Below are 57,671 nucleotides of genomic sequence, written 5' to 3' on the forward strand. Positions count from 1 at the left end.
TATCCTTGCCGCAACAAACTGAAACGTTTCACGCCTGCGGTCGATCCCATCTTGTCGAATTTCCCCTGCCTTAAAGACAGCGCTGTCTTAAACCGACCCGCGCGTGGGATTCAATCGCCCGCCTGTGGATAACCGACTTATCCCCAGAAAAACTCAAATTAACGCTGAACCAAGCCCGCGCCGAATCGTCATCTACAGTGAAGCACGGGGTTACATAATTCCAACGTAACGGAGAAACACACTATGAGCACTGATGGTGCCTCAAGCCCAAGCCGCCTGCTGCCCAGGCTGCTAGGCGTCTTGCTGCTGATCATGGGGCTGGCCTTGCTGGCTGGCGGCGTCAAGCTGAGCATGCTCGGCGGGTCGCTGTACTACCTGCTGGCCGGTATCGGCATGGCGCTGACCGGCCTTCTGCTGCTGGCTACCCGCAGCGCAGCGTTGGGCCTGTACGCGCTGGTGCTGTTCGCCAGTACCGTGTGGGCACTGTGGGAAGTCGGCCTGGACTGGTGGCAATTGGTGCCGCGCCTGGCCCTGCTGTTCGCCTTGGGCATCGTCATGCTGCTGCCGTGGTTTCGCCGTCCGTTGCTGCGTGGTCAACCCGCACCACTGGGCACGAGCGCGCTGAGCGTAGCCGTGGTGCTGGCGGGCGCTGCCGCCCTGGCCAGCCAATTCACCAACCCCGGTGAGATGGTCAAGACCGGCCAACTGGACCGCGACGCAGCGCCTGGCATGGCCAGCGCTGCACCGACCCAGGCCGATGGCGACTGGAACTCCTATGGCCGCTCGGCCTTCGGCGATCGTTACTCGCCATTGGCGCAGATCACCCCGGAAAACGCCCACAAGCTGGTGCCGGCGTGGACCTTCCGTACCGGTGACATCCCTGGCCCTGGCGATCCCGGTGAAACCACCGCAGAAAACACCCCGCTGAAAGTCAACGGCATGCTCTATGTGTGCACGCCGCACAGCCAGGTGATTGCCCTGGACCCGGACACCGGCAAGGAAATCTGGCGTTTCGACCCGAAGATCAGCAGCCAGGGTGCCGCGAACTTCAAAGGTTGGGCGCACATGACCTGCCGTGGCGTGTCGTATCACGATGACGCCGTCTACGCCTCCGAACAAAGCCCGACCGGCAGCGCCAGCACTGCACCTGTCAGCGCCGTCTGCCCGAAACGCATTTTCGTACCGACTGCCGACACCCGTCTGATCGCGCTGGACGCCGACACCGGCAAGATGTGCGAAGACTTCGGTGATAAAGGCCAGGTCGACCTGCGTGCCAACATCGGCAGCTTCGCCCCCGGCGGTTACTACTCCACTTCGCCACCGGCCGTGACCAAGAACCTGGTCGTGATCGGCGGTCACGTGACCGACAACGTCTCCACCGACGAGCCTAGCGGCGTGATCCGTGCGTTCGACGTGCACACCGGCAAACTGGTGTGGAACTGGGACAGCGGCAACCCGGACGACACCACCCCGTTGGCCGAGGGCAAGACTTACACCCGCAACTCGCCGAACATGTGGTCCATGTTCAGCGTCGATGAAAAACTCGGCATGCTCTACCTGCCGATGGGCAACCAGATGCCTGACCAATACGGCGGCGACCGTACCGAAGATTCGGAAAAATACAGCGCCGGCCTGACCGCTCTGGACATCGACAGCGGCCACGTGAAGTGGACCTTCCAGTTCACTCACCATGACCTGTGGGACATGGACGTGGGCGGCCAGCCTTCGCTGATCGACATCAAGACCGCTGACGGCGTCAAGCAAGCAGTCATGGCCTCGACCAAGCAAGGCAGCATCTACGTGCTGGACCGCAGCAACGGCAAGCCGGTGGTGCCGATCAACGAAATCCCTGTACCGCAAGGCGCAGTGGCCGGTGATCACACCTCGCCGACCCAGCCGAAGTCCGACCTCAACTTCATGCCGCCGCCGTTGAAAGAACGCGACATGTGGGGCGTAACGCCGTTTGACCAGATGCTGTGCCGTATCGATTTCAAATCCATGCGCTACGACGGCCCATTCACCCCGCCATCGTTGCAAGGTTCGATCGTTTACCCGGGCAACTTCGGCGTGTTCGACTGGGGCGGCATCTCGGTTGATCCGGTGCGTCAGATTGCTTTCGTGAACCCGAGCTACATGGCGTTCAAATCGAAACTGATCCCGGCCGCCGAGATTGCCAAGCAAGGCCCACGCGTCAGCGAAACCGAAGGCGTGCAGCCGAACAAAGGCGCGCCGTACGGCGTGATCCTCGAAGCACTGCTGTCGCCTTTGGGCCTGCCGTGCCAGGCACCGGCGTGGGGTTATGTGGCGGCGGTCGATCTGACCAACCACCAGACACTCTGGATGCACAAGAACGGCACCGTGCGCGACAGCTCGCCGGTTCCGATCCCGCTGACCATGGGCGTGCCTAGCCTGGGCGGTACGTTCACCACCGCCGGTGGCGTCGCGTTCCTCAGCGGCACCCTCGACCAGTACCTGCGTGCCTATGACGTTAAAAACGGCAAGCAACTGTGGGAAGGCCGCCTGCCAGCAGGCGCGCAGACCACACCGATGACCTACACCGGCAAGGACGGCAAGCAGTACGTGCTGGTCATGGCCGGCGGTCACGGCTCGCTGGGCACCAAGCAGGGTGACTATGTGATGGCGTTCAAACTGCCGGATTAAGCTCAACCGGCGGTAAAACAGAGGCGGCTACCTTCACGGGTAGCCGCCTTTTTTGTGTCCTGTGAATTTCCAATGTGGGAGCTGGCCTGCCTGCGAATGCGGTCTTTGAGTTAATGCATCAGGTGACTGACACACCGCTATCGCAGGCAAGCCAGCTCCCACAGGAATGCCTCATAGCACCACCCGCTCGCGGCGCATCCACCTCTCAAACGCCATGGCATTCAACGGCCGACTGATCAGGTACCCCTGCGCCGTGTCGCACTTCCACTGCCTGAGCAACTTCAGACTGGGCTCGAATTCCACCCCTTCAGCCACCACCCTGAGCCCCAGGTTGTGGCTCATTTCGATGGTCGAACGCACGATCACGCCGTCGCCACTGGCGCTGTCGAGGTTGCGAATAAACGACTGGTCGATCTTCAATTCCTGCACCGGCAAACGCTGCAATTGCGCCAGCGATGAATAGCCGGTGCCGAAGTCATCCACCGACAGGCTGATGCCGCAGCCACGCAGTTGTTCCAGCACACTGAGGGCCTGTCGCGGGTTATGCATGATCGCGCTTTCGGTGATCTCGAAGATCAACTGCTCAGCCGCCACGTCGTATTGCATCAACAAGGCCGTGACGCGAACGGCCAAGTCATCATCGGCCAGGTCGTCCACCGAAATATTCACCGACAGCTGAATGGGCAAACCGCGCTGCGACCACTCGGCCATTTGCCGGATGGCTTCCTCGATCGCCCACAAGGTCAGGCTGCCCATGCTGCCGGTGCGCTCGGCCAAAGGAATGAATTCGGTGGGCGAGACCTGGCCCAGGGTCGGGTGCTGCCAGCGCAACAAGGCTTCAGCCTGACGCACATGGCCGTGTTTGAGGTCGAGCTTGGGCTGGTAACACAGGAACAATTCGCCCTCGACCACCGCCCGGCGCAGGTCGCGGATCAGGGTGATCTGGCGCTGGTGTGCAAGGTCGCGGTCTTGCTGGTAGATCTGCAAATGCCCCGGCAGGCTCGCCGCATCATGCCGGGCAATGGCCGCACGGCTGATCAACTCTTCGACCTGCTGGCCGTCGGCGGGGTACGCGGCAATGCCGATGCTGACTTCATGGCGCACCTCGTCATTGCCGATGCGCTGTGGCTCAGTGAGCAGCCCGTAAAGGCGATCGGCTCGGGCGACGGCGCGGTCGATTTCGGTGTTTTCCAGCAACAGCAAAAACTCACTGCCGGCGATGCGCGCCGCGGTGTCGCTGGCCAACAGGCTCATGGACAGGCAGCGGCTGGCCTCACGCAGCATCGCTTCGACGCCCTGAGGGCCGAACCCTTCGTTGATCACCCGGTAGTTTTCGATCCCCAGGTACAGCAACACCACCGGCCGCCGCGCACTGATCGCACTGCCCAGGCGCTCCATGGCCAGGGCGCGGTTGGGCAAGCCGGTGAGCGGATCATGCAGGGCGTTATGCGCCAATTGCCGTTCGCGCACAGCGATGCCGCTTTGCATGGCGTTGAAGGCGCGGGCCAGCAAGCCGAATTCATCGTGGCTGCGCACCCGCACCGGCGTGCGGTAGTCACCGGCACCAATGCGTTCAGCGGCTTCCACCAGGGCAGTGAGCGGGCGCGACACACGCCGCGCCAAAATCAATGCGGCCACCAGCGACACCAGCAGCACCGCCAGGGCGATGCCGAGGAACTGCCGGTCCAGCGGCGCAAAGGACTCCAGCGCATGATCCAGCGGGCTTTGCAGCAACACGCGCACTTGATCGCCATCGCCGGTGTTGGCCAGCGGCAGCACCTGGCTCAGTACACGCTGCCCGTGGAACCCATTGATCTGCGCTTCAGGGTTGGGGTGGCTGTCGCGCATCAGGCTGATGACCGTGTCTTGATAGGCCTCAGGCTGAGTGCTGAACAACTGGCCGACGCGGCCGTCCTGCTCACTGAGGAACGACACTTCAAGGTTGCTCATGGAGCGCAGTTCATTGGCGAACAGCTTGTCCATGGGCAAGCCCATGACCACCCGGGCGATAGGCTGCGGGTCGAGCACTTGGTCCTGCACCAGTAAATAGGGCTGGCCGTCCATGGCGACGATGAGCATTTGCTGGCCACTGCGCCGCGCATGACGCAGGGCCTGTGCATAAGGAAACAGCGCGCCCTGTACCAACACCGGCAAGGTGCTGACCATCACCTTGCCATCCAGGCCAAGCACAAACACCTCGGTGGAGTGGATCCCGGTGCCATGCCGGCGCAACGCCGCCAGAATCGAATCGGCCTTGGCGTCGATCACCGCTTGTTTGAAAGGACCGTCCACGGTCAGCCAGTCCAACCCGTATTGCAGGCGGCGCCCGCGCAGGTCCAACAGGCGTTCAAAGACTTGGATGCCCGTGCTGAGCTGAACCTGAGCCTGGTTTTCCACGGCGCGGGTGGTGGCAACCTTGACCGCAAAGTAAGTGGCCGCCACCACCACCAGCAACAACAGCGCCAGCACCCCGGCGATACGGGTCTGGAACGTGTGTCGCCACCGCATGGCCGACCCCTGCGGCTGCGTTCGCCTCTCTGTGCCGCTGGGTCCCTTGGTCATACGCATCCCTGGCGAAGCTGATCTGACGTCAAAAAAACATCCATTTAAATTGAATAGTTGTTTTAAGCAGATTAGCTGGGACTTGGGATAAGTACACCCAATTGGGATGGGGACTTTAACGCCATTTTATTGGCGGAACAGGCGCGTCAAGCGTGGGACGCGGCGCGTCCGAGGCTGCATTCCCACGCGGAGCGTGGGAACGATCCGGCTTAAACGCTGCGGGCGCGCATAAAGTCGCCCCAGCGGCGCACCAGGTAGTTGTGCTCATCCATCACCGAGTTCCACACCGCGATATGCCCCATGCGTTGCTCGTAGGAGCCGCCATCACGCACCTCACCGATGTCGATCAACGGCAACCCGTCACTGCCAAGCAACTCCTCGCGGGCCGGCAGGCCGGCGTACCAGTAATCCCACTCGGCACTGCTCAAATGGTCGCGGGTGCGCGCCGGGTTGCCGATGTAGTAACCCTGGCGGGCCATCATCGCGCCCGGCCAGCCGGACAACCACCAATTGAGATAGGCATACGCCGCATCCAGCACCGGGCCCTGGGCATGACGCGACAACGACACGCCGCCAAACCAGGCGCGATAGCCTTCACGCGGCACCGCCAAGCGGTACTTCACTCCCGCACGGTGCAGGCGCATCAAGGTCGGCGACCACAGGCTCTGGATATCGATGCTCGGGCTGAGCATCAACTGCGCGGCTTCTTCATCATCGGACCAGAACGCGGCGAAGTGCCCTTCCTTCTGCTTGCGCACCAGGATGTCGGCCAGCACATCGATCTCTTCGATGCTCATGTTGCCGATGTCCTTGAACCGCGCCAGCCCCGCGCCCTGCACGGCCAGCGCCGCATCCAGCGCGCCAATCGCCGCGTCACTTTGCAACGCGGTACGCGCGCGCCAGGCCGGGTCGAGCAGCCAGCCCCAGCTTTCATTGCCGTGGCTGAAGCCGTCGGGCAAACGCTCGGGACGGTAGGCAAAACTGTCGGCATTGTGGGTCAGCGGCAGCATGCTGATGCGCTCGGTCACTGTGCTGCCGAGGCTGCCGTCGTGCTGCACGAACAGGCGCTCACTGGGCACGCTGCCGCTGCCCAGGCGGTCGCTGGCCGACAGCCGGCCGCGCTTGGGCAGGTCGTTGATCTCATGCCACAACGCAATACGCCGTGTGTCGATGGGCTGGATCGCCCGCGCCGGCCACACGAAGTCGACGTTGTGGAACCACTGGTCGTACAGGTCGTAACTTTCGGGTTGCATCACCGCAATGCGCTGGGCCTGCGCTACATCGTGTACCTGGTACACCAGGCGGATGCCCAGCTCCTGTTCGGCGCGCACGCGCAGGCATTCCAGCAAGGTCACGGACGTACCAAGGACACGCAGTGTGATCATGCCGCAAACCGCCGTGAGAACACCTCAAACGAGCGTCGCAACAGCGCCGGGTCGAGGCCACGCAGGATAAACACCAGGCGTGACTGGCGATCGGTGCCTGGCCATGCAGGCAAATGCACCGGAGCATGCAGGCAATGCTGCACGCCATGAATGACGATAGGGGCCGAGCTGGCGTTCACGTTGAGCAGTCCTTTGACGCGAAGGATTCGTTCGCCGTGGCATCTTAACAGCATCGACAACCACACCCCGAAGCCCACCCAATCCAGCGGCTGCTCGAACGTCAGGCAGCATACCTGGGCAGCACCGTGGCTCGCTGTGGTGGTGCGATGCAGCTGCCAGCGGCTGACTTCAGCCGCGGGTTCGGCGCTGCGCAAACCTTCGCCGAGCAACAGTTGGTCGCCGCTGTGAACCGCCTGGGTATCGAGGATCGGCGTACCGGCATTCAGCGCCTGCAAATGCGCACGGAGCGCGGTGCAATCACCGGCCAGGTCGGTTTTGCTCAGCAGCAAACGATCCGCCGCCGCCACCTGGGCAAGCCATTCCGGGTGCAGGCGCTCCTGCAGTTCGGCGTGGCTGGCATCGACCAAGGTGATCACCAGGCCAATGTGAAAACGCCCACGCAGTTGCACGTCGTTGTTTAATGTCGCGAGGATCGGCGCCGGGTCGGCCAGCCCGGTGGTTTCCAGGATCACGCGTTTGAACGCCGGGATCTCGCCGCGCTCACGGCGTTGCAACAGGCCGAGCAGCGCGTCTTTCAACTCGCCGCGAATCGAGCAGCACACGCAGCCGCTGGGCAGCAGCACGGTGTCTGGCGCGACCTCTTCCACCAACAGATGGTCGATGCCGATATCGCCGAATTCATTGATCAACAGCGCGGTATCACCGAGGCTTTCGCCTTGCAGCAAACGCTTGAGCAGCGTGGTTTTGCCACTGCCGAGGAAGCCGGTGATGACATTAAGGGCAATGCTCATGACGACTCCAGATGATCGAGCAGTCGTGGGTCAAGCGGGTCTAACGGGCGACCTAGCATGGTCTCCGCCGCCTGCCAGAGTTGATCCAGGCCACTCGCCAGCGCCTGTTTGCCGGTAGCGCCCAACAACAGGTAGGACGCACCCTGGAAGTCTTCGACCTTGAGCCGGAACACCGCCAGCACCTGATTGATCGCCGTAATGCGGCGCAGGCGCTCGCGGCGCCTGGGCAGCTCATCGCCCAAAGGGTCGCTCCAGTGCAGGTCTTCACCGAGCAAGCCGCAGAGTCCGCACATGGTTACACCTCACTCATGGCATGACATCGCCGGAGTTCGGGCCAAGCGTCTGGCCGACAAACAGGTTGCCGCCCGGCTCGCTGGCCAGCAACACGGCGGTCGGCGCCACTTCATCGGCCAGGCCGAAGCGGCCCAGGGGCAACTCGGCGGCTTTGGCGCGCTTCCAGTCTTGGCTGATGCCGCCCACCAACGGCGTCTCGATCGGGCCGGGTGCGATGGCGTTGACCAGCACGTTGTCCTTGGCCACTTCCAGCGCCAGGGATTTGGTGAAACCGATCACTCCGGCCTTGGCCGCGGCATAGTGGGTCAACTCGGCGCCGCCCTTGATGCCCAGTTGCGAGGCCACATTAATGATGCGGCCCCAGCGCTGCGCGAGCATGTGCGGCAGGGCGCGCTGACTGGCGACAAACACACTGGTGAGGTCGACGCGCAGCATGTCGTTCCACATTTCGATGGAGAGGTCGACGCAGCGTGCCTGGGTGAGCATGCCGGCATTGTTGACCAGGATGTCGATACCGCCGAAGTGCTCGACGCAGCGGTCGACACTGGCCTGGGCGCCTTCGACGCTGCCCACATCGGCCAGGCACTCGACCACCTCGGCGCCAAGGTTGCGGCAGGTGATCGCGGTTTCGGCGAGGCTGGCGGCGTTACGGTCGGCCAGCAGCAGGCGTGCGCCTTCAGCGGCGTAGGCACGGGCGATGGCGGCACCGATGCCGCTGCCGGCGCCAGTGATTACGGCGCGACGGTGGGTGAGTTGATTCATGCAAAACCTCCAGTTGAACACCATCCCCTGTGGGAGCTGGCTTGCCTGCGATAGCGGTGGGTCAGCAACACATGTATTGACTGATCCACCGCTATCGCAGGCAAGCCAGCTCCCACATTTGGATTGGATGCAGTCAGTCGGGCCAGCGTACGGTCAAGCCACCGTCGATGACGATGCTTTGGCCAGTCAAATAGCTCGACGCCTCGCTAGTCAAAAACTGCACCAGCGACGCCACCTCATCCGCCCTACCCGCCCCAACGGAATCGCCCGTGCGGCCTTGGCCAGGCCTTCCGGCCCCAAGGAGTTCTTCGCATCCAGCGACTGCGGCGTCTCGATCAACCCCGGAATCACCGCATTGCAACGAATCCCCAGCGCCGCCAACTCCACCGCCAGCGAACGGCACAACCCCGGCACACCCGCCTTCGCCGCCGCGTAATGGCTGTGTTCCTGCCAGCCATACACACCGCCGGCAATCGATGAAATCGCCACCAGCGCGCCGCCCTCTTTCATGTGCCGGCTTGCCGCGCGAAAGGTGCGCATCACCCCCGTCAGGTCGACATTGAGCATCTCGTCCCACAGTTCATCGGTCATCTCCAGCAATGGCGCACGGCGCAGCAAGCCGGCGTTGGCCACGGCGTAATCGAGACGGCCGAAGTGCTGCACGGCGGCCTCGGCCAGGGCGTCTACCGAGGCGCTATTGCCCACGTCCAGCGGCAACATCAGGCATTCACCGCGGGCTTCTTTTACCAGGGCCACGGTGGTATTCGGGTCATGGGGATCGGCCGGGAAATACCCGCCGACCACCGCCACGCCGCTGCGCGCATACGCCACGGCGAGGGCTTGGCCGATGCCGCTGGCGGCACCGGTAATCAAGGCAACTTTACGGCTCATCTGACACTCCTTACTGAACGGTTTCCGGGCGCACATGGCGTGCGGCAAACATCAGCGCACCGGACAAGAAGCACGGCAGCGCGCCGAACCACAGCGCGGCGGTCTGCCAATCACTGCCGGCGGACAACACCTGGGTGGCGCCAAACCCTGCGACCACTGCACCAATCGGGCCCATGGCATGGATGATCGCGCCGCCGGTGGCACGGATGCTGGTCGGGAAACTCTCGCTGATAAAGAACAACGCCGCCGAGTACGGCCCGATCAGGAAGAACAGGCCCAGGCTGTACAGCCCCACCACCATCGGCATATTGCTTGGGCCAAACAGCATCCCGGCAAATGCCAGGCCGCCGAGCATCCAGCCCAGGCCGATAACATTGCGGCGGCCGATCTTGTCGCCCATCCAGCCGTGGGTCAGGTAACCGCAGTAGCCCACCAGGTTGGAGAGCACGAGGATGATCAGCGAGTTCTCGAACGAAATATGGTGCACGCTGACGATCACCGAGGTGCCGAGCACGCTGAACACCTGGATGGCTGCCCAGTTGAGCAACAACGCGGCGCCGATCACCAGCGTGGCGCGCCGGGCCGGGCCACGGAAGGCGGCTTTAAGGCCAGCCTTGCTGTGTTCGTCGTAGTCGACGCCGTAGGTCACGGCAACGTTTTGCGCTTCTTTTACCGCGCCGCTTTTACGCAGCTCGCTGATGCGCTGGTGGATCTGGAACTGCGGGCTCTCCTTGAGTTTGCGCGCCATGATCGCGATCACAACGGCCGGGATCGCTGCAAAGATGAAACACCCCTGCCAGCCGATAATCGGCAGCAACAGCGCAGTCAACCCGGCCGCGATCAACGCGCCCACCGGCCAGCCGCCCTGCACCAGGCTGTAGATAAACCCACGGCGCTTGGTCAGTCGTGGGTCTTCCGAGGCGCCGTACAACTCGCTCAGGTAGGTGGCGTTGACGGTTTCCTCGGCATAGCCCAGACCGCCCAGCGAACGAATCAGAATCAGCGGCGACTTGCCCCACGCACCGCCAATCGCGGTGAGCGCCGAGCACAGTGCGGAACCTGCCACGGTAAAAATAATGCCTTTGCGCCGGCCCAACTTGTCCACAACCGGGCCAATCGCAAAGGCGACCACCGCCGTGCCCACCGCCACCCACGTTGCGATTTCAGCTTGCTCCACTTCACCCCAGCCAAAGTGCCGGCCGATCTCCGGCAGCAAGGTGCCGAACAGGATGAAGTCATACACCGCAAACACCCAGGCGAAAAACGCGATCCAGGTGGCAAAGCGCACCTCCTGGGACGTCAGTTGCCGGGGTTTCCAGCCAGTCAGGTCAAGCTTGTTGTAGATGGACATAATCGCGCCTCGGGGGGATGGGCAAAGGGGTCAGGTACGCGGTTGGCGGCGGATAAAGTCGTCGGCAATTTCGTCAAAGGTGACGAAGCGCACGCCGGCATGGCTCTGGATGTGTTCGATCAGGCGCTCGAGCATCAACAGCACTTGCGGGCGGCCGGACACGTCGGGGTGGATGGTCATGGTGAACACCGCGTGTTCGTGTTCGCGGTAGACCCAGTCGAACTGGTCGCGCCACATTTCTTCCAGGTGACGCGGGTTGACGAAGCCGTGGCTGTTGGGGGCTTTTTTGATGAACATCATTGGCGGCAGGTCGTCGAGGTACCAGTTGGCCGGGATTTCCACCAGGTCGGTTTCTTCGCCGCGCACCAAAGGTTTCATCCAGGTATCCGGGTGCTGGCTGTAATCGATCTTGGTCCAGCTGTCGCCCTTGCGCACGTAGTACGGGTGGAAGTCGTTGTGCATCAGGCTGTGGTCGTACTTGATGCCTTTTTTCAGCAGCAGCTCGTTGGTGACCTTGCTGAATTCCCACCAGGGCGCGACATAACCGGTCGGGCGTTTGCCGGTGGCTTGAGTGATCAGCTCGATGGATTTATCCAGCACGATCTCTTCCTGCTCGGCGGTCATCGCAATCGGGTTTTCGTGGCTGTAGCCGTGCACGCCGATTTCGTGGCCGGCGTCGGCCACCGCTTTCATCTGCTCGGGGAAGGTTTCCATCGAGTGGCCGGGGATAAACCAGGTGGTGCGCAGGCCGTAGCGCTCGAACAGTTTGAGCAGGCGCGGCGCGCCGATTTCACCCGCGAACAGGCCGCGGGAGATGTCGTCCGGCGAGTCTTCACCGCCGTAGGAACCGAGCCAGCCGGCGACGGCGTCTACGTCGACGCCAAATGCACAGAGAATGTCTTTAGCCATGGTATGTCTCCTTAAAAGTTCAGGGTGGTTTCGACCGACAGCGCGGCCCTGAGCAGGCGCGCGTCTTCGCCACTCGGAGTGCTGAGCAGCAGGCCGGTGGGCAAGCCCAGGGCGTCACGGCCGCTGGGCAGGCTGACGCCAGGCATGTCGAGCAAACTGCCGGGCATGGTCAGGCGCAGGGTGGCGAGGTTGGTTTTGACGAACAGCTCGTCGTCGGCTTGCAGCGGTGCCAGCGCCGGGGCGACATGGGCGACCGTCGGGGTGATGAGCACGGCGCCGTCGAGCTCATCGACCAGTTGGAGCTGCAAGCGGCGGCGCGCGTCGATCAGGTGCAGCAATTGGCTGGCGGGCAATTCACGTGCGGCCTCCAGGCGCCGGCGCACACGCGGGTCGAGTTGCTCGGCATCGCTGCTGTCCAACAGGTTTTCGTGCAGGGCAAAGGCTTCGAATGAGCCGAGCCAGCCGTCCTGCTTGATCAGGTTGAGGGTGGCCTGGAAGGTGGCTGATGCGCGCACCTCGATCAGCGCACCGGCGGCCTTGAGCTGGTCCACCGCGCGCAGCAGGTTATTGCGCACGGCAGGCTCGATGTCTTCCAGCGCGCCCTGCTCAAGCACAAAACGCTGGCCCTTGAGGCTACGGGCGACGTGCTGTTGCGTGCGGCCGTTGAGCAGGTCGTCGATGGCCAGCGCATCGCGTACGCTGCGGGTCAGCGGGCCGAGGCTGTCGAGGGTGTGCGCCAACGGGAATACGCCGTCGCGGCTGTAGCGTCGACAACTGCTGCGATAGCCCACCACACCATTGAGCGCTGCGGGAATGCGAATCGAGCCGGCCGTGTCGGTGCCCATGGCGATGGGCACGATCCCCGCCGCCACCGCGACCGCCGAGCCCGACGAAGAGCCGCCGGGGATACGCGGTTGATCGCTGCCACTGGGGTTATGGGGCGTGCCGAAATGCGGGTTCAGGCCCAGCCCGGAATACGCCAGTTCGCTGAGGTTGGTCTTGCCGAGGCTGACCATTCCGGCGCGGCACAACAGCCCCACACTGGGCGCATCGATCAAGGCCGGCGCAGCGTTGCGGCGATAGGCAGCGCCTGCGGTGGTGATGCTGCCGGCCACGTCGAACAAATCCTTCCAGGCCAATGGCACGCCGTCGAATAAGCTTAAGGGCTGGCCGGCACGCCAGCGCGCGGCTGCCGCCTCGGCCTCACGGCGTGCGCGCTGGGCGGTCAGGGAAATAAACACACTGGGCGCCATGCTCGCGTGGACGAGTGCCTGTTCCAGCGCCTGCACCGGGTCGTTGCGACCGCTGGCAAAGTCCTGGGCCATTGAGGTGGCGTCTGACATCAAGATGACCCTCATAAAACGTACATATTAATAAAATGTACATTTTACAAAGGCAGATTTCGTGCCAGTCTCTTTGGACCTGTTGTCGTGCCCGTTAGGTTTATCGCCAACAACTGCGGGATAGATGGTTTTGCGGTCTGTAAAAAAAAGTGACGTGAGTGATGAGGCTAGCCCCAATTGAAATAATGTATCTTTTATTAATAAATACATTTTGGTGCGAAAAGTAACGTTTTTCTCTTTCCGGCCCCAAAAAAGTGCCACCACTGTGGCGCGGAGTGACAGGCTCATCTATGAGAGAATCCCCGGCCACTTTCCTACACGCCCAAGAGAACACGATGAAAGCAGTGTCCGCCTCGGCCTCCCGTTACGCGATGATTCACCAAGTGTTGCGTAATGCGATCGTCAACGGCACCGCGCGCCATGGGCTGGTGCTGCTGGAAGCGCCCCTGGCCGAACTCTTCGGCACCAGCCGCGTGCCGGTGCGCAAGGCTCTGGACCTGCTGCATGACGAGGGCCTGATCTGCCGCTTCAATGGCCGGGGTTACCTGATCAACCCCAAAGGCCTGGCCATGGAGCCGCTGCGCTTGCCCCTGAGCCAGGCGCATCTGGGCCTTGATGGAGAGGCTGAGTGGGTGGATACGCGGCCGCTGGGTGAGCGGATCGTCGAGGAAATCGGCGCGGCGCTGTCCACCTGCATCGCTTTTGGCCATTACCGCCTGGACGAGCAAGCCGCCGCCGACCACTACGGCGTCAGCCGTGCCGTGGTGCGTGAAGCGCTGATGCGCCTGCGCGACCGTGGCCTGGTGGAAAAAGAACCCTACTCCCAGTGGCTGGCCGGGCCATTGACCGCGCGGGAAGTCACCGAAGACTACGAATTGCGCGCTTGCCTGGAACCCGAGGCGCTGCGCCAGAGCGCGCCAAACCTGGACCGCGAGCTGCTCGAAGCGATGTTGCAGCGCGTGCTGGAGGCCCAGCAAAGCCCGCACTGCAGCCTGGAAACCATCGAGCAGATCGAAGAAGACTTGCACCAACGCTGCCTGGCGGGCTTGCAAAACCGCAAGATCGCCGCGCTGATCCGCCAGGGCCAGAGCCCGATGATCATCAGTCGTATTTTTTACCGTTTACTGGGGATCGGCGCAGATCCTGCCATGCTCGCCGAACATCGCCTGATTCTGGAGTTGTTGCTGCATGGGGCATTTGATGCGGCGGCGCTGAACTTGCGCGAGCATTTGCAGCGGGCGCGGCAGCGGATGTTGCAACGGCTTAAGGTGCTGTCGGTATTACCGGAGCAGCCGCTGCCGGCCTACCTGCACAAAATCAGCTGACTTCCCTCGATCTGAAATGTGGGAGCTGGCTTGCCAGCCCCCACATGGACTCAGCGTCGTTTTAGAAATTTCATGCAATATGTTGCTATCTCACGCCCACCATTGAAACCACCGCAACCCCGCCCCATCTAACCTGCATACTTCCTTATGCAGGTGCCCCATGAGCGACCAGCAAGAATTCCCGGACATCGACCTGAACGATTACGCCGACCCTGAAAACGCTGAACACGAAACCTCGTCCAACACCGGCCTGGCCCTGCCTGGGCAAAACCTGCCGGACAAGGTCTATATCATCCCGATCCACAACCGGCCGTTTTTCCCGGCGCAGGTATTGCCGGTCATCGTCAACGAAGAGCCGTGGGCCGAAACCCTGGAGCTGGTGAGCAAATCCGACCACCACTCGCTCGCGCTGTTTTTCATGGACACGCCCCCCGAAGACCCGCGCCACTTCGACACCTCCAGCCTGCCGCTGTACGGCACGCTGGTGAAGGTGCACCACGCCAGCCGCGAAAACGGCAAGCTGCAATTTGTCGCCCAGGGCCTGACCCGCGTGCGCATCAAGACCTGGCTCAAGCACCATCGCCCGCCGTACCTGGTGGAAGTCGAATACCCGCACCAGCCCACCGAGCCGACCGATGAGGTCAAGGCCTACGGCATGGCGCTGATCAACGCGATCAAAGAGCTGTTGCCGCTCAACCCGCTGTACAGCGAAGAGTTGAAGAACTACCTCAACCGCTTCAGCCCCAACGACCCGTCACCGCTCACCGACTTCGCCGCCGCGCTCACCTCGGCCACCGGTAACGAGTTGCAGGAAGTGCTGGACTGCGTGCCCATGCTCAAGCGCATGGAAAAAGTGCTGCCGATGCTGCGCAAGGAAGTTGAAGTTGCGCGCCTGCAAAAAGAGATTTCCGCCGAGGTGAACCGCAAAATCGGTGAGCATCAGCGCGAGTTCTTCCTCAAGGAACAACTCAAGGTCATCCAGCAAGAGCTGGGCTTGACCAAGGACGACCGCAGCGCCGACGTCGAACAGTTCGAGCAACGCCTGGTGGGCAAAGTGTTGCCGACCCAGGCGCAGAAACGCATCAGTGAAGAAATGAACAAACTGTCGATCCTGGAAACCGGATCGCCGGAATACGCGGTTACGCGCAACTACCTGGACTGGGCCACTTCCGTGCCGTGGGGCGTGTATGGCGAGGACAAACTCGACCTCAAACACGCACGCAAGGTGCTGGATAAGCACCATGCGGGCCTTGACGATATCAAGAGCCGTATCCTCGAGTTCCTGGCGGTGGGTGCCTATAAGGGCGAAGTCGCCGGGTCCATCGTGCTGCTGGTGGGGCCGCCGGGTGTGGGTAAGACCAGTGTGGGTAAATCCATTGCCGAATCCCTGGGCCGGCCGTTCTACCGCTTCAGCGTCGGCGGCATGCGCGATGAGGCCGAGATCAAGGGCCATCGCCGCACCTACATCGGCGCCCTGCCGGGCAAACTGGTGCAGGCGCTTAAAGATGTGGAAGTGATGAACCCGGTGATCATGCTCGACGAGATCGACAAGATGGGCCAGAGCTTCCAGGGCGACCCGGCGTCGGCGCTGCTGGAAACCCTGGACCCTGAGCAGAACGTCGAATTCCTCGACCACTACCTGGACCTGCGCCTGGACCTGTCCAAAGTGCTGTTCGTGTGCACCGCCAACACCCTGGACTCGATCCCCGGCCCATTGCTGGACCGGATGGAAGTGATTCGCCTGTCGGGCTATATCACCGAAGAAAAAGTCGCCATCGCCAAGCGCCACTTATGGCCCAAGCAGTTGGAAAAAGCCGGCGTGGCGAAAACCAGCCTGAGCATCAGCGACGGCGCCCTGCGCGCCTTGATCGACGGTTATGCGCGGGAAGCCGGGGTGCGCCAGCTGGAGAAACAGCTGGGCAAACTGGTGCGCAAGGCGGTGGTCAAGTTGCTGGATGAGCCGGCCTCGGTGATCAAGATCGGCAACAAGGACCTGGAAAGCTCATTGGGCATGCCGGTGTTCCGCAACGAGCAAGTGCTGTCCGGCACCGGTGTGATCACCGGCCTGGCCTGGACCAGCATGGGCGGCGCGACCTTGCCGATTGAGGCAACGCGCATTCATACGCTCAACCGCGGCTTCAAACTCACCGGGCAGTTGGGTGAAGTGATGAAAGAGTCCGCCGAGATTGCCTACAGCTACATCAGCTCGAACCTGAAGTCGTTTGGTGGGGATCCGAAGTTCTTCGATGAAGCCTTCGTGCACCTGCACGTGCCGGAAGGTGCGACACCCAAAGATGGCCCGAGCGCGGGTGTGACCATGGCCAGTGCGCTGCTGTCGCTGGCGCGCAACCAGCCGCCGAAAAAAGGCGTGGCCATGACCGGCGAGCTGACCTTGACCGGGCATGTACTGCCGATTGGCGGGGTACGCGAGAAGGTGATCGCGGCGCGGCGCCAGAAGATTCATGAGTTGATTTTGCCGGAGCCGAACCGTGGCAGCTTTGAGGAGTTGCCGGAGTACCTGAAGGAAGGCATGACGGTGCACTTTGCCAAGCGTTTTGCGGATGTGGCGAAGGTCTTGTTCTGATCAGATCGTTCCCACGCTCTGCGTGGGAATGCCTCGCTGGACGCTCTGCGTCCGCTGTTGGGACGCAGAGCGTCCCTTGCTGCATTCCCACGCGGAGCGTGGGAACGATCTCCCCGCTTGTCACACCCTGTCTCATCTTCGGTTATGCTCGCCCTTCGTCGTGAATGAACGGAGCCCCCATGACCGCTGCCCGCCTGTTTCTCCCCTTGAGCCTTGCCCTGCTGGCCGGATGCGCCAGTGCCCCCAAGCAAAACGTCAGCGTGGATAACCAGAGCGCCTGCCCGCTCCAGCTTAAAACCGGGCAAAACCTGATCCTTACCTTGCCGAGCAACCCCACCACCGGCTACCGCTGGGCCATCCAGGATTCTGCCGGCGGCGTGTTGCGCGCTTTGAGCCCGGAGGTCTACAGCAGCAGCGAATCCGGTGTGATCGGGGGCGGCGGCCAGTCGACCTGGCGCTTCCAGGCCTTCGCGGCGGGTCAAGGCCGTTTGCGCCTGACCTCCCAGCAACCCTGGGAGCCGGAAGCCGAACCAGCCGAAACCTTCGACTGCGCCATTACGGTGAACTGATATGCCATGGCTGATCCTCGCGCTGATGGGCGCCGGCACCTTTATCTATGGCCTGACCACCCACGCCACCTTGTTGTGCCTGCTGGTCAAACCGCTGCCGGTGCTGGCACTGCTGGGCTGGCTGCATGATGCGCCGCCCACCGACTATCGACGCTGGATCAGCCTGGGGCTGATTTTTTCCCTGGTCGGCGATGTGCTGCTCGCCTGGCCGGGCGACCTGTTTATCTTTGGCCTTGGCGCGTTCCTGTTTGCGCACCTGGCGTATTTGAAAGCTTATTTCAGCGATTGCCGCCGCCTGGCGGTGTTGCCCTTGGTATTGGCGCTGGCGGTCGGTGCGATTTTGTTGAGCATTCTGATTTCCCACGGCCTGGGCGACTTGTTGGTGCCGGTGGTGGTTTACGCGCTGGTGATCAGTGCCATGCTCTGGCGCGCACTCGCGCGGCTGGGCAGTGAGGTGCCGAAACGCTCGGCCGGGCTTGCGGCAGCGGGGGCGGTGTCGTTTGTGTTTTCCGACACCCTGATCGGCATCAATCGGTTTGTGCTGGCCTTCGATGCGGCGCCGTATTTGCTGATCATCACCTACTGGCTCGGCCAGTGGGGCATCACGGCCTCGGCTTTCCATCAGACAACCCGCGCACACGAGGGCCAACTTGGCTAAAATGCCGGCCTTTCCCCCTCGTCGCCGGAACAACCGTGAGCAAAGAACCCGATCGCCTATTCGCCCAGCCCCTGCCCCAGGTGCCGGACTTCGCCTTTAACGAGGACGTGGTGCGGGTGTTCCCGGACATGATCAAGCGCTCGGTGCCGGGTTACCCGACCATCGTCGAGAACCTCGGCGTGCTCGCGGCGCAATTTGCCCAACCGGGCAGCGTGCTCTACGACCTCGGTTCGTCCCTTGGCGCAGTGACCCAAGCGTTGCGTCGCCACGTGCGCACCGACGGCTGCCGAGTGATTGCGGTGGATAACTCCGCAGCGATGGTCGAGCGTTGCCGCGAATACCTCAACGGGCAAGACTCGATGTTCCAGGAGTTGCTGCCGGTTGAGGTGATCGAGGGCGACATTCTCGCGCTGCAATTCCAGCCCGCTTCAGTGGTGGCGTTGAACTTCACCCTGCAATTTATCGCGCCCGACCAACGCCTGGCGTTGCTCGGGCGTATCCGCCAGTCGCTGCTGCCAGGCGGGGCGTTGATCCTCTCGGAAAAGCTGCGTTTCAACGATCCCGAAGAACACGCGCTGCTCACCGATCTGCATATCGCCTTCAAACGCGCCAACGGCTACAGCGAACTGGAAATTGCCCAGAAGCGCAGCGCCATCGAAAACGTCATGAAGCCCGACAGCCTCGAAGAACACCGCGAACGCTTGCTGGCGGCCGGGTTCTCGAAAGTCGTGCCGTGGTTCCAGTGTCTTAACTTTGCCTCGTTGATTGCCTTGCCATGATTGATTTGTCCCCCCTCGCCCGCCATTTGGTCGGCACTCCTCTGGCCGTGTGGGCCCAGGGCCTGCAAGCGCAGCTCGACAGCAAGATGGAAAAGGGTCATGGCGACCTGGAGCGCTGGCAGAGTGCGCTGGACGCACTGCCGCAGATCCAGCCCAGCGACGTCGATTTGCTCAATGGCCTGACGCTGGATACCGATTGCGACGACGCTACCCGCGCGCAAATGCACACCGCGCTGATGGGCCTGAGCCCGTGGCGTAAAGGCCCGTTCAACCTGTTCGGCGTGCACGTGGACACCGAATGGCGTTCGGACTGGAAGTGGTCACGGGTGGCGCCGCACCTGGATTTGAAGGGCAAGCGCATCCTCGATGTGGGTTGCGGCAACGGCTACTACATGTGGCGCATGCTCGGCGCGGGCGCCGACAGCGTGATTGGCGTTGACCCGAACTGGCTGTTTTTCTGCCAGTTCCAGGCGGTGCAGCGCTACTTGTCCGAACCGAAGGCCTGGCACTTGCCGTTCCCGTTTGAAGACCTGCCGTCGAACCTGGAAGGCTTCGATACGGTGTTTTCCATGGGCGTGTTTTATCACCGCCGTTCGCCGATCGAGCATCTGCTGGCGCTCAAGGACACCCTGGTCAAAGGTGGCGAGCTGGTGCTGGAAACCCTGGTCGTGGACGGCGACCAGCAGCAAGTGCTGGTGCCGGAAGACCGCTACGCGCAGATGCGCAACGTGTGGTTCCTGCCGTCGGTGCCGGCGCTGATGCTGTGGCTGCGCCGCGCGGGTTTCAGCGAAGTGCGTTGTGTGGATGTGAGTGTGACCACGGTTGCGGAACAACGCGGCACGGAGTGGATGAAGTATCAGTCGCTGAGTGATTTTTTGGACCCGGAGGATCACAGCAAGACCATCGAAGGGCTGCCGGCGCCAATGCGGGCGGTGATCATCGCCAAAAAGTAGCCCCAAACAGATCATTCCCACGCTCCGCGTGGGAATGCAGCCAGGGACGCTCTGCGTCCCAAAGCGTGACGCAGAGCGTCACAAGAGGCATTCCCACGCGGAGCGTGGGAACGATCATTAACGAGCTCTGCGGGCCTTGAAGAACTCACTCAGCACCGTGCCGCATTCCTCGGCCAACACCCCGCCTTCATACAGCACCCGGTGATTCAAAAAACCCTGGGTAAAAAACTGCCCCTGGCTTTGCACAATCCCGGCCTTGGGCTCCAGCGCGCCGTACACCACCCGCGCGATGCGCGAATGCACGATCAACCCAGCGCACATGCTGCACGGCTCCAGCGTCACATACAGCGTGCTGCCCACCAGCCGATAGTTACTGATCGCCTGCGCGGCGGCGCGGATGGCGACCATTTCGGCATGGGCGCTGGGGTCGTTGCCGCTGATGGGGCAGTTGAAGCCACGGCCGATGATTTCACCGTCCTGCACCAGCACCGCGCCCACGGGCACTTCGCCCAGTTCGGCACCTTGGGCGGCAAGGGCCAGGGCTTCACGCATGAAGTGCTGGTCACGGCTGCGGTCGATAATCGCCGCGGGGCGAATCTGGCGCATCACGCCACCTCGATGGCGGCCATCAGGCCGGTTTCCATATGGTCGATCACGTGGCAGTGAAACATCCACACGCCTGGGTTATCGGCCACCAACGCCACGCGCGCACGCTCGTTTTTGCCGAGCAGGTAGGTGTCGGTGAAATACGGGACCACCTTGTGGCGGTTCGAGGCGATCACCTTGAAGCTCATGCCGTGCAGGTGGATCGGGTGCTGGTACTGGGTCATGTTCTTCAATTCAAAAATGTAGCTTTTGCCCTTCTCCAGCTTGGCAATCGGGCGGTCGGCGCAGGTCTTGTCGGTGATGTCCCAGGCCTTGCCGTTGATCTGCCACAGGCTCGGCGGTTTGCCGTCATCCACCGACACGCTGCCGACCCACTCGAAATTGAAGTTGAGTTTCTCGGCATTCGCCAGGTCCGGCTCGGCAATCGGGTTGGCAGGCAGCGCGGGCGGCCATTCGGTGGGTGCGTCGGTATTGGCCACTGAACGGAAAGTGCCGAGGCGCACCGGGCCGTTACGGATCGACAGTTCTTCACCCGCCGGCGGGGCCTTGATCGCCAGGCAAATGCGCATGCCTGGGCCCAGCCAGTATTCCTTGCCCAGTGGGCGCGGCTCGATGGGGTTGCCATCCAGTGCGTAGATCTGCGCTTCAACGTCGGGGATATTGAGGCGATACGTCAGGGTGTTGTCGAGGTTGAGCAAGCGCACACGGGTGATCTGCCCGGCAGGCAGGTCAATCACCGCCTGGGGCACGCCATTGATGGTCGACAACCGCCCGGCCGTGCCACCACGCGCCGCTTCACGGGGCACACTGAAGGCGACGAATGCGCCCTCTTCGTCCACGTGCCAGCTTTTCAGGCTCAAGGTGCATTCGTGTTTGAAACCGGTGGGCTCGCGCTCTTCGACAATCAGCGGGCCGACCAGGCCACGGCCGAGTTCTTCGCTGCTGTTCACGTGCGGGTGATACCAGTAGCTGCCGGCATCGGGCACGCGGAATTTGTAGTCGAAATATTCACCGGGCAGTACCGGCAGTTGCGAAACGTAGGGCACACCGTCCATTTCCAGCGGCAAACGGATGCCGTGCCAGTGAATGGTGGTGGCGACCGGCAGGTGGTTGATAAAACGCACCCGCAGCCACTCGCCCTGGCGCACACGCAACTCGGTACCCGGCGCCGAAGGGCCGAACGCCCAGGCTTCGGTCTTGTGGCCGGGCACCAGTTCCACATCCAGCGGCGCTGCGATCAACTCGTAATCGTGGCCCGCCTGCGCCTCGGCGACTTTCCCCAGCCAGTAGCGATAGGCGCCCCCGGCACCGACGCCCACGACGGCCAGGCCTGCCAGGCCACCCAGGATTTGTCGACGGGAAAAGGATCGGGACACAACAACCTCACGTATCGGCCGCAGGCCAGGGGCCCGCAAAGGGCAGATACGATACACCTGCATCGGCTAAACAGTAAGGCTTCGCATTGCCGCATGGCGAAAACGCTGGTTAAGCCTCTGGAGATTTCCTATGGGAGCTGGCTTGTGTGGGAGCCGGGCTTGCCCGCGATGCAGGCGCCTCGGTTTTTCAGTTTTACCGAGGTGATGCTATCGCAGGCAAGCCCGCTCCCACACAAGCCGGCTCCACAGGAGATTTCCAGTGTCTGATCAGTGCTTGGCAGCCGCCAGAATCAGGGCTTTCATCTCGGCAACCGCGCCTTTGAAACCGACGAACAGCGCATGCGCCACCAGCGCGTGGCCGATGTTCAGCTCGTTGATGCCCTTGATCGCGGCCACGGCTTCAACGTTGTGGTAGTGCAGGCCATGGCCGGCGTTGACGATCAGGCCTTCACTGAGGCCGCACTTGACGCCGTCGATGATGCGCTGCAGCTCCTCGGCCACTTCGGTGGGCGTGGTGGCATCGGCGTAACGGCCGGTGTGCAGTTCGATCGCCGGCGCGCCAACGCGACGCGAGGCTTCGATCTGGCGCTCGTCGGCATCGATGAACAGCGACACTTCGCTGCCGATCTTCGACAGGCGCTCTACCGCCGCCTTGATCCGCGCTTCCTGGCCGGCCACGTCGAGGCCGCCTTCGGTGGTGAGTTCCTGGCGGGTTTCCGGCACCAGGCAGATGTGCGCCGGGCGGATGCGCTCGGCGAACGCCATCATTTCTTCGGTGACGCCCATCTCGAAGTTCATGCGGGTTTGCAGCACGTCCTTGAGCACCAGTACATCGCGCTCCTGGATGTGACGGCGGTCTTCGCGCAGGTGCACGGTGATGCCGTCGGCGCCCGCTTCTTCGGCGTCCAGCGCGGCCTTGACCGGGTCGGGGTAACGGGTGCCCCGGGCCTGGCGCAGGGTGGCGACGTGGTCGATGTTGACGCCAAGAAGAATGCGATTGCTGGTGGTCACGGAAGCGCTCCTGAAAAGGGAAAGAAACGCTGCACAGCATACACGGGGTTGTCAGGGCTTTCGAAACAACTCGCGACTGACCAGCGGGCGCCCGCCCAGATGCACGGCCAGCGCCTGGCGCATCAAGCGTTTGGCAGCGGACAAGGCGCCAGGGGCGCTCCAGTCGGCTTCGCTCATGGCCAACAGCTCGGTGCCCTGGAACAGGCCCGGTTGCAGCAGGTACACGCGCTCAAGCCCGGCGTCGACTTGCAGGCGGTACATGCCGTCGGCGGCGATGGGATCGCCGTGCAGGTCATTGCTCAGTTCGAAGCCGTAGCCCAGGTCGTCGAGCAGCCGCCATTCGAAGGCGCGCAGCAGCGGCTCCAGCGGGCGACCTTCGGCCAGGGCTACCAGCGTGGCGGCATAGTGATCGAAGACGGCGGGGTGCGGGTCTTCGGCGGGCAGCAGGCGGATCAGCAGCTCATTAAGGTAAAGCCCGCTGAAGAGCGCTTCGCCATTGAGCCAGGCCGAGGTGCCGACGCTTTCCAGGCGGCCAACGTTTTTCAGCTCGCCCTTGCCACGAAACTCCACGTCCAGCGCCACAAACGGCCGTGCCAGCGTGCCCGCCTTGCCCCGCGCACTGCGCAACACCGCGCGCAAGCGGCCTTGGGGCGTGAGGAAATCCACCAAAGCGCTGGTCTCGCGGTAGGCGCGGCTGTGCAGCACGTAGGCGAGTTGGCTGGGGGGTGGGGATTGGGACATGCAAGTCTCTTCGCAGAACTTAAGAACAGCGACAAACCAATGTGGGAGCGGGCTTGCCCGCGATGCAGGCACCTCGGTCTATCAGGTAGACCAGGGTGATGCTATCGCAGGCAAGCCAGCTCCCACACAAGCCCGCTCCCACAGAGATACTGCGGGGTGTTACAGGTCGCCGTAGCCCAGGGAACGCAGCGCGCGCTCATCATCGGACCAACCACCTTTAACCTTCACCCACAGGTTAAGCATGATCTTGGAATCAAACAGCAATTCCATGTCCTTGCGCGCTTCGGTGCCGATGCGCTTGATGCGCTCGCCCTTGTCGCCAATGATGATTTTCTTCTGGCCGTCACGTTCAACGAGGATCAACGCGTGGATATGCAGGGTTTTGCCCTGCTGCTTGAACTCTTCGATTTCGACGGTGATCTGGTACGGCAGCTCGGCGCCCATCTGGCGCATGATTTTCTCGCGTACCAGTTCGGCAGCCAGGAAGCGGCTGCTGCGGTCGGTGATCTGGTCTTCCGGGAAGAAGTGCTCGTTCTCCGGCAGGTGCTGGGCGATCACGCGTTCCAGGGCGTCCAGGTTGTGGCCGTGCTGGGCCGAAATCGGCATGATCTGGGCGTTCGGCAGTTGTTCCTGCAGCCAGCTCAGGTGCGGCATCAGCTCGGCCTTGTCTTCGATGCGGTCGGTCTTGTTCAGCGCGACGATCAACGGGCCGGTGACGTACTGCACACGTTCCAGAACCATCTGGTCTTCGTCGGTCCACTTGGTGCGGTCGACCACGAAAATAACCACGTCGACGTCTTTCAACGCCGCCGAAGCGGTTTTGTTCATGTAGCGGTTCAGCGCCTTCTCGCCACCTTTGTGCATGCCTGGGGTGTCGACGTAGACCGCTTGCACGGTGCCTTCGGTCTTGATGCCCAGCATGTTGTGGCGGGGGGGGTGCGGCTTGCGCGAGGTGATCGCCAGCTTCTGGCCGAGGATGTGGTTCAGCAGCGTGGACTTGCCCACGTTCGGGCGGCCGACGATGGCAACATAGCCACAGCGTGTTGCGGTTGAATCAGTCATGGCCATTCTCCACGCCCAGGGCAATCAGTGCTGCAGCGGCCGCTACCTGCTCGGCAATACGACGGCTCACACCCTGACCTCGGCTTTTTTCATTCAATAAGGTGATTTCACATTCCACGAAAAACACGCGGCAATGCGGCTCACCCTGGATATCCACCACTTCGTAGCGTGGCAGTTCACAACCACGCGACTGCAAGTATTCCTGCAGGCGGGTCTTGGGATCTTTGTTGGTGTCGACCAGCGTCAGGCTCTCGATCTCCGACGCCAGCCAGGCGACTACGCGCTCTTTGGCGGTCTCCATGCCTGCATCAAGGTAGATCGCACCGATCAACGCTTCGAGGGCATCGGCCAGGATCGACTCGCGGCGGAAACCGCCGCTTTTCAGTTCGCCGGAACCCAGACGCAGGTACTCGCCCAAGCCGAAACCACGGGCCAGCACGGCCAGTGTCTCGCCTTTGACCAGGCGTGCACGCAAGCGTGACAGCTGGCCTTCGCGCGCTTGCGGGAAACGCTCGAACAGCGCCTCACCGGCGGCAAAGTTGAGGATGGCATCACCGAGGAATTCCAGGCGCTCGTTATTGCGCCCTGCAAAGCTGCGGTGTGTGAGGGCAAGGACCATCAATTCCTGGTCCTTGAAGGTGTAGCCGAGCTGGCGCTCGAGACGGCTTAGAGAAACGCTCACGGTTTACCCATATCTGTTTGGTGGCACCGGCGGCCATCGACGATTGACGCAGTGTTCAAATTCAAATCCTGATTGGTACAGCAAGGGGTCAGGTCAATGATTGTCCCAACCCCAGAAAAGCATTCGGCGCTGTGTTCACAGCGCCGCCTGTATTACTTGATCAGCCCGACCCGCGAGAAGTTCGGCAGGTGGCTGAGCTTGGGTTCGGGCCAGCTCATCCAGACCGCAAAGGCCTTGCCGACAATGTTCTCGTCGGGAACCATGCCCAGCAGGTCCTTGGGAATATTAGGGTCATCCCAATAGCGGCTGTCGTTGGAGTTGTCGCGGTTGTCGCCCATCATGAAGTAGTGCCCGGCCGGCACTTTCCATTCGGTGTCGGGCGGCGAGCGGTAGCGACTCATTTCCTTGCGGATCTGGTGCTCGACCGCGCCGAGTTTTTCCTGATACAGCTCAGCGCTGCCCAGGGTGTTCGGCTCGGTGCCGATCAACTTCTCGGCTACCGACTCACCGTTGACGAACAGGCGCTTGTCGCTGGTGTAGCGAATCACATCGCCCGGCAAGCCGACGACACGCTTGATGTAGTTGACGTTGGGGTCGCTTGGGTAGCGGAACACCATCACATCGCCGCGCTGCGGATCACCGACCGGGATGACCTTTTTGTCGAGCACCGGCAGGCGGATCCCGTAGGAAAACTTGTTCACCAGGATGAAGTCGCCCACGTCCAGGGTGGGTTTCATCGAGCCCGAAGGGATCTGAAACGGCTCCACCAGGAACGAACGCAGCACCAGCACGATGAACAACACCGGGAAGAACGACTTGCCGTATTCAACCAGCAAAGGCTCTTTGTTCAGTTTCTCGATCGCCACCGCATCGGGCTGGCTGACGCTGCCCTGATACGAGGCGATCGCCGCCCGCCGACGCGGGGCGAAGAACACCAGATCGAGCAACGCCAGGAGTCCGCAAACAGCAACGGCGATGACCAGCAACAGCGGGAAATTTAGTGACATAGGACCTAACTATCCAACCTGAGCACTGCAAGGAAGGCTTCTTGTGGAATTTCCACGTTGCCCACTTGCTTCATGCGTTTTTTACCGGCCTTTTGCTTCTCAAGCAGCTTGCGCTTACGGCTTACGTCACCGCCGTAGCATTTGGCCAGTACGTTCTTTCTGAGTGCCTTGACGGAGGTCCGTGCAATGATCTGCCCGCCAATGGCGGCCTGGATCGCAACATCGAACATCTGGCGCGGAATCAGTTCTTTCATCTTTTCGGTCAACTGGCGACCTTTGTAGTGCGCGTTGTCCTTGTGCACGATCAGTGCCAGTGCATCCACCTTGTCGCCGTTGATCAGCACATCCAGTTTCACCAGATTAGCCGATTGGTAACGGTCGAAATGGTAATCCAGCGAAGCATAGCCGCGACTGGTGGATTTGAGACGGTCGAAGAAGTCCAGAACCACTTCGTTCATCGGCAAATCGTAGGTCACTTGCACCTGGGTACCAAGGAACAACATGTCGTGCTGCACGCCACGTTTTTCGATACACAGGGTAATAACGTTGCCCAAGTGCTCTTGCGGAACCAGGATATTGGCCCGCACGATCGGCTCGCGCATGTCTTCGATGGAGGACAGATCCGGAAGCTTGGACGGGTTGTCGACGTAAATCGTTTCACCGGTTTTCAGCGCCAGCTCAAAAATAACCGTTGGCGCCGTGGTGATCAGGTCCAGGTCGTATTCGCGCTCAAGGCGCTCCTGGATGATCTCCATGTGCAGCATGCCCAGGAACCCGCAACGGAAGCCGAAGCCCAGGGCGTCGGAGCTTTCCGGGGTGTACTGCAACGACGAGTCGTTGAGGGTGAGCTTCTGCAGCGCTTCGCGGAAATCTTCGAAGTCGTCGGAGCTGACCGGGAACAGGCCGGCGTAAACCTGCGGCTGGATGCGTTTGAAGCCCGGCAGCACGTCGACGTCAGGGGTGGAACTCAAGGTCAGGGTGTCACCCACCGGCGCACCGTGAATGTCCTTGATACCGGCGATGATGAAGCCCACTTCACCGGCCTTGAGGTCGGTGGTAGCCGTGTGTTTCGGGTTGAATACACCGACGCTGTCCACCAAGTGGATCTTGCCGGTGGATTTGACCAGAATCTTGTCGCCCTTCTTCACACGGCCGTGGCGCACGCGCACCAGGGAAACAACGCCCAGGTAGTTGTCGAACCAGGAGTCGATGATCAACGCTTGCAGCGGATCTTCGTAGTTGCCGGTCGGCGCAGGAATGGTCTTGACCAGGCGTTCGAGCACTTCGTCAACGCCCAGGCCGGTCTTGGCGCTGCACTCGACGGCGTCGGTGGCGTCAATGCCGATGATTTTTTCGATTTCTTCTTTAACGCGGTCAGGATCGGCCTGGGGCAGGTCGATCTTGTTCAGTACCGGCATGACCTCAAGGCCCTGCTCGATCGCGGTGTAGCAGTTGGCCACGGACTGGGCTTCAACGCCCTGGCCGGCATCGACCACCAGCAAGGCACCTTCACAGGCCGCCAGCGAACGGCTGACTTCGTAGGTGAAGTCAACGTGGCCCGGGGTGTCAATGAAGTTCAGCTGGTACTTGATACCGTCTTTTGCGGTGTAGTACAGGGTAACGCTGTGGGCCTTGATGGTGATGCCGCGCTCGCGCTCGAGGTCCATGGAGTCCAGTACCTGGGCTTCCATTTCACGCTCGGCAAGGCCGCCGCACATCTGGATGAATCGATCGGCCAGCGTCGACTTACCATGGTCAATGTGGGCGATGATGGAGAAATTGCGGATATGACTCAAATCACTCACGGATCAACACTCAAAAAGGCTGCAGGCAGATTGCCCGCTGAAAAATAGCCGGGAATTGTACCTGATGCTCGGGCCGGGCGTCATCTTTGCTGACCAGAACAAAAATGCCCCGCTCATGGGAGCGGGGCATTTTTTGTGCATAAGCGCGGTATCAACCGGCCCGGCGCAACAGCCAGAACCCGGCCACGGCACAAATAGCCGTCGGCACCAGCACCGCAAACAGCGGCGAGAAACCGAATACCAGGCTCGACGGCCCAAGCAGGTCCTGGGCGATGCGGAAGGTAAAGCCCACCAGCACGCCGGTAAATACCCGCTGGCCGAGCGTTACCGAACGCAGCGGGCCGAAGATGAACGAAATAGCCATCAACACCAGTGCGGCGGTGACCAGCGGCTGCAACACCTTGACCCAAAATGCCAGCCAGTAACGGCCGTTGTTCAGGCCCTGATCCTTGAGGTAGTGGATATAACTCCACAAACCGGAGATCGGCAGGCTTTCCGGGATCATCACCACGGTATTGAGCAGTTCCGGCTTCAGGGCAATGTCCCACTGCTCGGACGGCACATTGATCACTTCGGTGTAGGCCTTGGTGCCCTGCCCCACATTACGGAAGTACGTCGTGGTGACATCGTACAGCTCCCATTTCCCCTCGTCGTACTGCGCACGCCTGGAGAAACTGGAGGTCAGCATATGCCGCTCTTTGTCGAACGTATAACGCGTCACACCCACCAACAAACCGCCCGGCTGCACGGCGTTGATGTGGATAAACTCATCACCCTGGCGGTGCCACAGGCCGTGCCTGGCGCTCTGCGCATCCCCCGAACCCTGGGCCAGCGCACGATTGGCCTGGGCCGTGGCTTCGGTCGGTGGCGCCACGTACTCACCGATCAACACACTGCACGCCATCAGCAACAGCATGGGTTTCATGACCGCCCAGACGATGCGGCCGATGGAAACGCCCGCCGCCCGCATGATGGTCAGTTCGCTGCTGCTGGCCAGGCTGCCCAGGCCGATCAGGCAACCGATCAGCGCCGCCATCGGCATCATGTCGTAGAGACGACGCGGCGCGGTCAGCGCCACGTAGCTCAGTACGTTGGTGACCGTATAGGTGTCGGTGACGTTGCTCACTTCATCAATAAAGGCAAACAGGCAAGCCAGGCCAAGGATGATGCCCAATACCGCCAGGATGGCGATCAGTACGCTGCTACCAATGTAGCGGTCGAGCTTAGCCACGAGCCAACTCCTTCAGGCCACGACGGCTCTTCATTTTCAAACGGATAGGTTCCCAGTAGAGCAGCCCCAGGCCGATCGCCAGGAAGATCCCGTGCACCCACCACAGGCCCAGGGCTGGCGACAGCTTGCCCTTCTCCAGGGAGCCACGGGCAGAAATCAGGATGGTCAGGTAAGCCATGTACAGCAGGATCGCCGGCAACAGCTTGAGGAAGCGGCCCTGCCGCGGGTTGACCCGCGACAGCGGTACGGCCATCAACGTCACGATAAACACCAGCAGCGGCAGCGAGAGTCGCCATTGCAGCTCGGCAACGGAGCGCAGGTCGGGATTACCGATCAGCGATAGCGTCGGCAGTGCATCGCGGTCGGTGACCTCTTCACTGATGTCCGGTTTGGCCAGCATTACGCCATAAGTGTCGTATTTGACCGCCCGATAGTCCGCCATCCCAGGGCTGCCGTCGTAGCGATAGCCATTTTCCAGGATCAGGTAGCGGTTGCCGTCAGCGCGTATTTCCTGACGGCCGCTGTTGGCTACCAGAATCGAAATACCCCGGTCTTTCTGGTTCAGGCCGAGGTTTTTCTGCGAGATGAACACACCGCCCAGGTTAGAGCGATCTTCCGTCATGGTTTCGGTATAGGTGACCCGCGTGCCGTCGTTGAGCGCCTGGAAGCGCCCGGGCTCCAGGGTATCGAACTCGGTCATCGCGTCCTGCTTGTTCAGCAGCAGTTGGAACTGCATGGCCCCCTGGGGCGCAAGACTCATGCTCAACCAGGCCACCACCAGCGCAACGCCGGTGGCCGGCACCATGGTCATGGCCAGCAGACGCTGCTGGCTCATACCGGTGGCCGAGAGCACGGTCATTTCACTTTCAAGGTAAAGCCGGCCATAGGCCAGCAGGATGCCGAGAAACAGGCCAAGCGGCAGGATCAACTGCAGGAAACCCGGCAGACGAAAGCCCATGATCAGGAACAACGAGCCCGGATCCAGGGCGCCCGAAGCCGCCTGGGCGAGGAATTTGACGAAACGACCACTCATGGTGATGACCAGCAAGACCGCACTCACGGCACTCAGGGTCAACAGGACTTCGCGGGACAGATAACGGAAGACGATCAAACCAGACACTCCAGGGTTGTCAGGCTAAGGCGGCCAAACAAGCAAGCATACCGAGTCGACCCGCATGCACGGACCGGCTAAAAAGATTGCGCATTATCCTGTGATTATCCGCGCCTGTCACGGTGCTTGCTCATGCGCGTGCACAAAGCGCGCTGCAAGGGTTGTCAGGCTGCTCTGGCGAGGTTCAAACTGCGGCCTTTGTCGCGGGCGGTTTACAAAGCTGCCAAGCATCAAAGCCTGCGTACAGACGCCAGGCTCACAGACCTTAAATAAGGGACCCGAAAATGGAATTGGTTGTAAAAAGCGTTAGCCCCGAAACGTTGAAAACCGCCACCCTCGTGGTCGCCGTCGGCGAAGGGCGCAAGCTCGGCGTCGCCGCCAAGCAACTGGACGAACTGAGCGGCGGCGCCATCAGCGCGGTCCTCAAGCGCGGCGACCTGGCCGGCAAAGTCGGTCAAAGCCTGCTGCTGCAAAGCCTGCCCAACCTTAAAGCCGACCGCGTATTGCTGGTGGGCGTGGGCAAAGACACCGAACTGGGCGACCGCCCGTTCCGCAAGATCATCAGCGGTATCCTCGCCACCCTTAAAGGCCTGGGCGGTACCGATGCGGCACTGGCCCTCGACGAAATCGTTGTAAAAGGCCGCGACAGCTATGGCAAGACCCGCCTGCTGGCCGAAAGCCTGGTGGACGGCGGTTACGTCTTCGACCAGTTCAAGAGCCAGAAGGCCGAACCGCGCGCCATCAAAAAAATCACCCTGCTGACCATTAAGGCCGCCCAGGCTGAAGTCGAGCGCGCCGTTACCCACGCCACCGCCATCGCCAACGGCATGTCGTTTACCCGCGACCTGGGCAACCTGCCGCCGAACATCTGCCACCCTACCTACCTGGGCGAACAAGCCAAGGCGCTGGGCAAGGAGTTCAAGGGCCTGAAGGTTGAAGTGCTGGACGAGAAGAAGATCAAGGAACTGGGCATGGGCTCGTTCTATGCCGTGGGCCAGGGCAGCGACCAGCCGCCACGCCTGATCGTGATGCAATACAACGGCGGCAAGAAGTCAGAGAAGCCTTACGCGCTGGTCGGCAAAGGCATCACCTTCGACACCGGCGGCATCAGCCTCAAGCCGGGCGCCGGCATGGACGAAATGAAGTACGACATGGGCGGCGCCGCCAGCGTTTTCGGCACCCTGCGTGCCGTGCTGGAGCTCAAGCTGCCAATCAACCTGGTGTGCATCCTGGCCTGCGCCGAGAACATGCCGAGCGGTGGTGCTGCACGCCCGGGTGACATCGTCACCACCATGAGCGGCCAGACCGTCGAGATCCTCAACACCGACGCCGAAGGCCGTCTGGTGCTGTGCGATGCCCTCACCTACGCCGAACGCTTCAAGCCACAGGCCGTGATCGACATCGCCACCTTGACCGGTGCCTGCGTCGTCGCCCTGGGCGCTCACACCTCGGGCCTGCTGGGTAACAACGACGAGTTGATCGAACAACTGCTCAGCGCCGGCAAGGCTGCCGACGACCGAGCCTGGCAACTGCCGCTGTTCGACGAGTACCAGGAACAACTGGACAGCCCGTTCGCCGACATCGCCAACATCGGCGGCCCTAAAGCCGGCACCATCACCGCAGCCTGCTTCCTGTCGCGCTTCGCCAAGAACTTCAACTGGGCGCACCTGGACATCGCCGGTACGGCCTGGACCAGTGGCGGCAAGGACAAGGGCGCCAGTGGCCGTCCGGTTCCTCTGTTGACCCAGTACCTGCTGGATCGCGCCAAAGCCTGAAACTGAAAATTCCGGGGTGGCCTGCATGGCGCCCCGGTATCAGGAACCGCAATGACCCAAGTCGACTTCTATATATTGCCCAGCGCCGATCCATCCGCGCGCCTGGACTTTGCCTGCAAACTCACCGAAAAAGCCTGGCGCATGGGCCATCGCATCTACCTGCATTGCAGCGATGCCGCCCAGCGTGAAGACCTCAACGCCCGCCTGTGGCGCTTCAAGGGCGAAAGCTTTGTGCCACACGGCCCTGCCGAGTCCGAACCCGAAGGCCTGATTGCGCTGGGTTTGGGCGACAGCTGCGGCGATCATCATGACTTGCTGGTTAACCTCGACCTGAAAGTACCGCCCTTTGCCAAGGCGTTTGCCCGTGTGGCGGAAGTGGTGGTCGAAGACCCGGCTATTCGTCAGGCCGCGCGGGAGAGTTTCCGTTTCTACCGCGAACAGGGCTATCCTCTGCAAGATCACCGGCTACAACGACTTTGAGCACACGATGGACACTCCAAACCCGCTGAAAAAAGACGACCACTTGCTGGACGACCTGGAGTCGATCCGTCAATTGCTCGGTGATGATGAGTTGCAACCGCCGCTGCTGACCGAATCGGTCGAGAGCGAAGTACAGATTCCGCTGTTGTTCGACATGGTCGGTGGCAAACCCGCCGCGCCGGCGCCGGTTGCTGCAGCCCCGGTTGTTGAACCCGTGCCTGCCGCGCCGACCGTCGAAAAGGCGCCTGACGCCTTGCTTCTGCACCTGGACAACGAACTGCGCGCCGCCGCGCAACTGATCATGCAGGATGTGATCGACGACTTTGCACCGCATATTGAAGCCGAGATCAAACGGCGGATGGATGCGCGTATGGAGCGGTTGCTCAATCAGTATCAGTCTTGATCCAGGATGCCTGTCCAGAATGCCTATGTCGCGACGCGGTCGGTGCCAAGGAGGGCATGCATCCACTCACATCATGACATGACCACCTGTCGTAACTGGTATTTCTAACAGTAGATGCACCAGCGATTTGGCCCAAAGCTCATCTGAAATTATTCCTTGTCGGAGATTTAGATGATGGGCGTTCCTACTCAGTTTTATCCAATTACCGAATGGACAGCTGCGCAATTCCCGATTTTCTTCGGCGAAGGAATTCCAGGCCAACCTGTCACCATATGCCAATCAAATACCGATCTAGTCGTTGCACAAACAACCGTCGATGCAAACGGCAATTGGCTGACCCAATCCAAAATAGCACTGCCTTTTGGCCCCTATTCAGTTACCGCCTATTACGACCTGAGCCAAGGGTATGCACCCAATCTTCCTTTTCACGTTGGCTCTCTTCCTCAAATAGCCGGAAGCGGACCCTCTGAGTCAGATAACTCCCCCGTTCTCACCAGCCTGACTATCGTTGACTCCCTTCGCCCGCAGCTTAAAGGGACGGCACCACCGAATGCGACTGTCGTGATTGCCCATTCGGGTGGCAGCGTTTACTACGCTTCAGTGGGTGCGGACAGTAATGGCTATTGGGAAGCCACGCCGACTACTGACCTTGTCGTTGATGCCAATAACTGGGTGGACCTTGCGTTGATCGCGAATGATGCCGGGGGCAATGCCCTATCGCCTTGGGTGGGTGTGCAGTTGACGGTTTTATTGAAAACCAGCACTGGCTCCGCCCTACCCCCTGGAAGCACGCCTCAAATCACCAGCGCCACCACTGTAGACTCACTTCGCCCATTGCTCACCGGCAAAGCGGCGGCCAATGCCATTGTTTATGTTTACCTCAGTGGTGGCTCCGTTCTGTTTGGAAAACCCAAAGCAGACAGCAATGGCGATTGGCAACTGCAATTGAGTCAGGATCTGTACCCCGAGTCGACATCCCTCGCTATCGCAGAGTTTGATGCCAACGATACACAGGTGTCAGGCTGGAGTGGCGTCACCCTGACCGTGAGCAAGACACAAACCAGCACCGCCCTACCCCCTGGAAGCACGCCTCAAATCACCAGCTCCACCACCGTAGACTCACTTCGCCCATTGCTCACCGGCAAAGCGGCGGCCAATGCCATTGTTTATGTTTACCTCAGTGGTGGCTCCGTTCTGTTTGGAAAACCCAAAGCACACAGCAATGGCGATTGGCAACTGCAATTGAGTCAGGATCTGTACCCCGAGTCGACATCCCTCGCTATCGCAGAGTTTGATGCCAACGATACACAGGTGTCAGGCTGGAGTGGCGTCACCCTGACCGTGAGCAAAACATAAACCAGTCTGGTCGCACGGTAGCTGGTGACGCGCGAAGCACAATGACTCAGCGTGCGGTACCAGCGACCAAGCGCCCATTTCACGGGGCTAAATCGGCCTGAACAGCAGCGTATTGCCAGAATGGGCTTACGTAACAATTGCCCTTGCTCAAAAAGAGAGTGCCAGCCTGTGTAATCCACATTGAGTTCAACCGGGTGATGCAGTTTTTTACATCGCCCATCACCTCGCCCTACGCGCGCTGGCTCATCCCCGCTATACTTCCCGGCTTTTCCTGAATAAATGCCAATAGGGTCCCGCCGCGCATGGATAAGACCTACCAGCCGCACGCCATTGAAACTTCCTGGTACAACACCTGGGAGTCCGAGAACTATTTCGCCCCGCAAGGCGCGGGCGAGTCCTACACCATCATGATTCCGCCACCGAACGTCACTGGCAGCCTGCACATGGGCCATGGCTTCAACAATGCGATCATGGATGCGTTGATCCGTTTCCGCCGCATGCAGGGCCGCAACACCCTGTGGCAACCGGGTACCGACCACGCCGGTATCGCCACGCAAATGCTGGTGGAACGCCAGCTGGAAGCCACCGGCCAGAACCGTCACGACTTGGGCCGCGAGAAATTCCTGGAAAAAATCTGGGAATGGAAAGATCAATCCGGCGGCAATATCAGCCGTCAGATCCGTCGCCTGGGTTCGTCTGTGGACTGGAGCCGCGAGCGCTTCACCATGGACGACGGCCTGTCGGAGTCGGTGAAAGAGGCCTTCGTGCGCCTGCATGAAGACGGCCTGATCTACCGCGGCAAGCGCCTGGTCAACTGGGACACCAAGTTGCACACGGCAATTTCCGACCTCGAAGTGGAAAACCACGACGAGAAAGGCTTCCTCTGGAACCTCAAGTACCCGCTGGCCGATGGCGCCAAGACCGCTGAGGGCAACGACTACCTGATCGTCGCCACTACCCGCCCGGAAACCATGCTCGGCGACGCCGCCGTTGCAGTTAACCCGAACGACGAGCGCTACCAGGCGCTGATCGGCAAATTCGTTGAGCTGCCGCTGGTTGGCCGTCGTATCCCGATCATCGCGGACGACTACTGCGACCCTGAATTCGGCACCGGCTGCGTGAAAATCACCCCGGCCCACGATTTCAACGACTACGAAGTCGGCAAGCGCCACAACCTGCCGCTGCTGAACATCTTCGACAAAAATGCCGCGGTATTGCCGGCCTGCCAGGTGTTCAACCTGGACGGCACGCTGAACGACAGCATCGACGGCAAGATCCCGACCGAATACGCCGGCCTCGACCGTTTCGAAGCGCGCAAGCAGATCGTTGCTGCGTTTGACGCCGCCGGTTTGCTGGTGAGTGTTGACGACCACGGCCTCAAAGTGCCGAAGGGCGACCGTTCCGGCACGGTGATCGAGCCGTGGCTGACCGACCAATGGTACGTGTCCACCAAACCATTGGCCGAGCCGGCGATTGCTGCCGTGGAAGACGGCCGCATCCAGTTCGTGCCTAAACAGTACGAAAACATGTACTTCTCGTGGATGCGTGACATCCAGGATTGGTGCATCAGCCGTCAACTGTGGTGGGGCCACCGCATTCCGGCCTGGTACGACGAGTCGGGCAAGGTCTATGTCGGTCGCGATGAAGCCGAAGTGCGTGCCAAGCACAACCTCGGCGCGGACATCGCCCTGCAACAGGACAACGACGTACTCGACACCTGGTTCAGCTCGGGCTTGTGGACCTTCTCGACCCTGGGCTGGCCACAGCAGACCGAGTTCCTGAAGAAATTCCACTCCACCGACGTGCTGGTTACCGGTTTCGATATCATTTTCTTCTGGGTTGCCCGGATGATCATGCTCACCATGCACTTGGTGAAGAACGAAGACGGCACGCCGCAAGTACCGTTCAAGACCGTGTACGTGCACGGCCTGGTGCGTGATGGCCAGGGCCAGAAGATGTCCAAGTCCAAGGGCAACGTCCTGGACCCGCTGGACATCATCGACGGCATCGACCTGGAAACCCTGGTGCAGAAACGCACCTCGGGCCTGATGCAGCCGAAACTGGCGAAGAAGATCGAGAAGCAGACCCGCGACGAGTTCGCCGACGGCATCGCCAGCTACGGCACCGACGCCCTGCGTTTCACCTTCTGCTCGTTGGCGTCCACCGGTCGCGACATCAAGTTCGACATGGGCCGCGTCGAAGGCTATCGCAACTTCTGCAACAAGATCTGGAACGCCGCACGCTACGTGCTGGATAAAGGCGAAGACTGCGGTCAGAACGGCGAAGCCGTCGAACTGAGCCTGGCCGATCGCTGGATCATCTCGCAGTTGCAGCGCACCGAAGCCGAAGTGACCCGCCAACTCGACCAGTTCCGTTTCGACCTGGCCGCACAGGCCTTGTACGAGTTCATCTGGAACCAGTATTGCGACTGGTACCTGGAACTGTCCAAGCCCGTGCTGTGGGACGAAAACTCGCCGATCGAACGCCAGCGCGGCACCCGCCGCACCCTGGTGCGCGTACTCGAAGTGGCGCTGCGCCTGGCGCACCCGTTCATGCCGTTCATCACCGAAGAGATCTGGCAGCGCATCGCGCCGCTGGCCGGTATCGAAGGCAAGACCATCATGCTGCAACCTTGGCCGGTGGCCAATGAAGCGCGCATCGATGAGGCGGCCGAAAGTGATATCGAATGGCTCAAGACCCTGATGATGGGCACGCGTAACATCCGTGCCGAGATGAACATCGGGCCGGGCAAGCCGTTGGCAGTGTTTGTGAAGAACGCCAGTGCCGAAGATCAGCGTCGCCTCACCGAGAACGATGCGCTGCTCAAGAAGCTGGCGAAGCTGGAGTCGATCACCGTGTTGGCTACCGATGAAGATGCACCGCTGTCTGCCACTGCATTGGTTGGCGAGATGGAAGTGCTGGTGCCCATGGCCGGTTTGATCGACAAGGGCGCTGAGCTGGCGCGTCTTGATAAGGAAATCGCGCGCCTGCAAGGGGAAGTGCAGCGGGTGGGCGGCAAGCTGTCCAACGCGGCGTTTGTCGACAAGGCGCCGGCTGAGGTGATCGATAAGGAGCGTGCCAAGTTGGCTGAAGCGGAACAGGCTTTGGGCAAACTGGCCGAGCAACATGCGCGGATTTCCAGTCTGTAAGCTGGAAACTGTGTGAAAAAAGAGACCTTCGGGTCTCTTTTTTCTGGGGGGTTGAAAACCCAATCAGGGTGGGAGCGGGCTTGCTCGCGAATGCGGTGTGTCAGAAGCACATTCAGTGACTGACACACCGCATTCGCGAGCAAGCCCGTTCCCACATTTAAACCGAGGTCAACTTCGGAATGTGTGACAATACCCACCACTTTGAGCCCACACCAGAATCAACATGACCGCCCCCAGCACACCCAAGCCCCCGCGCAAGAAGCCTAAAACCGCCGCCCCGACCAAGCCCGTCGCGCCGCGCAAAGAGGCTACCCTGCACCCGCGCAACCGCCACACAGGCCGTTACGACTTCCCGGCGCTGATCAAGACCACGCCGGAACTGGCGAAATTCGTGATCATCAACCCGTATGGCAAAGAGAGCATCGACTTCGCCAGCCCGGACGCGGTGCGGGTGTTCAACCGGGCACTGCTCAAGTCGTTCTATGGCATCCAGCATTGGGATATCCCGCAGGATTACCTCTGTCCGCCGGTACCGGGGCGTGCCGACTATGTGCACTTCCTCGCCGACCTGCTGGCCAGCGTCAACGACGGCAAGATTCCACGCGGCTCCATCGTCAAGGTGCTGGACATCGGCATGGGCGCCAACTGCGTCTACCCGCTGATCGGCTATATGGAGTACCGCTGGAATTTCCTCGGCTCCGAGGTCGACCCTATCGCGGTGGCCGCCGCCAAGGCCATCGTGCAGTCCAATGACCTGAGCAAGGTCATCCAGTTGCGCCAGCAGCCCAACCCCAAGCAGATCCTGCTGGGCTTGCTGGAGCCGGGTGAGCGCTTTGACCTGACCATGTGCAACCCGCCGTTCCACGCGTCCATGGACGAAGCCACCAAGGGCAGCGAGCGCAAATGGCGTGCGCTGGGCAAGGCCGATCCCAAGCGCAAGCTGCCGGTGCTGAACTTCGGCGGTCAATCGGCGGAGCTGTGGTGTGAAGGTGGCGAAGCGCGTTTTGTGACGCAGTTGATCGCCGAGAGCGCGCACTTTGCTCACAAGGTGCTGTGGTTCAGCACACTGGTGTCAAAAGCGTCGAACTTGCCAGCGATCGAGACAGCCCTGAAAAAAGCCGGCGTGCTGGAAAGCCAGGTGGTGGAGATGTCCCAGGGCCAGAAGCAAAGCCGTTTTGTGGCCTGGACCTTCCAGACCAAGAACGAGCAGCAGATCTGGCGCCAGCGCTGGGTTCGCGACTAGCCACAGAAAGCCCTGCACACATCGCAGGCAACAAAAAACCGTGCCCGGATCGCTCCGAGGCACGGTTTTTTTTGCTGCGTCTTACTTGTTAACAGCGTCGGTCAGGCCTTTGGCCACAACCAGCTTGATAACTTTCTTGGCAGCGATTTCGATGGCAGCGCCAGTCGAAGGGTTACGGCCAGTACGGGCTGGACGCTCGGTCACTTTCAGTTTGCCAACGCCTGGCAAAGTGATTTCGCCGCCGTTTTCCAGCTGATCAGCAACAACTTGGCTCAGTTGGTCCAGCAGAGCGCGCACGGTGGTTTTCGGTGCGTCTACTGCTTCAGCCAGGTCAGCGATCAGTTGGTCTTTAGTAATAGCCATTGTGGTGTTCCTTCCCTATCAAATTCATATGGATTGCAGAGTGCAGTGTCAGCCGTCGAGCCCGACCGTCATGGCCTGGCACCCCAGGCCTACAACCACGGAGATCGGGGTTATAGATGCTTGAAACGGGGATTGGTTCGACCTGACAGATGCTGAATGCACGCTTAACGCCGAGACTTGGCGTAAGACGGGGCAAAACTAGCACAGAGACGGGGAAATATCCGCCTCAACATACCCATTTGGTCAGCTTTATCGCTCTAAACCGTGAAAAAAAGGCATATGGGCCGTCGGAGGTCGTGCAAAACTGCCTTGCAGGCGCGTCTTGGTCAATGGGTGCGGTACACTGGGCGACTTTTGGGGGAGGCCCACCGCTCCCCTTCAACCAGCCGAGAAGCCTATGCCGATCCGTCATTGCATTGTTCACCTGATCGACAAAAAACCCGACGGCACACCTGCAGTTCTGCATGCCCGCGATTCGGAGCTGTCCGAATCCGCCGCCATCGAGAACATGCTGGCCGACCTCAACGAGAGCTACAACGCCAAACAAGGCAAGGCCTGGGGTTTCTTCCATGCCGAGTCCGGCGCGCACCCGTTCAGCGGCTGGTTGAAGGAGTATTTCGACGGTGGCCAGGATTTCACCACCTTCAGCCGCACGGCGGTCGAGCACCTGCAAAAGCTGATGGAGGAGTCCAACCTCTCCACCGGCGGCCACGTGCTGTTTGCCCACTATCAACAAGGCATGACCGATTACCTGGCCATCGCCCTGCTGCACCACAGCGAAGGCGTGGCAGTGACCGATGAGCTGGACGTGACCCCGTCGCGCCACCTGGATCTGGGCCAGTTGCACCTGGCGGCGCGCATCAACGTCTCCGAGTGGCAGAACAACAAGCAGTCCAAGCAGTACATCTCGTTTATCAAGGGCAAGAACGGCAAGAAGGTCTCGGAGTACTTCCGCGACTTTATTGGCTGCCAGGAAGGCGTCGACGGCCCGGGCGAGACCCGCACCCTGCTCAAGGCCTTCAGCGACTTTGTTGAGAGCGAAGACCTGCCGGACGAGTCCGCCCGCGAAAAGACCAAAACCCTGGTTGACTACGCCAGCAGCCAGGCCAAGCTTGGCGAGCCCATGGGCCTTGAAGAACTCTCGGGCTTGATCGATGAAGATCGGCCAAAAGCGTTCTACGACCATATCCGCAACAAGGATTACGGCCTGTCACCGGAAATTCCGGCCGACAAACGCACCCTCAACCAGTTCCGCCGCTTCACCGGCCGCGCTGAAGGCCTGTCCATCAGCTTTGAAGCGCACCTGCTGGGTGACAAGATCGAATACGACGAAGCCGCCGGCACGTTGATCATCAAGGGCCTGCCGACCCAACTGACCGACCAGCTCAAGCGCCGCAACTGATGCTCGGCGGGGTACTCAAGAAAGTCCTGTTGGTGTTGCTGGTGGTGGTTGCCATCCAGAACTGGGGCAAGATCGAGCGGCTGTTCAACCCCTCGCAGGTGGTTTCGGAGCAGGTACGCGCCTCGGCGCGCGTGGTGCTCTACTCCACCGAGTGGTGCGGCTACTGCAAGCAGATACGGCGTTTTCTGGACCAGAAAGGCGTGCCGTACCAAGCGTTCGATATCGAGAAGGATGCCCAGGCGCGCAAGGCGTATGAGGCGCTGGGCGGCGGCGGGATTCCGTTTGTGGAGGTCAATGGTACGCTCATTCGCGATTACAACCCGGAAGCGATTATGGCTGCCTTGAAGTAACCCCGCCGTTGCATGAGCCCGTTTGTGTGGGAGCTGGCTTGTGTGGGAGCTGGCTTGCCTGCGATAGCATCACCGCGCAGTAACTGACAGACCGAGCTGCCTGCATCGCAGGCAAGCCAGCTCCCACAAAAAGCCCGCTCCCACATTCAGTTCTGCAGCGTCTTTAGAAGTTAGCTTCCAGCGACACCATCGCCGTACGCTCCTCACCCACGTTGTAATACGCCGTACTCGGCGCCAGGCCGTTTACCGGCGCCGAGTTGAACGACACGGTGCGCGCCGAACTCAGGTATTCCTTGTCGAACACGTTAAGCATCGACAGCCGCAAGGTCGCAGACTTGATCACCTTCTTGTCCACCGGCAAGTAGATACCGGCATTCAGGTCCACCACAGTGCGCCCGGAGATTTTTTCGTCGTTGGTCAAATCGCCGTAGAAACTGCCGACGTATTTGCCCGCCACGTTGCCGTAGAAACGCGAGTCGTCGTAGCCAAACACCAGGTTGAACATGTTTTCCGGCACGTTGGCCAGTTGCTTGCCGGCGGTGGGCAACAACACGTTCTTGCTGAGCAGATTGTCTTTCTGTTCCGACTGGGTGTAGGTGTAGGACGCGTAGTAGTTGAAGTGATGCGGCAACAGCCCGCTCCACTCCAGCTCCAGGCCTTTGTTGTCGACTTTGCCGACGTTGATCACCGCGTAGTCGCCGTTGAGGTCGGTGGTCGACAACTGACGGTCCTTGAAGCTGATGTAGAACAGCGTCGCGCTCAGCGCAATATCGTCTTCGGTGAAGCGCCAGCCCAGTTCCTGGTTCCAGCTCAACTCGGGCTTGAGGCTTACCGAGTCGCCCTTGTTGTACAGCACGTAGTTCGGCGGCGTGCGCATGTTGCGGGTGACGTTGTAGAACGCCTGGTTGCTCTCGTCGACCTGGTACTTGGCGCTGAAGTTCGGCAGAAACTGGTGGTAACGGGTGTTACGTTTTTCCGGTTTGTCGTACAGGCTGCCCAGGTTGTTGCCGTCGCGCTCGACGTACTGGTAGGCCACGCCGCCGACAAAACTCAGGTCTGGCGTGGCTTGCCAGCTGTCCTGCACCCAGAGCTTTTGCGACGGTGTGATGGTGTAGTAATGACGGCCTTGAACCGTCGCGCCGTTCTTGTCGACCACCTGCCCGCCGCCGTTGTAGTCGCCCCACACATCATCGGGTGCGCCTTCGCCGTTGATGCCGATAAACGGCTGGCTCTGGCGCTGGCGTGCGCGCTCATACCAATAGCCGTAGTCCAGGCTGTGTGCTTCGTTGATGTCCCACTTCATTTTGGCGGTGACGCCCGGGCGCCAGGTTTCGGTCCACGAAGGGCGGTAGTAGTTGAGCGACTTGAGGTTGCTCAGGTCATAGTTGCCGGCCTTGTCGGACTTCGGCCCCAGGTTCGACGCGGTCTGGCCGCTGAAGCTGCCACCGTTGGCCCAGTAGTAATAAGGCGTGACCGTCAGCGCCAGGTTGTCCTGCAGCTGCCAGCGCTGGGTGAGCGTGGCGTTGACGCTTTCGAAGGGGTTGCGGTTGAGCTTGTAGGAAGACGACAGCAAACCGGACTTGTACACCGGGGTTTCCGAGTAATCCTTGCGCCGCCCGTCGGTGTCGAACTGCGACTTGCTCAAGGCGTTGTAGTTGTAGTTTTCCTGGTTGTTGTACTTGATCGTGGCCAGTGTGGAGTTGCCGCTGCCGTCTTCAAACAGGCTGCTCCACTCGACCTTGTCGCTGCGCAGCGTGCCTTTGCCGCGCCACTTGTCGCCTTCCAGGTGCGAGGCCGAGACCCAGGTCTTGAGGCCGCCGAAATCACCGGTATTGACCCGCACGAAAGTCTTGCGCAAGTCGTTGGCGCCGACGATCTGCTTGGCAAACACCCCGGCTTCTTTGGTCGGCCGAAGGGTGATCATGCCGATGTTGCCGCCGCTGGAGCCGATGTGCGGGCCGTCGGCTTCCGAAGAGCCTTGGGTGGCAAACACTTCCGCGAGGTTTTCCGGGTCGCCCAATTGGTTGGAATAGACGCTGTAGTTGCCCGAATCGTTGATCGGCACGCCATCGACGGAAACCCCGATCTGGTCGGAGTTCATGCCGCGCATGGTGAAGTTGGTGCCGCTGGTGCCACTGGCGTCATCACTGGAAACGTTGATGCCCGGCGTGTATTTGAGCTTGTCGATGGCGTTGGCGGTCGACGACATCTGGTCCATGGCTTCCTTGGTCACCGTCGACCGCGTCTTGGCACTTTCTTCACGGATCATGTGGCCGTTGCCCAGGGTCTGTTTGCCGGCGATGTCCACCGAGCCGACGTCCTGTGTGGTGTCTGCCAAAACCAATGGCGCAAAGCTACCTAGGCCCGATGCAAAAAGCAGGGCAGAGAGTGTGTTGATCTTCACAAGTAGATCCCTTACGTGCATCTATCTGTTGTTATGGAGGGCGGGACTGGCTGTCAGAACCGGGTGAACGGCGATGCCAGTCTTCCTGACCATCTGCTCAGGAATCCGAGGATGATCCTTGGCGCGTGTAACGGTTTGGTGACAGGTTTGGGCAATTAGGATGAAGGTTAAGTGAAGGATCTACAGGCAGCGTGATACCTGGCCTGTAACTGCCGGCAGGAAATGATCGCGAGAAAAATAGTTGTAAAAGAAGGTGGCCAGCAAACCGCTCGTGTCTAGCGCAACACAATCATGCGGCCCAAAAGTGAGTGCTGTTCAAACCCCAGCACCGCCTGCAGGGCATTAAAAACCGCCACTGGCTCCTTGCTCGGAAAACTGCCGCTGACACGCTTGGCGCCCATCTCATCGTTCAGCAACAGAATGCGCCCCGGATAGTAACGGCTCAGGTCCTTGACCACGTCAGCCAACGGCGCCTTGTAGTAATTGAGCCAACCGTCACGCCAGGCCAGGCGGGATTCACTGTCGACCGCGTGCATCGCTTCGGCCACACCGTCGGCGTAAGCCACTTGCTGGCCTGCGGTCAGAATTTGCTGTTGGCCCTGCCTGGATGGCGTCACGCCAACCCGACCGGACAACACCGTCACCTGCGCGCCAGCCGGTTGCAGGCGCACTTCGAACTGTGTGCCCAACACCCGTGCTTCGCCGCTGCCGGCCTCGACCACAAAGGACTGGCCGGTGTGGGTCACGCTGAAAAAACCGGCACCGCGACGCAGCCGGATATGCCGCTCACCGTGGCGGAAATCCACGGCGATGGCGCTGTCGGCATCCAGGGTCACTTGGGACTGGTCGGCCAAGGTCACGGTCTTCACCTCACCCGGCGCGGTCACGTAATCGGCGCCGAAATCATCCACCCAACGCGACGGCTGCCAACCGGCGCCCATCGACACCATCACCAGCAGGCACGCGGCCATGGCCAAGGCGCCAGCCCAGCGCAGGGTGCGCGAACGTTTGGAGCTGTTCATCGCGTTGAGGTAGCCCTGCAAGGCCAGGGCGTCTTCGCCCGCCAGTGTGCGCGCCGGTACTTCACTCAACTCCCACAACACCTGGGCCTGGGAATAGGCCTCGACGTGGGCAGGATCGGCCCGCAACCAGCGGCTGAACGTGGCTTGGTCGCCACTGCTGGGCTGGTCGTGCAACAGGCTCAGCCAGTCGAGCGCGGCCTGTTCCTGGGCGGGCGTGGGGGTGACGTTCACGGTGCTTTCCCTGGCGTGCGTGGGGGCAGTGGTTCGCGAAGGCTGGCCTTGCAGGCTTCGAGGGCACGCATCATATGTTTTTCCACGGCGCTTTGGGACAAGCCCATGGCCCTGGCGATTTCTGCGTACTTGCGGCCATGGATGCGGTTAAGCAAAAAAATCTGCCGTGTGCGCTCCGGCAGGCTGCGCAAGGCGGCTTCGACATGGCGCAGATCATTGCCCGCTTCGAGCGCCGCCTGGGGTTCGCAGCCCTGATGGTCCTGCTGCTCCGGCAGCCAGCCTTCGCTGCTGCGCACGCGGGCGCCTTCGCTGCGCAAGTGGTCAATGGCGATGTTGCCGGCGCAGCGCAGCAAGTAAGTGCTGAGCTCTTCGACCTGCACCAGCGGGCGGCGCCAGAAGCGCAGGAATAGATCCTGTACCAAATCAGCCGCCGTGGCGCGACACCCCACTCGGCGACTGACCAGGGCTTCCATTTGCGAACGCTGGGACAAAAACACCTGCAAAAAATGCGCACGCCCACCGGCCGCATCGGTGTGCGGGCTGTCCTGGGATTCGGGTGGCGTGCTGATCATCATCACAGGCTCAAAATAAGGCGAAGGCCGCGACAGGGCTGGCCAGCAGGCCGGCGCCCGCCAGGATCAAGGCCAGCCTTGGCCGATACGGCAACAGCAACACCAGCACCAGCGCGCTGAGCATCAACACCGCGCACCATTCCACCAACCCTTGGGCCCAGCCGGAAGCGGCGACGGCGGGCCAGATCGACACGCTCAGCAACAACCAACCGGCCATGCGCAGGCTTGAACGCCGCGCGGGCGACGGCTTGCTGTGCAGCAACTCGCCGTGATGGCGGTCGGTGGCCAGGCACAACGCGGTAAACCCGGCGTAACACATCAACAGCGCGAGCAGCATTCAGTGCGCCTCCTGCTTTAGCGTGGTTGCCCGCACGCGTTCGGCCTTGGGTTGCGTGCGGTGTTGCATTTTCCACGCCGCCCAGGTGAGGAACAGGCCACTGGCCAGGCAGGTCAGGTCGAAGCCGGCCATGGCCCAGTCACCCTTGGCCAATGACGTGCCCAAGTGCTGTGAGGTGGTCAGCGCGTTGAGCAGTGGAATCACCACAAACAGCAGCGCAGCGAAGCTCAGTTGCTCGACCCAAGCCTGGCGACCACGGCGCAATACGGCGTGCAGCAGGCTCAGGCCCCAGACGATAAAGAAGGTTTGTATTTCCCAATCGGAACGTTCGGCGAAGCTCACCGGCAACAGTCGGTTGGCCCAGAAAAACGCCGCGATGGCGATCATCAAGCCAGACATGCTGGCAATGTTGAGCACGTCCACCAGCCGCAGTTCAAACGGCATTAGGCCGGTTTTAGCGTGCTTGAGCTGGCGCTTGCCCAGCCAGATCACCAGGCCGGTGCCGATCATCGCCGTGCCCGCCAGGCCGCAGATAAAGTACAGCCAGCGCAGCACCGGGCCGGCGAAATGGCCCATGTGCAGGCCATAGAAACTGCCGCCAATCGCCGCCGGCAGCGATTGTTCGCCACTGACCCGCAGCAACTCGCCGGTGGTGCCGTTGAATGACACGCTGCTGCCAAAGTCATGCACCACGCGGTCGGAGCCGGCGCGCACCACATTGACCGAGGCGTTCACATCGCCAGGGTTGTTGACCACCAAACGGCCCACATGCCCACCGGCCCATTGCGTGCGCGCCTGCTCATACATCGGCCATAACGGTAGCAACTTGCCCGGCTGGCCGAGCGCCGGTGCATTGTCAGTATTGGGGAACACTTCATTAAAGAACGCGCGGCTGTCGTTGCCGTACGAGGCGAGGATCGGCGCGGGCATCACCATGCTCATGAAGATCACCAGGCTGCTGTAGGTGATCATCAGGTGAAACGGCAGCACCAGCACACCCACCGCGTTATGCCCGTCGAGCCAGGAGCGCTGGCCCTTGCGCGGGCGGAAGGTGAAGAAGTCCTTGAAGATTTTCTTGTGGGTGATGATCCCCGTGATCAGCGCGACGAACATCACCATGGCGGCGATGGTCGACAGCCAGCGGCCCCACGGGTAAGGCATTTGCAGCTGGAAGTGGAAGCGGTAGAAAAAATCGCCGCCCATGCTTTCTCGGGCCTGGACGGGCTCAGCAGTCACGGGATCGAGGACTTTCTGGATGAAGTTGCCGCGTTTGCCGGGGTCGATCTTGTCTTGCCACATCACCGACAGGCCAGGGTCGCGGCTGTTGGGCAGGGTGATAAACCAGCGCGCGGCGTTGGGCGCCTGTTGCTGCAGATAGGTTTGCGCAGCAGCAAGGCTGCGCGCTTCGTCCAAGGGATACGCCTGCACTTCGGGCTGCATCCAGTGGGTAATTTCGTCCTTGAAATAGGCCAGGGTACCGGTCAGGAATATCGCAAACAGCAGCCAGCCGAAGATCAAGCCGGCCCAGGTGTGCAACCAGGCCATCGCCTGGCGAAAGCCCTCTTTCATGTGCGTGCCATCCAAAAACCTACGCCCGCCAGGGTGGCAAACAACGCGCTGGGCAGCATCACGCCAAACCAGGCGCGCGATGCTGTGCGGCAAGCGAAGCACCAGATGACGGCCAGCAGATAGAACACAAACGAACTCATCATCCCGGTGATCACCGCATCGGCGCGTGAGGTGGGCATCCACAGCGCCAGGCACACGGCGGCCAGGGACGCCATCAGATAGCCGCCGACCACGGCAGCCAGCGCACGCGAAGTGACGGCGAGCCGGTAGGTGACGGGCAGTGAGGGTTTGCTTTTCATGCGGGAGACGCCAGATTCATCAGTGCGCAATATTAATGATAAATATTCTCATAAGCAAAAGAGAACGGATGAATCACCTGCCCGCATGGATTGCCGAATGCGTATCACGCCCCTTACAATGCGAACAATTCTTGTTCTCTAAAGTACATTGATACTTTCGGAGTGAACGCGTTGCAGCCGTCCAACACCGTCGAAGTCCTGTACCACGACCATCACCTCTGGCTTACCGGCTGGTTGCGACGCAAGCTCGGCTGCCCGCAAAGCGCGGCGGACCTGGCGCAAGACACCTTTATCCGTGTGCTCACCGCCCGCGAAGCCCCCACGCTGATCGAACCGCGTGCCTTCCTCACCACCATAGCCAAGCGCGTGCTGTGCAACTTCTACCGCCGCCAGGACCTGGAACGCGCTTACCTCGACGCCCTCGCGCAGATGCCCGAACACGTGGCGCCCTCGGAAGAAGAGCGCGCCATCATCCTGCAAACCCTGGTGGAGCTGGACCAACTGCTCGACGGCCTGGCCGTGCAGGTCAAGCGCGCCTTCCTGCTGGCCCAGCTCGACGGCCTGACCTACGCACAAATCGGCGCCGAACTGGGCATCTCCATCGCCACGGTCAAGCGCCACCTGAATAAAGCAGCGATGCGCTGCTACTTCGCCCTATGAACTTTTCCACGCAAGTGGCCGAACAGGCCGTGCACTGGCTGATGGAAATGCAGCAAGGCGCGCTTACCCCACGTCAGCAAGCGGCGTGGCAGCACTGGCTGAATGCCCACAGTGAACATCAGCGCGCGTGGGACCATATACAGCGTGTCAACCAGCGCCTGCGGGGCATGCCCTCGCCTCTCGCTCACGCGACGCTGAACGCGCCGCAATCGAGCAGCCGCCGCCAGGCCCTGAAGCTGTTGCTGATTCTGGGCGTGGGTTCGGCGGCCGCCTGGGGTTTGCGCCAACAGCATATTTTGCCGCCGCTGAGCGCCGACTACCGCAGCCCTATCGGCGAGCGTCGCAAGGTGCAACTGGCCGATGGCAGCCAGTTGCAGCTCAATACCGGCAGTGCGGTGGATGTGCATTTTGATCGGCAGCAGCGCCTGATTCGCGTGCTCGAAGGCGAGATCCTGTTGACTGCACGCGCAGGCGATACGCCGCTGCGCGTACTCACCGGCCAGGGTTTGCTCAGCAGCCAGGCCGCCCGGCTGAACGTGCGCCAGTTCAACGACCACACCCAAATTGCGGTGTTCGACGGCCACGTCGAGGTGATGCCCAACAGCTACAGCGGTTTGCCGTTGACGGTCGAGGCCGCGCGCCAGGTCAATTTTACCCGCAAAGGCTGGGACACACCGCGCCCGACCGACGCCAACAGCGGCGCGTGGGCCGACGGCATGCTGGTGGCGGCGCATATGCGCCTGGAAGATTTCCTTACCGAGCTGGGCCGTTATCGTCGGGGCCAACTCAACTGCGACCCGCAAGTGGCGAACCTGCTGTTGTCCGGCAGTTATCCGCTGGCCGACAGCGAGCGCATTCTCGACCTGCTGGAAGTCAGCCTGCCGGTCAAAGTGCGGCGTTTTACCCGTTACTGGGTGACGGTCCAGGCACGCGCCTGAAATTTTTTTCGATAACAGTGAGCCGTTTTCCACACCTCGCGTGACAGAGAAGGAAAGCCACCTTGATCCTTCCTTCTCAGGACCGCACGTCATGCCCCAGCAGCCGACCCTTCTCGCCCGCACCTTGCGCCATCTGTTACTCGGCGCCAGCCTCAGTTTCACCGTACTGCCTCAGGTGATGGCGGCCGAGGCCAAGCCGTATCACATCGCACCGGCCTCGCTGGAAGCGGCGCTGAATCAATTTGGTCGCGAAGCCGGCGTGCTGATTTCGTTCGGTTCCCAAGTCACGGCCGGCCTGCAGAGCCGTGGTTTGTCGGGCAATTACAGCGCCGACGAAGGCCTGCAAAAATTGCTGGAAGGCACCGGCCTGCAAGCCCGTGCCGAGGGCGACAAGGCCTACAGCCTGCAACCGGCCGGTGCGCCTGCGACCGTGGAGCTGCAAACCTCCAGCGTGGTCGGCGACTGGCTTGGCGACGCGGCGCAAACCAATGTGTTCGAGCACCCCGGCGCCCGTGACGTGATCCGCCGCGAAGAATTCGAACGCCAAGGCGCCACTCAGGCCCGCGATGTGCTCAACCGCATCCCCGGCGTCAACGCCCCGGAAAACAACGGCACCGGCAGCCATGACATGGCGCTGAACTTTGGTATTCGTGGCCTCAACCCGCGCCTGGCCTCGCGCTCCACCGTGTTGATGGACGGCATTCCGGTGCCTTTCGCGCCCTATGGCCAGCCGCAGCTGTCCTTCGCGCCGATCAGCATGGGCAACATGGACGCAGTCGACGTGGTTCGCGGCGGCGGTGCCGTGCGCTACGGCCCGCAGAACGTCGGCGGCATCGTCAACTTCGTGACCCGCGCAATCCCGGATGCGCCGACCGTCAAAGGCGGTTTGCAGACCGAGACCAGCCCGTCCTCCAGCCATGACGGCTTCAAGACCACCGGCAACCTGCTGGCTGGCGGCACTGCCGACAACGGCCTGGGTGGCGCAATCCTGTACTCCGGCACCCGTGGCGGCGACTGGCGCGAAAACAGCAACACGCGCATCGACGACCTGATCCTCAAGGGCAAGTACCAGTTGGACGAGGCCAACAGCTTCAACGCCATGGCGCAGTACTACGAAGGCCAGGCCGATATGCCCGGCGGTTTGAACGTCAAGGACTATAAGGCTGACCCGTACCAGTCCACCCGTCCTTACGACAAGTTCTGGGGCCGCCGCACCATGTTCAACGCCGGCTACCGCTACCAGGAAGATCGCCGCGAATTTACCGCCAACACCTTCTTCACCACCACCTTGCGTAATGGCTACCTGGACCAGGGCAACTTCCTGTCGTTGTCCCCGCGTGAATACTGGGTACGCGGCCTGGAAACACGCTTCGCCCAAGGTTTCGACCTCGGCCCCACCAGCCATGAAGTGGGCGTCGGCTACCGCTATATCAGCGAAGCCGGCCACGAGATGCGCTACCGCACACCGATCAGCGCCAACCAGCAACTGCCCGACACCAACAGCCGCAACGACCGCGACACCCGTGGCGCCACCGAAGCCAACGCGTTCTTCATCGATGACCGTATTGATATCGGCAAGTGGACCATCACGCCGGGCGTGCGCTACGAGATGATCGAATCCCAGCAGACCAACAATCTGAGCAACGTCAAATACAAAGGCGACTACAACACCGCGCTGCCGGCGTTGAACGTGCTCTATCACCTCACCGAAGACTGGAACCTCTACGCCAACACCGAAGGTTCATTCGGCAGCGTGCAATACAGCCAGATGCCCAACCGCGTGAGCAGCGGCGAAGTGAAACCGGAAAAAGCCCGCACCTGGGAACTCGGCACGCGCTACGACAACGGCAACCTGCGTGCGGAAATCGGCGCGTTCCTGATCAACTTCGATAACCAGTACGACAGCAACCAGACCAACGACACCGTGATCGCCCGTGGCGAAACGCGCCACCAGGGCATTGAGTCGAGCATCAACTACGCCCTCGACGGCTTGAGCCCGGCGCTTGCGGGCTTTGACGTGTACGCCACCTACGCCTATGTGGACGCGACCATACGCGAAGACGGCCCAAACAAAGGCAACCGCGTGCCCTTCTCGTCCAAGCACAAAGGCACCCTGGGCGTGGGTTACACCGAAGGCCGCTGGAAGCTCAACCTCGACAGCAGCTACCAGAGCAGCCAGTTCGCCGACAACGCCAACACCCAGGCGGAAACCGCCAACGGCGCCAACGGACGCATCCCTGGCTACATGCTATTCAGCAGCCGCGCGGCGTATGACTTCGGCCCGCAACTGCAAGACTTGAATGTGGCGGTCGGGGGGAAAAACATCTTCAACAAGCAGTACTTCACCCGCTCGTTCGACGACAACAACAAAGGCAAATACGTGGGGGAACCGCGCACGGTGTACGTGCAGACCTCCATCGCGTTTTAGGTACCGGCGAGGCTGCGAAGGCGGCGGCACTGGCGACACATAAGTTGCCTGACCCACCGCCTTCGCAGCCTCGCTAAAGCTCGACAGCTCCCACAGGGGATCGGCTTTGCCAGTTAGATCTCAGTCCGCAGGCCCATCGCGCCATACACAAATCCCCCCAGCAACAAAGATCCAATGTGGGAGCTGTCGAGCCCCGGCGAGGCTGCGAAGGCGGCGGCACAGGCGAGATATAAGTTGCCTGACCCACCGCTTTCGCAGCCTCGCTAAAGCTCGACAGCTCCCACAGGGGATCGGTTGTGTTGGTTAGATCTCAGTTCGCAGGCCCATCGCGCCATACACAAATCCCCCCGGCAACAAGGCTCAAATGTGGGAGCTGTCGAGCCCCAGCGAGGCTGCGAAGGCGGCGGCACGGGCGACATATAAGTTGCCTGACCCACCGCTTTCGCAGCCTCGCTAAAGCTCGACAGCTCCCACAGGGAATCGGCTTTGTCGTTTAGATCTACGTGGGCCGGCTCTAACTGCCTGCCAGGCAACTCGGGGTGCCGGCCACCAAGGCGTCGATGGCACAGCGCGTCTTGGCCGGCATGTGTGCGGCCGTCGGCCAGATTACGTGGATTGGCGCAGGCTGGTCGCGGTGGTTCGGCAGTACCGCTTCCAGTTGCCCGCGCAGCACGTAATGCGCAATCAACCAACTCGGCAACCAGGCCAGGCCCACGCCCGCAATCGCGGCATCGGCCACGGCCTGGAGGTCGTCGAGCATCAACAGCGAAGGCACACCGGGGCGCTGCGAGGTATTGCAACGGTAGGCAATGCCTCGGTGGGCGGCGAGGTCGTCGATCGCGTTGATTGGCCCGACCCGCTGCAAATAGGCCGGCGAAGCAGCCAGGCCAACCGCTTGTTCGCCCAGGCGACGCGCACTCAGGCGGTCAGTGTCCGGCAGCGGACCAATACGCACGGCCACGTCGAAGCCTTCCTGTGCGAGATCGATCAATCGGTCAGAGAACGAGATCTCGATCTCCAACGCCGGGTAACGGTCCATCAACCCCCACAATGCTGGCGCCGCGTAATGATGGCCGAAAGCCAAAGGCAAGCTCGCCCTTAAACGCCCGCGTGGCTGTTGCCGGCCGCTCTCCAGCACCGATTCGGCAGCTTCCAGCTCTGCCAGCGCACGCAAACAATGTTCGTAGTACGCCTGCCCATCTTCAGTCAGACGCTGGCGGCGGGTGGAACGCTGCAACAGGCGAGTGCCCAAGCGCGCTTCCAGGCGCGCCAAGCCTTTACCCACGGCCGAACGCGTCAGGTTCAGTCGTTCGGCAGCCTCGGTCAGGTTGCCGCTCTCGACGACTTGCAGAAAGAGCTCAACACCATCAAAACGCGGAGTGGCCATGCTTCATTGTCGCCCTTAATTCCCTTATCAAAGGAAAACTTATCACGAATAAAGAATTCTGCTCCCGCGAGAATAGCGCTCTCCCCCAAGCAAAAGGAATATCCCATGCCGCCCGCCGCCGCCGTATCCGCCGTCAGTGCCCCGCGCACCGCCAGAGATGGCCTGGCACTCACTGCCGTGTGCCTTGTGGCATTGATGTTCGGCCTGGAGATCTCCAGTGTGCCGGTCATCCTGCCAACCCTGGAACAGCAACTGGGCACCGGTTTTCAGGATGCGCAATGGATCATGAACGCCTACACCCTGGCCTGCACCAGCGTCTTGATGGCGGCGGGTACGTTGGCCGACCGCTTTGGCCGGCGGCGCATGCTGGTGGTGTGCCTGTGGCTGTTTGGATTGGCTTCGCTGGCCTGCGGGCTGGCCAACGATGCCTCCACCTTGATCGCGGCGCGCTTCGTTCAAGGCATAGGCGCCGGGGCGATGATGATCTGCCAGTTCGCCATTCTGTCGCACCAGTTCCGCGAACCGGCTGCTCGGGCGCGGGCCTTTGCGATATGGGGCGTGATCGCAGGCGTGGGCCTGGGCTTCGGGCCGATGGTCGGCGCACTGATTCTGGCGGTCGCAGACTGGCGCTGGGTGTTCCTGGTGCATGTGCCGCTCACGCTGCTGACCTTGCTGCTGCTGCGCATCAGCGTACAGGAATCCCGCGACCCGGCCGGCCATCGGCTGGATATCGCCGGCATGCTGACCTTGACGCTGTCGGTGTTCGCCTTGGTGTATTTCATTACTCAGGGCAGCGAAAACGGCTTCGGCAGCCCGGCGATGCTCGGCTGGGCCGGTTTGTCGCTGGTCGGACTGCTGCTGTTCGTCGTGGTTGAGCGACGCAGCCCGCACCCGATGTTCGATTTTTCGGTATTCCGCATCCAGCGCTTCAACGGCGCGCTGATGGGTTCGATCGGCATGAATTTCAGTTTCTGGCCCTTCATGATCTACCTGCCACTCTACTTCCAGGCCGGCCTGGGCTACGACACGCTGACCACCGGCGCGGCCTTGCTGGCTTATACGCTGCCGACCTTGCTGGTGCCGCCGCTGGCGGAACGCCTGGCCCTGCGCTACGGCGCCGAACGTATTATCCCGCTGGGCCTGGGTTTGATGGGTGCAGGGTTTATCAGCATGGCGGCAGTCAATGGCGCGCAGCAGCCGAGTATCGTCTGGGTGCTGTTCAGTTGCGTGTTAGCGGGCGTGGGACTGGCGCTGACCAACTCACCGACCACCAACACCACCACCGGCGCCGTGTCGGCTGACCGTGCGGGCATGGCCTCGGGTATCGATCTCAGCGCGCGACTGATCACCTTGGCCCTCAACATCGCGTTGATGGGGCTGGTGCTGCTGCTGGGCATTGGCCATCACCTCTCCAGCCTGCTGCCTGCCACCACGGCGTTGGATTGGCCGGCTATCAGCCAGAACATTGCGGCCGGCAAGCTGGACGCGCTGGTGCTGGCGCCTGCAGATGCCCAGGCCGCACTGCGCCACGGCGCCGGCTGGGCCATGCTGTTCGCGGGGCTGGGTGCGTGTGGGCTGGCGATCTTGAGCCGGTACTTTTTCCAGCAGCGACCCTGAACGAAAACGGGCCTGCAGATGCAGGCCCGTTTTATTTGGGGTTGAAAAAACACTCAGCTATCAGCTATTAAGCGCAGCCTGTTCGTTTTCCAGAAATTCCTCTTCCAGCTCGGCCTCGTCAGCCTTGGTATCCGGCAAGCTCTGCCCTGCGGCGCGTGGTTTGCCGCGCAGTTTGCCGTACAGATGTTCCAGCGCATGTTCAAGCTTGGTCGCCGCGCCATCGATCGCTTGTTCCAGCGTATCGGCCTTGTGCAGGACCGACAGTGGTTGATGGCCCTTTGGCCGTGCTTCCAGACGGCAACTCAGATCGTGGGGGCCGGGCTTATCGCCGTTTTCATCCTTCAGGTAGACCTCAACGCGGGTCAGGTCTTCTTCATAACGTTCGAGCGTGCTCTCAATGGTAGTTCGTACCCACTCCTCCAGTCGGATGCTGCTTTCAATATGGTTATCGCTATTGACTTGGATTTGCATAGTTCTTCCCTTATTTCAGCTAGCTCGCGAGAGGTCACAACTGCGACACCGGGGTGGTGAAACCATGACCTCTTGATTACACAATTAGGCACCGCGCAGAACATTTCAACCCCTTTGCAAAGATAAATCCCACATTACAAATTAACCCTGACGACGAGCAAAAACGCTGTTAGGGTGGGGAGTTAGTTACATCTTATTACGCCCAGCCAACCTTATAATTGCCCCTCTCCCAACGGGTGCAATCCGCGAAAAATCCCCGCTTCCTCTACCAGCCAGTCATGCACCGCACGCACCCCAGGATGGCTCAACGCGCCCGGCGCATACAGCAACACATAACGTTTGTGGTTGGGCACGGCCAGGCCGAAGGGCACGATCAAGGTGCCGCGCTCCAGTTCATCGTTAAGCAAGGTGCGCCGCGCAATCGCCACGCCCATCCCCGCGATGGCGGCCTCGATGGTCAGGTGGTTGCGGTTGAAGGTGTGGCCGCGGCGCACGTCGGCGTCGTGGTAGCCGATAGCATTCAGATAAAACTCCCACTCGGCGTACTCATAACTCCCACGCCAGGCGGTGATGTCGTGCAACAGCGGGAAATGCACCAGGTCCGCCGGGCCATGCAGCGGCGGCCTCCCGCGCAGCAGGCTCGGCGCGCATACCGGAAAAATCTGTTCATCGAGCAGGGCTGTGGATAACAGGCCGGGGTAGCTGCCGTCGTTCAGGTCGATGGCCAGGTCGAAGTCGCCCTCGTGCAAGGCGATGCTGCTGTCTTCAGCGACCATGCGCAGTTGGATATCCGGGAAGCGCTGCTGCAAACGCGGCAAACGCGGGGTCAGCCACTTGCCGAGAAACGACGGGATCGAGCGCAAGCGCAAAGTGCCGCTGATCATCCCCGCGTCCAGCCGCTGCAATTCCGCATCGATGCTGCCGTAGGCCTCGCCCACGGTCGCCGCCAGCCTTTGCCCTTCGGCACTCAGCTCCACGCCACGGGCACGCCGATGAAACAGCCGAAAGCCCAGGCGCTCCTCCAACTGGCGAATTTGCTGGCTCACCGCCCCCGGCGTGATGTGCAGTTCTTCGGCGCAGCGGGTAAACGACAAATGCCGCGCGGCGCAGGAAAACACGTGCAGCCAGACATAGGTCTGGCCATGGAGAGGGCGAGTCATAGCGTTTAGTCCTGCTAAAGGGTGTCTTAGGATAATTCGTTGGTCAGTGCCGATCCAGAGGCTCAGTATCGCGCCAATTCCGCCTGCTCTACAAAACATGGCAGCGATTTCTACTCCATTGCTTGTAAGGCTTTAGCATGGCTATCAGTGTTTTCGATCTATTCAAAGTGGGCATCGGCCCGTCCAGCTCCCATACCGTCGGCCCGATGCGCGCAGCGGCGACCTTCGCCCAAGCCCTGACCGACCAACAATTGCTGGCCGATACGCGACGTATCGAAGTGCGCCTGTACGGCTCGCTGTCCGCCACTGGTGTGGGCCACGCCACCGACCGCGCCAGCGTGATGGGGCTGATGGGCGAATGGCCAGACAAGGTCGACCCCACGTCGATCAATGCACGCATTCAGCAGTTGCGCGAATCCGGCCGATTGCTGCTCGCAGGCTCGCAGGAGATTGCCTTCAACTGGCACACCGACCTCCTGCTGCTGGACGAAAGCCTGCCCTACCACCCCAATGCCATGTCCCTGCACGCCTATGGCGAAAACGCCCTGCTGAGCGAGCAAACCTATTACTCGGTGGGCGGCGGTTTCATCATCGAGGCGGCCGAAGCCGCCTCGGGCATCGCGCCTGCCAGCGACGTCGAATTGCCCTACGACTTTTCCAGCGCCGTCGAACTGCTGGCCTTGTGCAACAAGCACGGCCTGCGGGTTTCCGAGCTGATGATGGCCAATGAACGCGCTTGGCGCTGCGACGAAGAGATCCGCAGCGGCTTGCTGCATATCTGGTCGGTAATGCGCGAGTGCGTGGAGCAAGGCTTGCGCGATGAAGGCATCTTGCCAGGCGGTTTGGATGTACCGCGCCGGGCGGCGAAATTGCATCGCAGCCTGCTGGAAATCGGCAAACCCAACGTGATCACCTCCACCTTGTCGGCCATGGAATGGGTCAACCTGTTCGCCCTCGCCGTCAACGAAGAAAACGCCGCCGGCGGGCGCATGGTCACCGCGCCGACCAATGGCGCAGCAGGGATCATCCCGGCCGTGCTGCATTACTACATGAAGTTCAACGCCGATGCGTCGGATGACGATGTGGTCAATTTCTTCCTGGCGGCTGCTGCCGTGGGCATTCTCTGCAAGAAGAACGCTTCGATCTCCGGCGCCGAAGTCGGCTGCCAGGGCGAAGTGGGCTCGGCCTGCGCCATGGCCGCTGCGGGTTTGGCCGACATCCTCGGCGCCACGCCGGAGCAACTGGAAAACGCTGCTGAAATCGGCCTGGAACACAACCTCGGCCTGACCTGCGACCCGGTCGGCGGCCTGGTGCAAGTGCCGTGTATCGAGCGCAACGCCATCGCGGCGGTCAAGGCGATCAACGCCACGCAAATGGCCCTGCGCGGTGACGGCAAGCACTTCATTTCTCTCGACCGGGTGATCCG

General features: G+C 61.3%; 48 protein-coding genes and 1 pseudogene (1 of these 49 running past the window's edge). 20 read left to right on the top strand and 29 right to left on the bottom strand.

The window, feature by feature from the left end; all coding sequences use genetic code 11:
* The first annotated feature begins 243 nt into the window (after positions 1-243).
* The gene (locus AOA59_RS04105; protein WP_099486047.1) at positions 244-2,661 is read left to right on the top strand and encodes a glucose/quinate/shikimate family membrane-bound PQQ-dependent dehydrogenase; all 2,418 of its coding nucleotides are present in this window, start codon (positions 244-246) and stop codon (positions 2,659-2,661) included.
* Between the two features lie 171 nt (positions 2,662-2,832).
* On the opposite strand, the gene AOA59_RS04110 is transcribed toward AOA59_RS04105, so the two are convergent.
* The 9 genes and pseudogenes from AOA59_RS04110 to AOA59_RS04150 form a co-directional block, all read right to left on the bottom strand.
* Positions 2,833-5,169 (bottom strand): bifunctional diguanylate cyclase/phosphodiesterase, encoded by a 2,337-nt coding sequence (locus tag AOA59_RS04110; protein WP_099486049.1) that lies wholly within the window; start codon positions 5,167-5,169, stop codon positions 2,833-2,835.
* Positions 5,170-5,432: 263 nt separating this feature from the next.
* Positions 5,433-6,608, bottom strand: coding sequence for a PotD/PotF family extracellular solute-binding protein (locus AOA59_RS04115; protein ID WP_099486051.1), 1,176 nt, complete (start codon positions 6,606-6,608; stop codon positions 5,433-5,435).
* Positions 6,605-7,579, bottom strand: coding sequence for a GTP-binding protein (locus AOA59_RS04120; protein ID WP_099486053.1), 975 nt, complete (start codon positions 7,577-7,579; stop codon positions 6,605-6,607). Before AOA59_RS04120 ends, AOA59_RS04115 begins: the two co-directional genes overlap by 4 nt.
* Positions 7,576-7,872, bottom strand: coding sequence for a hypothetical protein (locus AOA59_RS04125; RefSeq protein ID WP_099486055.1), 297 nt, complete (start codon positions 7,870-7,872; stop codon positions 7,576-7,578). Before AOA59_RS04125 ends, AOA59_RS04120 begins: the two co-directional genes overlap by 4 nt.
* 13 nt (positions 7,873-7,885) lie before the next feature.
* The gene (locus tag AOA59_RS04130; protein WP_099486057.1) at positions 7,886-8,635 is read right to left on the bottom strand and encodes an SDR family NAD(P)-dependent oxidoreductase; all 750 of its coding nucleotides are present in this window, start codon (positions 8,633-8,635) and stop codon (positions 7,886-7,888) included.
* A 133-nt stretch (positions 8,636-8,768) separates the two neighbouring features.
* Positions 8,769-9,526: pseudogene (locus tag AOA59_RS04135) on the bottom strand (SDR family NAD(P)-dependent oxidoreductase).
* Between the two features lie 10 nt (positions 9,527-9,536).
* Entirely contained in the window at positions 9,537-10,877 is a 1,341-nt protein-coding gene (locus AOA59_RS04140; RefSeq protein WP_065912690.1) for an MFS transporter, read from the bottom strand.
* A gap of 30 nt (positions 10,878-10,907) precedes the next feature.
* Complete coding sequence (locus AOA59_RS04145; RefSeq protein ID WP_099486059.1) at positions 10,908-11,786, bottom strand: polysaccharide deacetylase; 879 nt, start codon at positions 11,784-11,786, stop codon at positions 10,908-10,910.
* An 11-nt stretch (positions 11,787-11,797) separates the two neighbouring features.
* Positions 11,798-13,129 (bottom strand): amidase, encoded by a 1,332-nt coding sequence (locus AOA59_RS04150; protein ID WP_099486061.1) that lies wholly within the window; start codon positions 13,127-13,129, stop codon positions 11,798-11,800.
* Between the two features lie 335 nt (positions 13,130-13,464).
* Between AOA59_RS04150 and AOA59_RS04155 the strand changes: the two genes are divergently transcribed.
* From AOA59_RS04155 to cmoB, 6 genes are all read left to right on the top strand, one after another.
* Positions 13,465-14,454, top strand: a complete 990-nt coding sequence (locus AOA59_RS04155; RefSeq protein WP_099486062.1) for a GntR family transcriptional regulator — start codon at positions 13,465-13,467, stop codon at positions 14,452-14,454.
* A 160-nt stretch (positions 14,455-14,614) separates the two neighbouring features.
* The gene (gene lon, locus AOA59_RS04160; protein ID WP_065912685.1) at positions 14,615-17,038 is read left to right on the top strand and encodes an endopeptidase La; all 2,424 of its coding nucleotides are present in this window, start codon (positions 14,615-14,617) and stop codon (positions 17,036-17,038) included.
* A gap of 179 nt (positions 17,039-17,217) precedes the next feature.
* Positions 17,218-17,607, top strand: a complete 390-nt coding sequence (locus tag AOA59_RS04170; protein WP_056858879.1) for a protease inhibitor I42 family protein — start codon at positions 17,218-17,220, stop codon at positions 17,605-17,607.
* Between the two features lies 1 nt (position 17,608).
* Positions 17,609-18,265 carry a lysoplasmalogenase gene (locus tag AOA59_RS04175; RefSeq protein ID WP_065912681.1) on the top strand — a complete coding sequence of 219 codons (657 nt, stop codon included), beginning with the start codon at positions 17,609-17,611 and terminating at the stop codon, positions 18,263-18,265.
* Positions 18,266-18,300: 35 nt separating this feature from the next.
* Positions 18,301-19,044 (top strand): carboxy-S-adenosyl-L-methionine synthase CmoA, encoded by a 744-nt coding sequence (gene cmoA / locus AOA59_RS04180; protein ID WP_056858881.1) that lies wholly within the window; start codon positions 18,301-18,303, stop codon positions 19,042-19,044.
* Positions 19,041-19,997 (top strand): tRNA 5-methoxyuridine(34)/uridine 5-oxyacetic acid(34) synthase CmoB, encoded by a 957-nt coding sequence (gene cmoB / locus AOA59_RS04185; protein ID WP_099486066.1) that lies wholly within the window; start codon positions 19,041-19,043, stop codon positions 19,995-19,997. The genes cmoA and cmoB overlap by 4 nt, the downstream gene beginning before the upstream one ends.
* A 117-nt stretch (positions 19,998-20,114) precedes the next feature.
* Here cmoB and tadA read toward each other — a convergent pair whose 3' ends face one another.
* From tadA to lptF, 10 genes are all read right to left on the bottom strand, one after another.
* A complete protein-coding gene (tadA, locus tag AOA59_RS04190; protein WP_065912675.1) occupies positions 20,115-20,603 on the bottom strand; it encodes a tRNA adenosine(34) deaminase TadA in 489 nt (162 codons plus the stop codon).
* A complete protein-coding gene (locus tag AOA59_RS04195) occupies positions 20,603-21,979 on the bottom strand; it encodes a multicopper oxidase family protein (RefSeq protein ID WP_099486311.1) in 1,377 nt (458 codons plus the stop codon). The genes tadA and AOA59_RS04195 overlap by 1 nt, the downstream gene beginning before the upstream one ends.
* 267 nt (positions 21,980-22,246) lie before the next feature.
* Positions 22,247-22,990, bottom strand: coding sequence for a pyridoxine 5'-phosphate synthase (gene pdxJ / locus AOA59_RS04200; RefSeq protein ID WP_058421492.1), 744 nt, complete (start codon positions 22,988-22,990; stop codon positions 22,247-22,249).
* A gap of 51 nt (positions 22,991-23,041) precedes the next feature.
* Positions 23,042-23,731: a DNA repair protein RecO gene (recO, locus tag AOA59_RS04205; protein WP_099486068.1), complete on the bottom strand. Its 690-nt coding sequence runs from the start codon at positions 23,729-23,731 to the stop codon at positions 23,042-23,044.
* Positions 23,732-23,890: 159 nt separating this feature from the next.
* The gene (gene era, locus AOA59_RS04210) at positions 23,891-24,793 is read right to left on the bottom strand and encodes a GTPase Era (protein ID WP_099486070.1); all 903 of its coding nucleotides are present in this window, start codon (positions 24,791-24,793) and stop codon (positions 23,891-23,893) included.
* A complete protein-coding gene (rnc, locus tag AOA59_RS04215; RefSeq protein WP_017136295.1) occupies positions 24,786-25,475 on the bottom strand; it encodes a ribonuclease III in 690 nt (229 codons plus the stop codon). The genes era and rnc overlap by 8 nt, the downstream gene beginning before the upstream one ends.
* Positions 25,476-25,627: 152 nt before the next feature.
* The gene (gene lepB / locus AOA59_RS04220; protein ID WP_017136294.1) at positions 25,628-26,482 is read right to left on the bottom strand and encodes a signal peptidase I; all 855 of its coding nucleotides are present in this window, start codon (positions 26,480-26,482) and stop codon (positions 25,628-25,630) included.
* A 5-nt stretch (positions 26,483-26,487) separates the two neighbouring features.
* Positions 26,488-28,287 (bottom strand): translation elongation factor 4, encoded by a 1,800-nt coding sequence (gene lepA / locus AOA59_RS04225; protein WP_003210439.1) that lies wholly within the window; start codon positions 28,285-28,287, stop codon positions 26,488-26,490.
* A 151-nt stretch (positions 28,288-28,438) separates the two neighbouring features.
* Positions 28,439-29,518, bottom strand: coding sequence for an LPS export ABC transporter permease LptG (gene lptG, locus AOA59_RS04230; protein ID WP_065912669.1), 1,080 nt, complete (start codon positions 29,516-29,518; stop codon positions 28,439-28,441).
* On the bottom strand, positions 29,511-30,629 hold the full coding sequence (lptF, locus tag AOA59_RS04235; RefSeq protein WP_065912667.1) for an LPS export ABC transporter permease LptF: 1,119 nt from the start codon (positions 30,627-30,629) through the stop codon (positions 29,511-29,513). The genes lptG and lptF overlap by 8 nt, the downstream gene beginning before the upstream one ends.
* Positions 30,630-30,913: 284 nt before the next feature.
* On the opposite strand from lptF, the gene AOA59_RS04240 reads away from it, so the two are divergent.
* The 6 genes from AOA59_RS04240 (at position 30,914) to rlmF (ending at position 39,035) form a co-directional block, all read left to right on the top strand.
* Positions 30,914-32,404, top strand: coding sequence for a leucyl aminopeptidase (locus AOA59_RS04240; RefSeq protein ID WP_065912666.1), 1,491 nt, complete (start codon positions 30,914-30,916; stop codon positions 32,402-32,404).
* Between the two features lie 51 nt (positions 32,405-32,455).
* Positions 32,456-32,884, top strand: a complete 429-nt coding sequence (locus AOA59_RS04245) for a DNA polymerase III subunit chi (protein ID WP_099486071.1) — start codon at positions 32,456-32,458, stop codon at positions 32,882-32,884.
* A gap of 7 nt (positions 32,885-32,891) precedes the next feature.
* Entirely contained in the window at positions 32,892-33,287 is a 396-nt protein-coding gene (locus AOA59_RS04250; RefSeq protein ID WP_099486073.1) for a DNA polymerase III subunit chi, read from the top strand.
* Between the two features lie 171 nt (positions 33,288-33,458).
* Positions 33,459-34,643, top strand: a complete 1,185-nt coding sequence (locus tag AOA59_RS04255) for a hypothetical protein (protein WP_143522753.1) — start codon at positions 33,459-33,461, stop codon at positions 34,641-34,643.
* A gap of 302 nt (positions 34,644-34,945) precedes the next feature.
* A complete protein-coding gene (locus tag AOA59_RS04260; protein WP_099486077.1) occupies positions 34,946-37,792 on the top strand; it encodes a valine--tRNA ligase in 2,847 nt (948 codons plus the stop codon).
* A gap of 223 nt (positions 37,793-38,015) precedes the next feature.
* Complete coding sequence (gene rlmF / locus AOA59_RS04265) at positions 38,016-39,035, top strand: 23S rRNA (adenine(1618)-N(6))-methyltransferase RlmF (RefSeq protein WP_099486079.1); 1,020 nt, start codon at positions 38,016-38,018, stop codon at positions 39,033-39,035.
* A gap of 81 nt (positions 39,036-39,116) precedes the next feature.
* On the opposite strand, the gene AOA59_RS04270 is transcribed toward rlmF, so the two are convergent.
* Positions 39,117-39,398 carry an HU family DNA-binding protein gene (locus AOA59_RS04270; RefSeq protein WP_003188840.1) on the bottom strand — a complete coding sequence of 94 codons (282 nt, stop codon included), beginning with the start codon at positions 39,396-39,398 and terminating at the stop codon, positions 39,117-39,119.
* A gap of 397 nt (positions 39,399-39,795) precedes the next feature.
* Between AOA59_RS04270 and yejK the strand changes: the two genes are divergently transcribed.
* Both yejK and AOA59_RS04280 read left to right on the top strand, forming a co-directional pair.
* Positions 39,796-40,800 carry a nucleoid-associated protein YejK gene (yejK, locus tag AOA59_RS04275; RefSeq protein WP_003171997.1) on the top strand — a complete coding sequence of 335 codons (1,005 nt, stop codon included), beginning with the start codon at positions 39,796-39,798 and terminating at the stop codon, positions 40,798-40,800.
* Complete coding sequence (locus AOA59_RS04280; RefSeq protein WP_099486080.1) at positions 40,800-41,150, top strand: glutaredoxin family protein; 351 nt, start codon at positions 40,800-40,802, stop codon at positions 41,148-41,150. Before yejK ends, AOA59_RS04280 begins: the two co-directional genes overlap by 1 nt.
* A 163-nt stretch (positions 41,151-41,313) precedes the next feature.
* Here AOA59_RS04280 and AOA59_RS04290 read toward each other — a convergent pair whose 3' ends face one another.
* The 6 genes from AOA59_RS04290 to AOA59_RS04315 all read right to left on the bottom strand — a co-directional run bounded on the left by AOA59_RS04290 (position 41,314) and on the right by AOA59_RS04315 (position 47,584).
* Positions 41,314-43,554, bottom strand: coding sequence for a TonB-dependent receptor (locus tag AOA59_RS04290; RefSeq protein WP_099486084.1), 2,241 nt, complete (start codon positions 43,552-43,554; stop codon positions 41,314-41,316).
* Positions 43,555-43,829: 275 nt separating this feature from the next.
* Positions 43,830-44,807, bottom strand: a complete 978-nt coding sequence (locus AOA59_RS04295; protein WP_099486086.1) for a FecR family protein — start codon at positions 44,805-44,807, stop codon at positions 43,830-43,832.
* Complete coding sequence (locus AOA59_RS04300; protein ID WP_099486088.1) at positions 44,804-45,382, bottom strand: RNA polymerase sigma factor; 579 nt, start codon at positions 45,380-45,382, stop codon at positions 44,804-44,806. Before AOA59_RS04300 ends, AOA59_RS04295 begins: the two co-directional genes overlap by 4 nt.
* 7 nt (positions 45,383-45,389) lie before the next feature.
* Positions 45,390-45,716, bottom strand: coding sequence for a DUF3325 domain-containing protein (locus AOA59_RS04305; RefSeq protein ID WP_099486090.1), 327 nt, complete (start codon positions 45,714-45,716; stop codon positions 45,390-45,392).
* Positions 45,717-47,285, bottom strand: a complete 1,569-nt coding sequence (locus AOA59_RS04310; protein WP_099486092.1) for a PepSY domain-containing protein — start codon at positions 47,283-47,285, stop codon at positions 45,717-45,719. It lies immediately after the preceding gene.
* Positions 47,282-47,584 (bottom strand): DUF3649 domain-containing protein, encoded by a 303-nt coding sequence (locus AOA59_RS04315; RefSeq protein WP_056858902.1) that lies wholly within the window; start codon positions 47,582-47,584, stop codon positions 47,282-47,284. The genes AOA59_RS04310 and AOA59_RS04315 overlap by 4 nt, the downstream gene beginning before the upstream one ends.
* A gap of 171 nt (positions 47,585-47,755) precedes the next feature.
* Between AOA59_RS04315 and AOA59_RS04320 the strand changes: the two genes are divergently transcribed.
* From AOA59_RS04320 to fecA, 3 genes are all read left to right on the top strand, one after another.
* Positions 47,756-48,244: a sigma-70 family RNA polymerase sigma factor gene (locus AOA59_RS04320; RefSeq protein ID WP_099486313.1), complete on the top strand. Its 489-nt coding sequence runs from the start codon at positions 47,756-47,758 to the stop codon at positions 48,242-48,244.
* Entirely contained in the window at positions 48,241-49,182 is a 942-nt protein-coding gene (locus tag AOA59_RS04325; RefSeq protein WP_099486094.1) for a FecR domain-containing protein, read from the top strand. The genes AOA59_RS04320 and AOA59_RS04325 overlap by 4 nt, the downstream gene beginning before the upstream one ends.
* Before the next feature lie 91 nt (positions 49,183-49,273).
* Positions 49,274-51,610 carry a TonB-dependent Fe(3+) dicitrate receptor FecA gene (gene fecA / locus AOA59_RS04330; RefSeq protein ID WP_099486096.1) on the top strand — a complete coding sequence of 779 codons (2,337 nt, stop codon included), beginning with the start codon at positions 49,274-49,276 and terminating at the stop codon, positions 51,608-51,610.
* A gap of 514 nt (positions 51,611-52,124) precedes the next feature.
* Here the strand turns inward: fecA and AOA59_RS04335 are convergent.
* Positions 52,125-52,997 carry a LysR family transcriptional regulator gene (locus AOA59_RS04335; protein WP_069786142.1) on the bottom strand — a complete coding sequence of 291 codons (873 nt, stop codon included), beginning with the start codon at positions 52,995-52,997 and terminating at the stop codon, positions 52,125-52,127.
* Between the two features lie 105 nt (positions 52,998-53,102).
* On the opposite strand from AOA59_RS04335, the gene AOA59_RS04340 reads away from it, so the two are divergent.
* Positions 53,103-54,614 carry an MFS transporter gene (locus AOA59_RS04340; RefSeq protein WP_099486097.1) on the top strand — a complete coding sequence of 504 codons (1,512 nt, stop codon included), beginning with the start codon at positions 53,103-53,105 and terminating at the stop codon, positions 54,612-54,614.
* Positions 54,615-54,674: 60 nt separating this feature from the next.
* On the opposite strand, the gene AOA59_RS04345 is transcribed toward AOA59_RS04340, so the two are convergent.
* Both AOA59_RS04345 and AOA59_RS04350 read right to left on the bottom strand, forming a co-directional pair.
* Positions 54,675-55,085, bottom strand: coding sequence for an HPF/RaiA family ribosome-associated protein (locus AOA59_RS04345; protein ID WP_017135168.1), 411 nt, complete (start codon positions 55,083-55,085; stop codon positions 54,675-54,677).
* A gap of 212 nt (positions 55,086-55,297) precedes the next feature.
* Positions 55,298-56,245: a LysR substrate-binding domain-containing protein gene (locus AOA59_RS04350; protein WP_017135169.1), complete on the bottom strand. Its 948-nt coding sequence runs from the start codon at positions 56,243-56,245 to the stop codon at positions 55,298-55,300.
* 137 nt (positions 56,246-56,382) lie between these two features.
* Here AOA59_RS04350 and AOA59_RS04355 point away from each other — a divergent pair, with 137 nt between their 5' ends.
* Positions 56,383-57,671 carry the 5' portion of an L-serine ammonia-lyase gene (locus tag AOA59_RS04355; protein WP_099486099.1) on the top strand. 88 nt of this gene lie beyond the right edge of the window, so only the first 1,289 of its 1,377 coding nucleotides appear in the window; it begins with the start codon at positions 56,383-56,385; its stop codon lies off the right edge, out of view.

Source organism: Pseudomonas sp. 2822-15, assembly GCF_002742515.1.
Taxonomy (GTDB): domain Bacteria; phylum Pseudomonadota; class Gammaproteobacteria; order Pseudomonadales; family Pseudomonadaceae; genus Aquipseudomonas; species Aquipseudomonas salomonii.

Excerpts from the sequence above, each read along its gene's own strand:
- AOA59_RS04105 (WP_099486047.1), top strand. The coding sequence starts at position 244 with ATGAGCACTGATGGTGCCTCAAGCCCAAGCCGCCTGCTGCCCAGGCTG.
- AOA59_RS04110 (WP_099486049.1), bottom strand. The coding sequence starts at position 5,169 with ATGCGGTGGCGACACACGTTCCAGACCCGTATCGCCGGGGTGCTGGCG.
- AOA59_RS04115 (WP_099486051.1), bottom strand. The coding sequence starts at position 6,608 with ATGATCACACTGCGTGTCCTTGGTACGTCCGTGACCTTGCTGGAATGC.
- AOA59_RS04120 (WP_099486053.1), bottom strand. The coding sequence starts at position 7,579 with ATGAGCATTGCCCTTAATGTCATCACCGGCTTCCTCGGCAGTGGCAAA.
- AOA59_RS04125 (WP_099486055.1), bottom strand. The coding sequence starts at position 7,872 with ATGTGCGGACTCTGCGGCTTGCTCGGTGAAGACCTGCACTGGAGCGAC.
- AOA59_RS04130 (WP_099486057.1), bottom strand. The coding sequence starts at position 8,635 with ATGAATCAACTCACCCACCGTCGCGCCGTAATCACTGGCGCCGGCAGC.
- AOA59_RS04140 (WP_065912690.1), bottom strand. The coding sequence starts at position 10,877 with ATGTCCATCTACAACAAGCTTGACCTGACTGGCTGGAAACCCCGGCAA.
- AOA59_RS04145 (WP_099486059.1), bottom strand. The coding sequence starts at position 11,786 with ATGGCTAAAGACATTCTCTGTGCATTTGGCGTCGACGTAGACGCCGTC.
- AOA59_RS04150 (WP_099486061.1), bottom strand. The coding sequence starts at position 13,129 with ATGTCAGACGCCACCTCAATGGCCCAGGACTTTGCCAGCGGTCGCAAC.
- AOA59_RS04155 (WP_099486062.1), top strand. The coding sequence starts at position 13,465 with ATGAAAGCAGTGTCCGCCTCGGCCTCCCGTTACGCGATGATTCACCAA.
- lon (WP_065912685.1), top strand. The coding sequence starts at position 14,615 with ATGAGCGACCAGCAAGAATTCCCGGACATCGACCTGAACGATTACGCC.
- AOA59_RS04170 (WP_056858879.1), top strand. The coding sequence starts at position 17,218 with ATGACCGCTGCCCGCCTGTTTCTCCCCTTGAGCCTTGCCCTGCTGGCC.
- AOA59_RS04175 (WP_065912681.1), top strand. The coding sequence starts at position 17,609 with ATGCCATGGCTGATCCTCGCGCTGATGGGCGCCGGCACCTTTATCTAT.
- cmoB (WP_099486066.1), top strand. The coding sequence starts at position 19,041 with ATGATTGATTTGTCCCCCCTCGCCCGCCATTTGGTCGGCACTCCTCTG.
- tadA (WP_065912675.1), bottom strand. The coding sequence starts at position 20,603 with ATGCGCCAGATTCGCCCCGCGGCGATTATCGACCGCAGCCGTGACCAG.
- recO (WP_099486068.1), bottom strand. The coding sequence starts at position 23,731 with ATGTCCCAATCCCCACCCCCCAGCCAACTCGCCTACGTGCTGCACAGC.
- era (WP_099486070.1), bottom strand. The coding sequence starts at position 24,793 with ATGACTGATTCAACCGCAACACGCTGTGGCTATGTTGCCATCGTCGGC.
- lepB (WP_017136294.1), bottom strand. The coding sequence starts at position 26,482 with ATGTCACTAAATTTCCCGCTGTTGCTGGTCATCGCCGTTGCTGTTTGC.
- AOA59_RS04240 (WP_065912666.1), top strand. The coding sequence starts at position 30,914 with ATGGAATTGGTTGTAAAAAGCGTTAGCCCCGAAACGTTGAAAACCGCC.
- AOA59_RS04245 (WP_099486071.1), top strand. The coding sequence starts at position 32,456 with ATGACCCAAGTCGACTTCTATATATTGCCCAGCGCCGATCCATCCGCG.
- AOA59_RS04250 (WP_099486073.1), top strand. The coding sequence starts at position 32,892 with ATGGACACTCCAAACCCGCTGAAAAAAGACGACCACTTGCTGGACGAC.
- AOA59_RS04255 (WP_143522753.1), top strand. The coding sequence starts at position 33,459 with ATGATGGGCGTTCCTACTCAGTTTTATCCAATTACCGAATGGACAGCT.
- AOA59_RS04260 (WP_099486077.1), top strand. The coding sequence starts at position 34,946 with ATGGATAAGACCTACCAGCCGCACGCCATTGAAACTTCCTGGTACAAC.
- rlmF (WP_099486079.1), top strand. The coding sequence starts at position 38,016 with ATGACCGCCCCCAGCACACCCAAGCCCCCGCGCAAGAAGCCTAAAACC.
- AOA59_RS04270 (WP_003188840.1), bottom strand. The coding sequence starts at position 39,398 with ATGGCTATTACTAAAGACCAACTGATCGCTGACCTGGCTGAAGCAGTA.
- yejK (WP_003171997.1), top strand. The coding sequence starts at position 39,796 with ATGCCGATCCGTCATTGCATTGTTCACCTGATCGACAAAAAACCCGAC.
- AOA59_RS04280 (WP_099486080.1), top strand. The coding sequence starts at position 40,800 with ATGCTCGGCGGGGTACTCAAGAAAGTCCTGTTGGTGTTGCTGGTGGTG.
- AOA59_RS04300 (WP_099486088.1), bottom strand. The coding sequence starts at position 45,382 with ATGATGATCAGCACGCCACCCGAATCCCAGGACAGCCCGCACACCGAT.
- AOA59_RS04305 (WP_099486090.1), bottom strand. The coding sequence starts at position 45,716 with ATGCTGCTCGCGCTGTTGATGTGTTACGCCGGGTTTACCGCGTTGTGC.
- AOA59_RS04310 (WP_099486092.1), bottom strand. The coding sequence starts at position 47,285 with ATGAAAGAGGGCTTTCGCCAGGCGATGGCCTGGTTGCACACCTGGGCC.
- AOA59_RS04315 (WP_056858902.1), bottom strand. The coding sequence starts at position 47,584 with ATGAAAAGCAAACCCTCACTGCCCGTCACCTACCGGCTCGCCGTCACT.
- AOA59_RS04325 (WP_099486094.1), top strand. The coding sequence starts at position 48,241 with ATGAACTTTTCCACGCAAGTGGCCGAACAGGCCGTGCACTGGCTGATG.
- fecA (WP_099486096.1), top strand. The coding sequence starts at position 49,274 with ATGCCCCAGCAGCCGACCCTTCTCGCCCGCACCTTGCGCCATCTGTTA.
- AOA59_RS04335 (WP_069786142.1), bottom strand. The coding sequence starts at position 52,997 with ATGGCCACTCCGCGTTTTGATGGTGTTGAGCTCTTTCTGCAAGTCGTC.
- AOA59_RS04340 (WP_099486097.1), top strand. The coding sequence starts at position 53,103 with ATGCCGCCCGCCGCCGCCGTATCCGCCGTCAGTGCCCCGCGCACCGCC.
- AOA59_RS04345 (WP_017135168.1), bottom strand. The coding sequence starts at position 55,085 with ATGCAAATCCAAGTCAATAGCGATAACCATATTGAAAGCAGCATCCGA.
- AOA59_RS04350 (WP_017135169.1), bottom strand. The coding sequence starts at position 56,245 with ATGACTCGCCCTCTCCATGGCCAGACCTATGTCTGGCTGCACGTGTTT.